At 66.9% G+C, this 44,450-nt stretch carries 34 protein-coding genes and 1 pseudogene (1 of these 35 running past the window's edge); 16 read left to right on the top strand and 19 right to left on the bottom strand.

The genetic code is table 11. The features are described 5' to 3' along the window. The 12 genes and pseudogenes from AC07VL_RS25385 to AC07VL_RS25330 all read right to left on the bottom strand — a co-directional run. Window positions 1-2,425: pseudogene (locus AC07VL_RS25385) on the bottom strand (hypothetical protein); the annotation flags it as partial. Next, window positions 2,422-6,432: a baseplate J/gp47 family protein gene (locus AC07VL_RS25380; protein WP_494808302.1), complete on the bottom strand. Its 4,011-nt coding sequence runs from the start codon at window positions 6,430-6,432 to the stop codon at window positions 2,422-2,424. The pseudogene AC07VL_RS25385 and the gene AC07VL_RS25380, both read right to left, overlap by 4 nt. Before the next feature lie 13 nt (window positions 6,433-6,445). Further along, window positions 6,446-6,874: a GPW/gp25 family protein gene (locus tag AC07VL_RS25375; RefSeq protein ID WP_494808301.1), complete on the bottom strand. Its 429-nt coding sequence runs from the start codon at window positions 6,872-6,874 to the stop codon at window positions 6,446-6,448. A 3-nt stretch (window positions 6,875-6,877) separates the two neighbouring features. After that, window positions 6,878-7,177: a PAAR domain-containing protein gene (locus AC07VL_RS25370; RefSeq protein ID WP_298414270.1), complete on the bottom strand. Its 300-nt coding sequence runs from the start codon at window positions 7,175-7,177 to the stop codon at window positions 6,878-6,880. Window positions 7,178-7,206: 29 nt separating this feature from the next. After that, entirely contained in the window at window positions 7,207-9,006 is a 1,800-nt protein-coding gene (vgrG, locus tag AC07VL_RS25365) for a type VI secretion system tip protein VgrG (RefSeq protein WP_494808300.1), read from the bottom strand. Further along, on the bottom strand, window positions 9,003-9,695 hold the full coding sequence (locus AC07VL_RS25360; RefSeq protein ID WP_290600474.1) for a CIS tube protein: 693 nt from the start codon (window positions 9,693-9,695) through the stop codon (window positions 9,003-9,005). The genes vgrG and AC07VL_RS25360 overlap by 4 nt, the downstream gene beginning before the upstream one ends. Before the next feature lies 1 nt (window position 9,696). Further along, the gene (locus tag AC07VL_RS25355; RefSeq protein WP_494808299.1) at window positions 9,697-9,885 is read right to left on the bottom strand and encodes a DUF5908 family protein; all 189 of its coding nucleotides are present in this window, start codon (window positions 9,883-9,885) and stop codon (window positions 9,697-9,699) included. 12 nt (window positions 9,886-9,897) lie between these two features. Then, the gene (locus AC07VL_RS25350) at window positions 9,898-10,422 is read right to left on the bottom strand and encodes a phage tail protein (protein ID WP_494808298.1); all 525 of its coding nucleotides are present in this window, start codon (window positions 10,420-10,422) and stop codon (window positions 9,898-9,900) included. 2 nt (window positions 10,423-10,424) lie between these two features. Next, window positions 10,425-10,844, bottom strand: coding sequence for a phage tail protein (locus AC07VL_RS25345; protein ID WP_494808297.1), 420 nt, complete (start codon window positions 10,842-10,844; stop codon window positions 10,425-10,427). A gap of 89 nt (window positions 10,845-10,933) precedes the next feature. Then, entirely contained in the window at window positions 10,934-12,808 is a 1,875-nt protein-coding gene (locus tag AC07VL_RS25340) for a phage tail sheath family protein (RefSeq protein WP_494808296.1), read from the bottom strand. Window positions 12,809-12,858: 50 nt separating this feature from the next. Continuing rightward, a complete protein-coding gene (locus tag AC07VL_RS25335; protein ID WP_494808295.1) occupies window positions 12,859-14,106 on the bottom strand; it encodes a hypothetical protein in 1,248 nt (415 codons plus the stop codon). Between the two features lie 6 nt (window positions 14,107-14,112). Continuing rightward, a complete protein-coding gene (locus AC07VL_RS25330; protein WP_494808294.1) occupies window positions 14,113-14,697 on the bottom strand; it encodes a Pvc16 family protein in 585 nt (194 codons plus the stop codon). A 390-nt stretch (window positions 14,698-15,087) separates the two neighbouring features. Here AC07VL_RS25330 and AC07VL_RS25325 point away from each other — a divergent pair, with 390 nt between their 5' ends. The 3 genes from AC07VL_RS25325 to AC07VL_RS25315 all read left to right on the top strand — a co-directional run bounded on the left by AC07VL_RS25325 (window position 15,088) and on the right by AC07VL_RS25315 (window position 18,324). Further along, a complete protein-coding gene (locus tag AC07VL_RS25325; RefSeq protein ID WP_494808293.1) occupies window positions 15,088-17,067 on the top strand; it encodes an eCIS core domain-containing protein in 1,980 nt (659 codons plus the stop codon). 77 nt (window positions 17,068-17,144) lie between these two features. Then, the gene (locus tag AC07VL_RS25320; RefSeq protein ID WP_494808292.1) at window positions 17,145-18,104 is read left to right on the top strand and encodes a hypothetical protein; all 960 of its coding nucleotides are present in this window, start codon (window positions 17,145-17,147) and stop codon (window positions 18,102-18,104) included. A gap of 28 nt (window positions 18,105-18,132) precedes the next feature. After that, the gene (locus AC07VL_RS25315; RefSeq protein ID WP_494808291.1) at window positions 18,133-18,324 is read left to right on the top strand and encodes a hypothetical protein; all 192 of its coding nucleotides are present in this window, start codon (window positions 18,133-18,135) and stop codon (window positions 18,322-18,324) included. Between the two features lie 60 nt (window positions 18,325-18,384). On the opposite strand, the gene AC07VL_RS25310 is transcribed toward AC07VL_RS25315, so the two are convergent. The 4 genes from AC07VL_RS25310 to AC07VL_RS25295 form a co-directional block, all read right to left on the bottom strand. Beyond that, entirely contained in the window at window positions 18,385-20,328 is a 1,944-nt protein-coding gene (locus AC07VL_RS25310) for an FTR1 family protein (protein WP_494808290.1), read from the bottom strand. 262 nt (window positions 20,329-20,590) lie between these two features. After that, window positions 20,591-21,628: a zinc-dependent alcohol dehydrogenase gene (locus tag AC07VL_RS25305; protein WP_494808289.1), complete on the bottom strand. Its 1,038-nt coding sequence runs from the start codon at window positions 21,626-21,628 to the stop codon at window positions 20,591-20,593. A gap of 210 nt (window positions 21,629-21,838) precedes the next feature. Beyond that, complete coding sequence (locus AC07VL_RS25300; RefSeq protein ID WP_494808288.1) at window positions 21,839-22,759, bottom strand: acetoacetate decarboxylase (ADC); 921 nt, start codon at window positions 22,757-22,759, stop codon at window positions 21,839-21,841. Between the two features lie 134 nt (window positions 22,760-22,893). Continuing rightward, window positions 22,894-24,132 carry an NADH:flavin oxidoreductase/NADH oxidase family protein gene (locus AC07VL_RS25295; RefSeq protein WP_494808287.1) on the bottom strand — a complete coding sequence of 413 codons (1,239 nt, stop codon included), beginning with the start codon at window positions 24,130-24,132 and terminating at the stop codon, window positions 22,894-22,896. A 327-nt stretch (window positions 24,133-24,459) separates the two neighbouring features. Between AC07VL_RS25295 and AC07VL_RS25290 the strand changes: the two genes are divergently transcribed. Further along, window positions 24,460-24,873, top strand: coding sequence for a MerR family transcriptional regulator (locus AC07VL_RS25290; protein ID WP_494808286.1), 414 nt, complete (start codon window positions 24,460-24,462; stop codon window positions 24,871-24,873). Between the two features lie 75 nt (window positions 24,874-24,948). On the opposite strand, the gene AC07VL_RS25285 is transcribed toward AC07VL_RS25290, so the two are convergent. After that, window positions 24,949-25,326, bottom strand: coding sequence for a c-type cytochrome (locus AC07VL_RS25285; protein WP_494808285.1), 378 nt, complete (start codon window positions 25,324-25,326; stop codon window positions 24,949-24,951). A 360-nt stretch (window positions 25,327-25,686) separates the two neighbouring features. Here AC07VL_RS25285 and AC07VL_RS25280 point away from each other — a divergent pair, with 360 nt between their 5' ends. The 7 genes from AC07VL_RS25280 (at window position 25,687) to AC07VL_RS25250 (ending at window position 35,985) form a co-directional block, all read left to right on the top strand. After that, window positions 25,687-26,103 (top strand): hypothetical protein, encoded by a 417-nt coding sequence (locus AC07VL_RS25280; protein ID WP_494808284.1) that lies wholly within the window; start codon window positions 25,687-25,689, stop codon window positions 26,101-26,103. A gap of 173 nt (window positions 26,104-26,276) precedes the next feature. Further along, window positions 26,277-27,497 carry a TolC family protein gene (locus AC07VL_RS25275; protein WP_494808283.1) on the top strand — a complete coding sequence of 407 codons (1,221 nt, stop codon included), beginning with the start codon at window positions 26,277-26,279 and terminating at the stop codon, window positions 27,495-27,497. Next, window positions 27,494-29,005 carry an efflux RND transporter periplasmic adaptor subunit gene (locus tag AC07VL_RS25270; RefSeq protein WP_494808282.1) on the top strand — a complete coding sequence of 504 codons (1,512 nt, stop codon included), beginning with the start codon at window positions 27,494-27,496 and terminating at the stop codon, window positions 29,003-29,005. Before AC07VL_RS25275 ends, AC07VL_RS25270 begins: the two co-directional genes overlap by 4 nt. Beyond that, window positions 29,002-32,166 carry an efflux RND transporter permease subunit gene (locus tag AC07VL_RS25265; protein ID WP_494808281.1) on the top strand — a complete coding sequence of 1,055 codons (3,165 nt, stop codon included), beginning with the start codon at window positions 29,002-29,004 and terminating at the stop codon, window positions 32,164-32,166. Before AC07VL_RS25270 ends, AC07VL_RS25265 begins: the two co-directional genes overlap by 4 nt. Before the next feature lie 204 nt (window positions 32,167-32,370). Beyond that, a complete protein-coding gene (locus tag AC07VL_RS25260; RefSeq protein ID WP_494808280.1) occupies window positions 32,371-33,249 on the top strand; it encodes a LysR family transcriptional regulator in 879 nt (292 codons plus the stop codon). Window positions 33,250-33,411: 162 nt separating this feature from the next. Next, a complete protein-coding gene (locus AC07VL_RS25255) occupies window positions 33,412-34,875 on the top strand; it encodes an amidohydrolase family protein (RefSeq protein ID WP_494808279.1) in 1,464 nt (487 codons plus the stop codon). 9 nt (window positions 34,876-34,884) lie between these two features. Next, window positions 34,885-35,985 (top strand): porin, encoded by a 1,101-nt coding sequence (locus AC07VL_RS25250; protein ID WP_494808278.1) that lies wholly within the window; start codon window positions 34,885-34,887, stop codon window positions 35,983-35,985. 5 nt (window positions 35,986-35,990) lie between these two features. On the opposite strand, the gene AC07VL_RS25245 is transcribed toward AC07VL_RS25250, so the two are convergent. Further along, window positions 35,991-36,884, bottom strand: coding sequence for a LysR family transcriptional regulator (locus AC07VL_RS25245; RefSeq protein WP_494808277.1), 894 nt, complete (start codon window positions 36,882-36,884; stop codon window positions 35,991-35,993). A 116-nt stretch (window positions 36,885-37,000) separates the two neighbouring features. Here AC07VL_RS25245 and AC07VL_RS25240 point away from each other — a divergent pair, with 116 nt between their 5' ends. The 3 genes from AC07VL_RS25240 (at window position 37,001) to AC07VL_RS25230 (ending at window position 42,400) form a co-directional block, all read left to right on the top strand. After that, window positions 37,001-38,038 carry a zinc-dependent alcohol dehydrogenase family protein gene (locus AC07VL_RS25240; protein ID WP_494808276.1) on the top strand — a complete coding sequence of 346 codons (1,038 nt, stop codon included), beginning with the start codon at window positions 37,001-37,003 and terminating at the stop codon, window positions 38,036-38,038. 105 nt (window positions 38,039-38,143) lie between these two features. After that, window positions 38,144-39,331, top strand: a complete 1,188-nt coding sequence (locus AC07VL_RS25235; RefSeq protein WP_494808275.1) for an MFS transporter — start codon at window positions 38,144-38,146, stop codon at window positions 39,329-39,331. 1,725 nt (window positions 39,332-41,056) lie between these two features. Further along, window positions 41,057-42,400 carry a chitinase gene (locus AC07VL_RS25230; protein ID WP_494808274.1) on the top strand — a complete coding sequence of 448 codons (1,344 nt, stop codon included), beginning with the start codon at window positions 41,057-41,059 and terminating at the stop codon, window positions 42,398-42,400. A 35-nt stretch (window positions 42,401-42,435) separates the two neighbouring features. Here AC07VL_RS25230 and AC07VL_RS25225 read toward each other — a convergent pair whose 3' ends face one another. Further along, entirely contained in the window at window positions 42,436-43,020 is a 585-nt protein-coding gene (locus AC07VL_RS25225; protein WP_494808273.1) for a TetR/AcrR family transcriptional regulator, read from the bottom strand. Between the two features lie 92 nt (window positions 43,021-43,112). On the opposite strand from AC07VL_RS25225, the gene AC07VL_RS25220 reads away from it, so the two are divergent. Continuing rightward, window positions 43,113-43,514, top strand: a complete 402-nt coding sequence (locus AC07VL_RS25220; protein WP_494808272.1) for a nuclear transport factor 2 family protein — start codon at window positions 43,113-43,115, stop codon at window positions 43,512-43,514. 292 nt (window positions 43,515-43,806) lie between these two features. Continuing rightward, window positions 43,807-44,450, top strand: partial view of a sensor histidine kinase gene (locus tag AC07VL_RS25215; protein ID WP_494808271.1) — the 5' portion only. The gene runs 412 nt beyond the window's last position; the window shows 644 of its 1,056 coding nt (coding positions 1-644); it begins with the start codon at window positions 43,807-43,809; its stop codon lies off the right edge, out of view.

Genomic DNA, 44,450 nt, shown 5'->3' with positions numbered 1-44,450 from the left:
GCGGCACGGTTCGCCGGCGCGCCTCGTGCAGGAAATGGGCCATGCGCCGGCACACTTCGCTGCGCCGCGCCGGCGAACCGTGCCGCAGCACGTGGCGCCATTCGCCGTACAGCCGCAGGAAGCGCCGCATGCGCCGGTGGCCCAGGACCAGGTCGTCGACGACGATGTGCGCGGGCGTGTTGTCGCGCAGGATGGCGCGCGCCTGGCTGCGCCAGCCGTCGTCGTCCGTCGCCTCGCCGTCGTTGCCGCGCGGCGCCGGCATGACGGCGCTGATGCGGAAGTTGAATGCGGCCGCCGCCTGCCCGCCGGCGCCGGGCGGCCCGGCCAGGGCGTCGCGCAACAGCACCCATTCGACGATGTACAGCCTTTCGTGGCCGCCCGCGGCGCGCAGCAGGGCGGCCGTCAGCATCACGGCATGCACGGCGTCGCGGCAGGGCGCCAGCTGCCACCAGTGCCCGTCCATGTCCTGGCAGGCGAGGATCAGCGGCCCGCCCGCCTGCAGCGTGCCGAGGCGGTAGCGCAAGGGGTCGGCCAGGGCCGCCAGCAGCGCCGGCTCCACGGCGCGGCCCGCCAGGGGCGCGTCCGCCATGGCGTCGCCCGCCAGGTCGTCGTCGCCGCCATGGTCGACGGGCAGGAACGCGGCCTCGACCCGCGCGCCGTCCTCCGCCGGCAGCTGGCGGCCGAAAGGCGCCTGCGCGCCATCGCCGGCGCCGCCGCGCGCGGGATCGAGCAGTCCCAGCTCGATGCGGCAGCGCACTTCCAGTCCCGCCATGGGGTGCTGGCGGTCGGCCTGCCGGTAGTCGATGCCGCGGCCCCGGTCGCGCGTCGCTTCCACTATGCGCCTGAGCAACTCCTGCCGGGCCCGCACCAGCGCCGCCTGGCGGGCCGCAGCCGCACCGGGCAAGCCGGAGACGGGCGCCGCCGCGTTCAGGGGCGAGGCGTACAGCGACAGCAGGAAGCCCAGCACGGCGCCCTGGCGCGCGAGCACGGGGTCGTTGCGCGCAGTCAGTTCGTGCATGCCGCGCTCATAGCCCGCCATCAGCAGGTCGTCGGCGCCCGGCACGCAGCCGCGCAGCGATTGCCAGGCATAGGTGCGCTCGCCGCCGGCCGTCACGGAAAACAGGTCGCGCACGAAGGCCAGCTGGCTGAAGTAGTCGGCCATCAACTGGTCGAAGGCCATCAGGTAGCCCTTCAGCTGTCTGGCCTGGGCCTGGCGCGCCGCGCCCGCGCCGGATGGCAGGCCATAGGCGCCGATGCCATAGACGGCGGGAAACTGCTCCTGCACCGACGTGTAGCCAGACAGCGGGACGCCCGTGCCGGCAGGCGGCGGATACAGCGCGTCATAGTCGTCCCGCAGCGGATAGCGGCGGCGCTGCAGCGCCCAGGCCCGGTCCAGCAGGCGGCGCACCTTGGCCGGACTGGGCGTGCAGACGGCGTTGTCACACAGCAATATCAGCCCATCGTCGCGCCAGGCGGTGTCCAGCTGCAGGATGTTGCCGTCGCCGGCGTCGATGCAGTCGTCCACGCCATAGCCGCGCGCATGGCCCTGGACGTACACCGTCAGCGCATCGACGGCCAGCACGCCGGGCACGCTGGCCATGGCTTCCAGCACGGCGCCCACGCGCACGCAGCGGGGCAGCGGCGCGAGCTGGTCGGCGCCGACAAAGCCCTGCAGCAGCAAGGGACCGTGGAAGATTTCCGCGCTCGTGCGGCCGGCCTGGCGCAGCTCGGCCAGCGAGCTGCGGCGCGGCTCCGGCGCCAGCACCATGCCGACGGCGAACAGCAGCTGGGCCAGCGCGGCGTCGGGATCGCTGAACTGGTTCAGCAGCACCGTGGCTTGCAGGCGGGTGGCGAGCGGGGCCAGCACGACGCAGGCCGCCACGTCTTCGCACAGGGCCCGCTGGCTGGCGTAGTGGTCGAGCAGGCGCGCGGGCAAGGCAGCCTCGGCCGGTGCATCGCAGCTGCAGTCGGCGCGGCGCGGCAGCACGTCGAGCCGGTACAGGCCGTCCACGCCGCCCGCGTCCCGCGCCGCCAGCGGCGTCAGCCAGACATTCGCCGCCTCCGGCACGCGGTCGAGCAGCAGGCGGCGCAGGTCGTCGGCGGTGACGGCGCTGACGGGCAGGATGTCCCAGGCCGCGCGCAGGCCCTGGTGCGGCAGGGCGATGGCGCCGCTGCCCGGCGCGCCCAGCAGGTCGGGTACGGGAAAACCGGCGCGGTAGGACAGCTCGGTAAGTGCATAGCACAGCTGCTCGAGGATGGTGACGCCGGGATCGGAATAGTTAAAATTGGTCCACAGCTCGCCCGACAGCTGCTGTACCAGCCGCGTGCCTTCCTCGACCAGGGCCTGGTAGTTCAGGCCCGCGTGCGCGGGCGGCGCGCGGGCGATGGTGGCGTTGTCCGCCGGCAAGCCGTCCCCTGCGCTCATGCGGCCTCCTGCGGTGGCGCGATGGCCGGCTGGCGCAGCAGTTCGCAGCCGTGCGGGGCGTCGGCCACCAGCGCGTGCGACAGGGCCGAGGTGTAGTAGGCGGGCGGCGCGCCCGCGCGTCCGGGGTCCGGTGACAGCCGCAGCGCGAGGATGGCCTTGACGTAGGGGCGCTGGCGGATGAAGCGCGCCACTTCCTGCCAGGTGTAGTAGCTGGCGGCGCGCGCTCCCAGCGCGGGCGTGGGCCATGGCGACAGGTAGGCGACCAGTTCCTCGTTCAGGCGGCGCAGGCAGGCGCTCTTGTCGTCGTCGGCAAAGCGCAGGTTGGCGTGCACGCACAGGCGCACGTATGGCGGATTGCTCACGTGCAGCTCGATGAAGGGGCTGATGCGCGGCGCCAGGTAGGCGGCGATCTGGCTCAGCGCCTGCGCCGTGCAGCCCGGCACGGTGGGGTCGTCGATGGCCGGGGTGGCGGGACCGGGCACGGCCACGAGCCACACCTGGCCCGGCGCGCAGCCGGGGGCGCCATTGCTGGCCGCCACCACGCCCGCCTGCCACAGCGAGGGAAAGGCCGCCAGCACCAGGCTGGCGTAGTCCCAGGCCTGGATGCCGTAGTCCTTGTGGCGCAGGCGTTCGGCCAGCCACAGGTCGAAGGCGGCACCGCTGGCCCGGGCCCGTCCGCCGAACGACGCTTCCGGCTGCACGATGCTGCCGATCTCCGGCAGCGGTGCCGCGGGCGCGCTGATGCTGCCGGCCGGCAGCGGCGTGCCCAGCGTGCCGGCGCCGCCCGGCCCCAGCCAGGTGGCGCTGGCGGCGTTGCCCAGCAGGCCAGCCAGCAGGGGATAGCGGGCGGCATCGCCTTCGGCGAACGCGGCGCGCAGGCGCAGGGGCGCGCCGGCGGGCCAGGGCGCCAGCGCGAAGCGCACGATGCCGGACTGGCGCAGGCCGTTGGTCGTGTCGCTTTGCGGCGCCAGCGCTTGCCAGGCAGTGCCGTCGCCTTGCTGCCAGTACGGCATCGCCGTGTCCATGGGCCAGCCGCCGGGCGGCGGCGCCATCTGGAACAGCAGGCTGAGTTCCGTGGCGGGGGCCGACAGGGTGATGTCCAGCGTGCCCGCGCCGGCCAGGGGCGCCAGCAGGGGCACTGCCTGGCCGTCTTGCCAGCCGGCCGCCTCGATCCGGTCAAACGGGCACAGGTGGAAAAAATGCAGGGCGGTGGCGCCCGCCTGGCCAGCGACGGGCGGCTGCGCGGCGGTCGCGCCGTAGCTGACCTGGATGCCTTGCGCCATCGGCAGCCATGGCTGGTTGGGAAAGGCGGGCTTGACGGCATCGTGCATGCATTTCTGGATGCAGTCAGGGTCCGTGTCGGCGGGCACGGCGCGCAGGCTGTCCTGCAGCCGGCGCATGCTGCCGGCCAGTTCCGGCCGCGCCACGGACGTTGGGGTGCCGATGCTGGCTTGCCAGGCTGCCAGCAGGGTGTCGCCGGCCGCCAGCGCGGCGTGCGCCTGCGCCACCCGTGCCGTGGCGCCGCCCGCCTGCAGGGCCGCGCCGTGCCCGGCCAGCCACTGCCGCAGGCCCGCATGCACGGCGGGGCTGTCCTGCCCCGGCGCGCGCAGGCGGCGCAGGCGCTGCAGCAGCGATGCGCCCGCCGCCTGGTGGCGCAGCGCCGCGCGCAGGCCGTCGCGCCATGCCGGCTGTTCCGGCATGGCGACGGCCTGGCCGATGGCGGCGTCGAGGGCAGCCAGCGCCTGTCCGTCCAGGCTGCCCAGGGATTGCTGAACGGCAACACTGACCCGCGCGGGGAAGCTGGCGTCGTCGCCTTCCTGGCAGGCGAGCAGCACCGGCTCCAGCGGCGCGTCGCCATCGCCGACGGGCGGCGGCGTGCATTGGCCCGCGCAGGACGCGGCGATGGCCGTCAGTTGCAGCGACGCGGCCATCACGTTGGGCGCGTACAGCACGTCGCCGAATGCATAGCTGGGGTCTTCCAGGCGCAGGCGCACGGCGCTCAGCTGCGGGTCGTAGTAGCGCTCGGCGGACCTGGCGATGACCGGCTCGCGCAGGGTCGTGCGTGGCAGCAGCGGCGCCGGCTCGATCTGTTGCACGCCCAGCTGGAACAGGCGCTGGAACGGCGGGCCGCCGCGCAAGGTCCAGCTGCCCGGATTGACCACCTCGAGGCCCGCCGTAAAGATGCGGTTGTTGAACAGCTGGCCGGGCGCGCGGGTGCTGCCATCGGCGTCGATCACGTAGCCTTCGTAATAGCCCTTGAAGCCGGAGCTGGCGACGGGCAGGCCGAACCAGGTGATGGTGACGCTGAAACAGTCCAGCCGCTTGGCGAACAGTTCGGGCGCGCTGATGCTCAGGGCCGCATGCTGCACGGGCGGCGAGCCGAACAGGGCGAACGGCGCGCCCGGGTCCAGCGGGCCGCCCGGGCCGCTGATCTGCAGCTGTTCCAGGCCGCTGACCGCCACCCGCAGCGCCAGCGCCGACAGGCTCAGCGCGGACAGCGCCGCGTACGGATACGCGCGTGCCTCGCCCGGGGCCGGCGGCGGCGACTGCAGCAGCCGCGCCGACAGCGTGGGCAGGCCGCCCCACGGCAGGGCCGCCTGCGCCGGGTCCGCCGCCCAGGGCGCGGCATCCGCGTCGAGCTGGAACGACAGCAGATAGGGACCGTCCGGCTGCGTCGGCGGCGCCACGTGGTAGCCATGGATATCGGCCCAGCCGTCCGGCGTCGTATAGCGCAGCGCGAAGGCGACGCCCAGCAGCCGCGCCAGGTCGGCGGGCGGCAGGCTGTCGGGGGCCTGCGCCGCCGTCGGCTGCAGGTACAGTTCGAGCTTGATTTCGCGCAAGCCGCCCGCCAGCAGCAGGCAGTCGCTGGCGATGGCAAAGCCGAGGCTGGCTTCCTTGGCGAGCAGGGCGCCATGCAGCCCCGGCTGGTCCGCGCCGAACAGGGGAAAGGCCGCAGTGATGGCCGGCGGCGTGTCCGACAGGGCCACCTCGCCGGCCAGCACCAGCCGGCCGGCCGGCGCGGCCGGGTCGCCGCACGGCGCCAGCGTCACGGTGCGCAGCGCCGTCACGCTGGCGGCACTCACCGTCAGGTCCGCGTCGAGCCCATACAGGATGGGCAGCCCATCGCTGTCGGTACCGGCAAGAAAGGGCGTGCCCTTGGCCAGGCTGGTCTGGCTGACGCCGTCGGCGGGGGTGAAGGCGAGGACCAGATGGTCGGGCGCCTCCGCCCGCGTCTGCTGGCGCAGCACCTGTTCCTGGTAAAAGTCGAGCAGGCGGCGGGGAAAGCGGTTGACGCTGTGCTGGGCGTGGCGGAACAGCTGGGCAAAGGCATCCCACAGCCCCGACTGGGGCGCGTGCCGCCTGTCGAGCAGGGACGCCGGCAGGGCCGCGACGGCGGCATCGCGCTCCTGCTGCAGGGCCAGCAGCAGACTGGCGAGGAATTCTTCCAGCAGTGCCAGCAATTCCTGCAGCCAGCCGCCGCCCTGGGGTTCGCGCTGCAGCCGCGCCTCGGCCGTTTCGCCGCCGAAATGCTGGGCCAGGCGCGCGGCCGGTTCGAGCAGCGGGCCTGGCGAGCGCCACGCGGGCACCTCGGCCAGCGCCGGCAGCAGCCCCGCATGGGGCACGCCGGCGCGGCGCGTGATGGCCAGCAGGCGCGTGGTGCTGCCGCTCAGCTCCTGCCACAGCCGCAGCCGCTGTTCCACGCCGATCACGTGGCGCAGGGCGTCGAGCAGCAGGTCGATCTGGCGCTCGATGTCGGCCAGGTCGAGCGCGGCCAGCAAGGCCAGCGCGACGCTCTGGTCGCCGCGGAAAAAGGCGGACCAGTCGCCATCGGGCGCGTCGGCCAGGTCGTAGAACTGGATCAGCCTGCCGTATTCGGCCGCAAAGGCGAGCAGGCTGGCCAGGCTGCGGCCATCCACGGGCGCGTGCCCGGGGTCCGGGGCATGGGCCAGCCGGTCGAGCTGGCTCATCGCCTGGTTCAGGGCGCCGGAAGCGGGGGACAGGCTCATTGCGCAGGCTTTCTCATGTCGGCGGCAGGGCCGTGGTCGCTTCGGACAGATAGTAGGGGTACACGAGGTTGCTGCGCGCATTCGTCTTGCGCACCAGGTAAGCGATGCTGATGTCGAGCCGCCCGTCCAGCGGCGACTGTTGCGTGATGTCGATGCTGATGACGTCGATGCGCGGCTCCCAGTTGAGTATCGCCTTCTGTACGGCCGTGCGGATTTCGTTCTCCAGCGTGGCGGTCAGCGCGTCGAACACGCGCAGGCGCAGATTCGTGCCATACGAGGCGAGCATGAGGCGTTCCGTGATGGCCGTGCCGAACAGCACCCGCAGGCACTGCTTGATGTTCGCGTCGTCGCTGGACATCTCCACCGACGCCAGGACGCGGCTGAAGGTGGGGGGGAAGGTCCAGCCCGTGCCCAGGAAGCGGGGCGCAAGGTCGTCGGCCATGCCTCAGCCTCCGATCAGCACGGTGGGCATGCCGATGGCGATGCTGCCGCCATGGGCCGTGGAGTCGCCCATCCTGGCGGCGGGGCGGCCGCCGATGGTGACGGTGGCCGAGCCCTTGACGATGGAGTCGGGCGGCCCCACGCAGACGCACATGTCGCCCACGCAGGCGGCGGGCAAGCCGCCGATCAGCACCACGGGCACGCCCGGCCCCGTGATGGGGCCGCCCACGTGGGGGATGGGCGGCACGCCGGGCGTGACCATGGGGCACACGTGCAGGTCGGTCTGTCGGGCGGCTGGGGGCATGCGCTGGCTCCTGTGGTCGATGGTGGGGATCAGTTGATCTTGACGATGCCGCCCTGGACGGTGACGATGCCGCCCGAGGTCAGCTTGGCTTCGGCCGAGCCCTGCGCCGCGAAGCTGGTGTCGGCCTTGGCGCTGATGGTGGCACCCGCGATGTCCACCCCGGCCTGGCCCTTGAGCACCAGCTTGCCCTGCGCGGCCAGGCTGATGTCGCCCTTGGCCGTCAGCGTTATCTTCGCCGCGCTGTCGACGCTGATGCCGCTGTCGGCCAGGACGACGGTGTTGCCGTTGCTGTCCTTGATCGTCAGCTTGCCATCCTTGTCGTCGAGGCGGATGCTGTGCTTTTTCTTCGTCGAGATCTCGAGCGCCGTCTCCTTGTCGAAGAAATCGAGGCGCATGCCGGCGCGGGTGACGATGGTCTTCTGGCTGTTTTCCCCGTCGGGCGGCACGGGCGGCGGGTTTTTCTTGCTGTACAGCGCGCCGAGGATGACGGGGAAGCGGGGGTCGCCATTCATGAAGGCCACCACCACTTCGTCGCCCGCTTCGGGGTAGAACTCGGCGCCGAAGCCGTTCGAGGCGTAAAATCCGCCCAGCCTGGCCCACAGCCCCAGGGTGCCCGCCTGCAGCAGAGGCAGCGACACCTGCACGCGGTATTCGCCGTCCGGGTCCTGGTCCGTCTTGAGCACCACGCCCGTCTGCAGGCTGGCCGCCGCCGGCAGCTGGCCCGAGGCGCCCGGCGCCACCATCTGCGGCGCCGTGGCCGCGAACCAGTCCGGCGACAGGCCGATCGTGGCGCTCGTGAGCCACAGCCCCTGCGCCAAGCGATGGTGCACGCCGGAGACGTAGGCCGCGCCGTTGAAGCGGTCGCCCAGGCCCGCCAGGGTCACCATGGCCCCCACCTCGGCCAGGGCGTTGCCCTGGAACTGCACTTCGCCGCGGATCTTCGCCAGGCGCGTCTTGAGCAGTTCGGCCGAGGACCAGGCCGTCAATTCGGCCGGCGCCAGGGTGCCTGCCGTCTGCTGCAGGTACTGCTTGACGTCGAAGACGCCGGCCAGCTGTTCCGAGGACAGGTTGCCGGGCGCCTTCACGCTGGTGCTGGCCTGGCCCGAGACGGCCACCTTCTGCGTGGCCGGGTCCCAGGCCTGGCTCTGGATGGCGCTGGCCTTGTACTGCTCGGTGGCGTCCATGCCGGCGCGAAAGTCGAGGATGGACTGGCCGTACGTCAGCGTCAGCACGGGCGGGGCGGCCGTGTCGGGCGGCGCCACCCTGACCTTGCCTGCCGACGTCACCACCACCATGCCGTTGAGCTGCGCGCGCACCAGCATCAGGTCCCAGTCGGAGCAGTAGAACTGCACCACGGCGGGCAGCACTTCCGTCGTGGCCTTGACGTCCGCGCCCAGGCCGGCCTGGCTGATGAGTTTTTCGATCACCTTGCTGTCGGTGGTCTTGTCAAAGATGGCGTTCTTGCGCGCCAGCGTCATCACCGCGGCCTTGTCGGTCGCCTCGACGATCAGCTGCGACGGCCCGTTGCCGCTGATGCTGATGCCCTGCTGGCACACCAGGCCGGAAAATACCGTGCTTTGTCCGCCGTCGTAGCCCAGCGCGATCTCCAGGCTGGCGCCGGGGATCAGGGCGGTCGTTTCGCTGATGGGAAAGGTGGCCGTGTTCGGGCTGCCGTCGGCGATCACCAGCCGCGCGCGCGGCAGCTTGTTTACGCCGGTCCAGATATCCACGGCCAGCACCTGGTAGGTGGAGTTCAGGGGCTTGCCGTCGGCCGTGATGGCGACGTTGACGATCGAGCCGGCCAGCAGGGCGGGGGAAGGCGCGCTCATGCCGCCGCTCCCGACAGGGGCGGAAACACCAGCTGCGCGCCCGGGCGCAGGCGGCGGAAGTCCGGCAGCCGGTTGAAGGCGGCCACGCCCAGGTAGTACTGGCTGCTGCCATAGATGCGGAAGCACAGGGCGGGCAGGGTGTCGCCGGCCAGCACCGTCACCAGGTGCGTCATGTCGGGCGAGTGCAGGTTCGCTTCCTGCGCCAGCTCCACTTCGCTGCTGAACGAGGTGAAGGACACGGCCAGCCTGGCGCGCAGGGGCGTGCCGTCCGGGCGGAACAGGGTGTAGCTGATGCTCAGCTTGCTCAACACGCAATCGAACTGCAGCTGCGCCCAGATCAGGCGCAGGAAATTGGGCCGGTGCGTGTCGCTGTTGACCGTCACGGCCAGCTGGCGGAATTCGTCGATCGGCGCCGTCACGCCCTTTTTCGGGATGGGCGTGCCGGGGATGGGCGGCGGCACCACGCCGGTGGCGTCGAATACCAGCTCGAAGGCCACCGTTTCCTGGCACACCTTGTTAAATTCGGGCGAAGCGCCATTGCTGCCCGGCGCCTGGCGGTCGCTGTGCGAGATGCCGTACTCGTGCGTATAGGTGGCGGGGTTGATCCACACGGTGAACTGGCCCACCTGCTGGTTGAATTCCTCATCGGCGTAGGCCTGGATGATCATGTGTTCGAGGCTGCCCGTCATGTCAGCGCGCCTCGTTCATGCGCAGGGTCTGCAGCACCAGGCGCACGCATTCGGCGACGATCTGGTCCTGCTGCGTGGCGGCCAGGGGCGCGCCGGCGCCGCCACAGCCGCCTGCCGCAGGCGCGGCCGGTTTCTCACTGGGGTCGCGCACTGCCACGCGCACGCCGATTTCACCTATATGCAGGGGCATGTCCATTCTCCTCTAGGGGCGTATCAGGGCCGAGACCGCCGGCACCATGGCGGCCGCTTCGGTGAGCGGCATGCGCGTCACCGTGGCGTAGGCAAATTCCATGACTTCCGTCAATACTTCGTTTTTCTGCGAATCGAACGGTCCCGTCATCCAGCGCACGGGCCAGGCCCGCGCGATATTCCACGCCACCAGGGGAATATGGTCGGCGCCGAGCAGCATGACCACCAGCGTCTGCGTCAGGATCGGCTGGGCCAGCGTGGAACCGACCGTCTGCGCCGCCCATTCGGACAGGAAGGATGGCCGCGTCACGTAGCCGCGCCGCAGCACCAGGTTGGGCGAGGACGTGGCGCCAGGCAGCTGGTGGACATAGCGGTTCTCGCCGCCTTCCTTCAGCGCTTCCGTTTCGATCTTCGCTTCCAGGCCCGACGCCTCCTGGAAGCCGGCGTCGGCCATGCTGCTCAGTTGGAGGGCCGTGCCCGTGCCCGCCACCATGACGGTAAAGTAGAACGATGGCGGCGGGCAATAGGGTGCAAACATCGTCACGGCGCCGAGATGACCATCGTCTCGAAGGCGATATCGACGCTTTCCACGGCCACTTCGTTGCCTTCCGATTTCAGCTCGGTGCCCGTGACCTTGATCGGGAAGGCATTGTTGAGGGTCCACACCATCTTCGGCGTGGCCGTCTCATCGAGCAGGCTGACCACCACGGTCAGGCGCGCGATGGTATTGAGCTTGATCTGGTCGAACCACGTCCACAAGGTCGTATCGTTGACGAAAATGCCCTTGCGCATGGAGACATTGCCCACCTTGCCCAGGCCCGGCATCTTGATCGGGTAAAAACTGGGGCTGTCGCCGTGGCGGTACTCGATCGGCGTGACCTCGGTGGACAGGCCCGTCACTTCCTGGAAACTGACGGTGCCGGTCGGCAAACCCGTGACGGAAAAATAAAATTTTGGCAACGGCCAAACATTGGGGGATTGAATTTCACCAGCCATCATGAACTCCTGCTAAAAAGTGATCGGATTGTTATTGAGTTATTAACTATCATTTACACGCCCTGCATGGTCTGCATGAAGGTCAGCTCGATGAATTCAGCCGGATGGATCAGCTGCACCGTGACGTTGACGATCATGTAGCCATTCAGCACGTCGAGCCCGCTCATGGTGGTGGGGACGCCACAATTGACGGTAAACGCGTTGCTGGCCTTGTCGCCCATCAGGCCGCCAGACTGCCACAGCTGGGTCAGGAAGTTGGAGATGGTGGCCGTTACCGTGGCCCAGGTGCCGCCATCGTTGGCGGCGAAGATGTATTGCTGCAGCGCCTGCTTGATCGACTGCTCGATATAGTTCAGGGTGCGGCGCACCTGGATGTAGCGGTAGTCGAGGCTGTTGCCATCGAGGGTGCGCGCGCCCCAGACGACGGTGCCGCGGTTGACCATGGAGCGCAGGATGTCGATGGCATTGCCGCTCAGGGGCACATTGAAATCGCCCTGTTCCGCGTCGGTCAGGTCGACCATCGGGTAGATGACGTTGTTCAGCGTCATGTTCGCCGGCGCATTCCACACGCCGCGGTTGTTGTCGTTCAGCGTCCAGATGCCGGCCAGTGCGCCGCTGGGCGGCACGACATTGAGCTGGGTGGCGAGGATCTGTTCGATTTTGCTCAGCAGGGGCGTGGCATTTTCCAGGTACTGGTCCAGCGCCACCCTGGCCGCCGGCGTGTCGTTCAGGGCGGGATTCGGCTTGGCCGGCGTCAGCGAGACCAGCTGCTTGGGCTCCGCGGTCATGGTGGCGACGATGGCGGTCGGGTCGCCGAAGGCCGTCGTGTCCGCCGTCACCACGGGAAAGGCGGCGGCGATATGTTCCGCCACGTCCTGGAACTTTTCCGACAGCTTGCCATCCTTGCCAGGCGGGTAGAGCCCGTACGCCTGCGAGGTGAGCAGGCTGTTCATCCACACGGTGCTTTCCGCGCTGCCCGACAGGTTGTTGTAGAGAATGTCGGCGGACGTCATCAGGGACGATTGCAGCGCCGGGCCATACGCGGCGCCATAGCTGAACGCTTCGGCGGCGGGGCTGATCGCCGTATAGAAGATCTTCGCCTGCTTGGCCATGCCCGTGGCGCTCCAGTTATCGGCATCGAGGGCGCCGGGCAGGTCGAGGATGGCGACCCGGTCCTGCAGCTTCTTCGACTGCCGGAGCATCTCCACGGCGATGTCCGCATAGCCGGGATAGCTGTCCGGGTGGCCATCCTTGCCTTCCTCCTTGGGAAACAGGCAGGCGTCCGGCACCAGCAGCATCGTCGGTCCGCGCGTCACGGCCGACACGTCCAGGCCCTTCTGCAGTTCGGTGGCGCTGATCTTGACGGGATCGGCGTCCGGCGTCGGCAGCACGCTCTGCTTGCCCCAGTAATTACTAACGGAAACGACGTAGCAATTGCCGCCGCCGTTCTTGAAGAACATCTGCATCGCCGAATACAGATTGAACTGGGCGATGGTCTTGATCTTGCTCTTGCCTTCTTCCGCCATTTCCGTCGCCTGTTGCAGCGCCGCATCCGGTGCAAGCGAAGTGCCGATGGAAAAATAGTCCGTTTTGTCGTCCAGCGCCTTCGTGTCCTTGGCCGACAGGACCTTGATGACGGCCTGGAAATCGTACTTGGCGTCAAAGGTGCTGTTATCGACGACCTCGACCACCCCTTTGGCGTCGAAGTCGCCGCCGAAGTAACTGTTATAGTCGGACAGCGAACTCAGCTGCACGGCCGTCAGGTACATCTGCTGGCCGCTCGACGGATCGACGGCCGTCTCCGTATAACCGATGAAAATGGGTACCGCCGTCGGCATGCCGACGATGGACGGCGGAAACGAGGGGAACTCGGTGATATAAACGCCGGGCGTTTTCCGATTCTTCGCTAGGGTTGTACTCGTCGACATGGACTTTTTTCCTTGTAGTTAAAGACCTGCAACATGGCAGAATTGCCGGATCAAACATACACATAAATCTCAGAAATCCCGGACTGGAACCGCTGAGTGAGACTCGGCCACACCGGCGTGGCGGCCGCCACCGGTAGCCGGGAAATCCTGATCGCATTTTCGTGGCCCTTGGCATCGCTGCGCTGGCCCGTCAGCTGGAAGACTTGCGTGGCGTGCTGGCTCAAGGGCAATGGCTGCTGCGCCATGAACACCGTGGCCAGGTCGCCGTTCGGCAGCAGCACCGGTTCCGGCTGGCAAACGAAGTCCGCGCCCTGGCCGCTGATCCGCAGGTCCCGCAGGATGCCCCTGGGGCCTTGCGAGACGATGTAATACTGCCAATAGGTATGCCGCGCATCGAAGGGCAGCACATACGGCGTGCCGCTGGCGGCCGGCGGCGCGGGCGGCGTGCCGAACAGGGATGGCAGCGGATACACGCCGGCACTGTCCGGGGTGGGCTGCGTCAGCAGCATGTCCAGCAGCAGCAGGGCATCGGCCTGGGGCTGGATGTACAGCACGCTCCAGGGATATTTCCCCGTAGTAACCTCGTTCCCGTGCGCATCCTGCACGCGCACGGTGTACAGGTCGAACGGCAGCGTGCTCATGTCGATCTGCGCCCAGCTCCATTGCGGGGCGCCGGCGCCGCTGCCGGCGGGAAAGATCGGGATCGGCTCCGTGCCCGGCGGCGGCAGCACCACGCGCCCGGCGATGTCGGCGACGACGACGCGCTGCGCGCCGGCGGGCAGGCGCAGCGTGACGTCGCGGCCGACGACGTCGTAAAAGGCCGCTCCGTCCAGGAAGGGGCCGGGCGACAGCCGCGCCAGGCCCTCTTCCAGGTGCGCCTGGCAATTGCTGGCATATAAATTGCGCTCATTGATCTTGGTGGCCAGCGGCAGCTGCGTGATGTCGATGAAGGCGGGATTTTGCAGCTGCATGGAAAAAGTCAGGCGCTCCCAGAATTCCAGCGTGCCGCCGGGGCCGGGCAGGGCCTTGGCGAGCAGGTAGGCCTGCAGGTCCTTGAGCCGGCCCCGCTGGATGAAGAGGCTGAAGCCGAAGCGCTCCTGCCTGAGTGCCATGCCGAAATTGCCCATCAGCTCCACGCTCGCAGGCGTGGGGGCGATGCGCAGGTCCGGGCAAAAGCCCCGCGACAGGCTGTAATAGGTATGCCGCACCGTCACGCTGAACAGTTTCACCAGCAGCGTATCGCCGCCGTCGGGCGAGAACGCCATGCCCATGGACAGGTAGTTGCGCTGGAGTGCCATGGCGGCTCAGCCTTGCGGGGCTTGCGCCGTGCCCAGGCCCATGGCGCCATACGTCCTGGCCCACATGGCGTTGGAGTCGAATGGCAGCAGGCGCAGCTTGTAAAAGGCGCTGGGCAGGTACTTGGTGCCCAGGATGCCCATGACGTAGTTGACGTCGACGGGCGTCAGGTTTTCCATTTCCAGCGTCAGCTTGTCGATGCCCGGCTTGAGCTCCGGCGTGTCGGACGGCGTGAAATAGGGGCGCTGCTGGAAAAACGAGATCAGGACCGAGATGGCGGCCAGGCCTTCCGCATAATTTCTCTCGGAGAAATTTGCCATGAACATCAGGTGCAGGTTGATGTAGATGGGCGGACTGACAATGGCAAAGGCGTCGCCGCCGGGCCGGGCCGGGGTGTAGGTGCTGATCATGTTTTCGCGCGTGATGTTGTACACGGTCATGACCACCTTGTCCTTGATGAATTCATTCACGCGGCCATTGTGGTCGACGATGCTCGACAGCACGACCCAGTCGTCATTGCGCCTGTGAATGTTGAGCAAGTACTCGTTGGCTTGCCGGCAAATCACTTCCAGCACATTGCGTATGTCCGACATGGTTCAGTACCCGGGAAACGGCGCTGCAGCTACGGCACCGCGCGCCTGCAAGCGTGGGCGCGGCGAGGAAAGGGACGGGAAATTCAGGTATGGCATTTGCTGTTCCATGGTAATTGTCGCTGCCTGGAATCATGTAACCGCAGCGATGGTAGCATGCAAAAAAAGTAATAAAACTATCCTATTGTCACGATAAATTTATTTGTTCAGGCCGCCATTCGGGGACGCCGCGAGGCCGGATCGCGGCGTGACAATGTGCGTGTTTTTTTACTATTCAAGCAAGTACAATCCGAACGCCGAGGCCGCCAAATGGCCATGCCCGGCCGGCTGCACGCCAGGCAGCCGCCGCCTTCTGGGCAGCCATTGATGTTTTCTCTACCGGGGAGCCGAACCATGCAGGCACACGCCGATACCACGCGCGATACGCGCCAAGGCAAGGCGGCCGGGCCGTCAGGCCAGGGCCGCATGCTGCAGGCGCAGGGCATGCACGGGCATCCCCGTTTGCGCCAGTTGCAGGCCCATGCGGAAATGGCCAATGGCGCTGCGCTGGCCAGGCTGCCCGTGCAGCGCATGGGCGGCACGGCGGCAGCAGCCCCTTCCACGCCTGGCGGCTTGCCCGCCGGCCTGCAGGCGGGCTTGCAAGGCCTGTCCGGCTATCGCCTCGACGATGTGACCGTCCATTACAACTCGCCCAGGCCGGCCCAGCTGCACGCGCACGCCTATGCGCAGGGCACGGCCATCCACCTGGCGCCGGGCCAGGAAAGGCACTTGCCGCATGAAGCCTGGCATGTGGTGCAGCAGAAACAGGGCCGGGTCAGGCCGACGCTGCAGATGAAAGGGGGCGTGCCCGTCAATGACGACCGGGCGCTCGAGCACGAGGCCGACGTGATGGGCAGCCGGGCGGCGCAATGGCAGGCCGGACTGGCCGCGCCCCGCAGGCAGGCGTCCGCATCGCCCGGAGTCGTGCAGGGCTACTTCAAAATTGGCAGCGCGGAGCGCACCAAGGCGATACCGGGGGAGTACCATCGGGGACCGATAGCGGACAGGAAACTGAACACTGTCCTGATTGCCTGGGCGAGGGATGATGATATTACCCATACTTATGTCACGTGGCAGGCTGCCGTCGATGACCTGGTCGAGATGCACGATAAAATCGTGGCAATATCGAATAAGTTGCTCGGGAGTAAGATTGAATTTGACAACATACTGGATAACTATCACTCCAGCCGCAGCCGCATTCCCCCCGTCATGCTCGACGGCGTACAGAATCGCCTGACCTTTTTGTTGTCCATGAACAATGATTGGCATTACCAGCGCCAGTGGGTGGCCACCTTCGGGGAAAAATATGCGGCGCTGGTGCAAGTGCTTGAAAAAGCAGCCCGGCTGCACGAACTGGGGCCCGTCGAGCAGGCCGAGCGCAAGGAGCAGTCCGTGGCCATGCATGGCGACGAGGTCTTCGAGCAGGTCGAGCATGCAACGCTCGGCCACCTGCATGGCATTCCGGCCCGCCTGTCTGACGCGAACCTGGACGAGCGGCATCAAGCCATCGGCGTCATCCGCGGCACGGACAACGAGGAATTCATGCAGCAGACGGGCAAGACGGCAGAGACATTTGGCCCGTACATCAAGGGCGCGATACTGGCGCCCTTCATCCGCGACAATCGCCGCGCGCTGCTCGATCTGGTGCACATGCTGGGCGACGCCACGGCGGTGTTCAGCCTGGAACGGGGCGGTTCGCTCGTCGCCGACCATCTGCTTGCCGTCAGGCGCGACATACTGAACGTCAAGATCGCGAAAACGGAGAAGCGCACCACGCAGCACAGAGACCTGGCCATGGCCATGATGAACCTGGAGGAGGGCCGGATGTTTTCCATGCTGGCGCGCAATCCGCATCTGCTGCATCGACCACCCATGATCACCATCGCCCTGACGGAAACGGCCATTTCCGGCTCCTCCGTCAATACCTTGCTGAAAACCATCAGCGACTACCATCATTTATTGCCACAAACGCAATTCCGCCTGCTGATCGAGCGCCAGACGATCAAGGAAAAGCGCCTGTCGGCGGCCAGGACGGGCGGCATCCGCGTGGAAGACCCCGGCATCGACATGCAAAAAAACCTCGTCACCAGCGCCATCCCGAAAGTGCAGATGTTCATCTCGCACGCGCAATACATCCTGGGAGAGGACGTGGATTATCAGATTTCCTATGCCGGCGAACACGCAGGCGAACCCTTGCTGATATTCGACGAGGCCCACGCACAGATCGTGGCGGTCAAGCTGAGTTCTCCTTCAATGACGCCGCGCGACATCCTCATGCGCATGATAGGCGGGGCCTACGACGAGACGCTGGGCAAACAGTTCAAGAACTTCTAGGCCGTCCGCCGGCGTGCCCCCGCAGTCGGCGGCCATGGGTTCTTGTTGGTAATGCAGGACATCAGGAGGAGATCGCCATGGCCCATCTTGAAGCGGCACGCACCGGCGGCGCGGCGGCCGGCCATGCCCATGCCGCACAGCCGCGGGGCGGGCAGGCAGCCGCCCCCCTGGCGCCAGGCGCCGGGACATTGCAGGCGCTGGCGGAAAATAGCCAGCAGGCCATGCAATTACAATCCTGGCACGCCATGGCGAATCACGGCGCGCAGGCGCAGGCCGTGGTGCAATTGCAGGCCGCCCCGCAGGCTGTGATTCAGCTGGGCAAGAAAAACGAGAAGTGGCGCAACGCTGCCATCGACGGGGAATTGAAAAGCGCCAGCGGACGCCTGACGGTGGGCACTTCTGCTGAAGCGGCCGATAGCGGCCACCACAAGCTTGCAAAAAGTAAATTGAAGAAACTCTACGTGTCGCTGACGGACGGCGACAAGACAACGCTGGGCGTCAAAGGCGAGAAAGACTTGCTGAGCCTGCGCTCCAATATCACCCTCGGTCCCAATTCCAGCCTGCGCAGCGATGACCCGGGCGACGGCTTCGATGCCAATTTCGTCGCGGGCGGCGCCATGACGCCGCGCTCGGCGCACCTGGCGCGCGCCGAGCAGGCGCTTGACGGCGGCGAGTTCAAAGACACCCATGTACGCGAGGGCGCGGAGTCCGGCGCGCGCTGGGGCGCCGTCGCGGGAGGGCTGGCTGGCCTGGCCAACTGGGCCTTGCCCCCGGTGGCCGCCTTGCTGGGCATCGCCGCCGGTCCCGTCGTGGCGGGGGCCGGCCTGCTGGCTGCCGGAGCCATGACCGGGGCGCTGGGCGGCTCCCTGTTCGGCTACTACAGGCAGAGGAAAAATGATCAAAGGAAACAGCGTGCCGTGGATGCAATCGCCGCGGCGGAGAAAATCCAGCCGACCAAGAAGAAGCTGGACACGAATTTAGCAATGTGGCAGGAAGATCTTGGTAAACACCCCAAGATATTTTCCAAAACAAAATAGGCCTGGCTGGCCGCACAAGCATTGCCACATGGACCATCTGGCGGGGGCGCTGGAAGCCGGCAAGCGGGCCGACCTGGTGATCCTTGCGCAAGACCCGCTGGACGAGAGCGTGCGCAAGCTGCGCGATATCGTGCTGGCAGAGACCTGGCCGGCTGGAGTAAAGATGCATGGCCACAGCCCGCTGTCGGCCGACATGGCGCGGGAAGCGGCCGCAAGGTAACAGCTCCCGATAGCTGCGTGCAGCGACCGGGAGCCATCGGCCGTTCCGGCGCGATGCGGATCAGGCCGGCTTGCCCTTGCCGGCCGAGATGCGGTTCCAGCCGTAGCCGGCAACGATGATGGCCAGGATGGCCGCCTGCGCCAGCAGGGTTTCCGCCGTCGGCAGGATGCCCAGCAGGTCGATGCGGGCGAAATCGACGGGGGTCACGCCCACCCAGCCCGCTTCCTGCAGCGCGGCCACGCCCTTGCCCATCAGGATCACGGCCAGCACGGCCACGAAGGCGGATGTCCACGAGAAGAACTTGCCGATCGGCATGCGGGCGCTGCTGCGCAGCAAGGCCCAGGCGATGACGGCCAGCAAGACCATGGCCACGAGGAAGCCGCCCAGCAGCGCGCCGCCATTGCCGTCCGCCGCCAGGGCGGAATAGAACAGCACGGTTTCAAACACTTCCCGGTAGACGGCGATGAAGGCCAGGGCGAACAGGCCCCAGGCGGAGCGCCGCGACATGGCCGCCGTGAGCTTCTCGTGCAGGTATTCCTGCCAGCGTCCGGCGCTGCTCTTCTGGTGCATCCACAGGCCCACGCTGAGCAGGACCAGGGCCGCGAAGACTGAGCCGAGTCCTTCGCTCACTTCGCGGCTGGCGCCGCTGATCGTCACCAGGTAGGTGGCCGCCAACCATGTCAGGCCGCCCGCGCCCAGGGCGCTGATCCAGCCCGCATGCACGTAGGGCAATACATCGTGGCGCTTGGCCTTGCGCAGGAAGGCGATGATGCCGATGACGATCAGCAGCGCTTCCACGCCTTCGCGCAATAAAATCGTCTGGGCGCCGACAAAGGTCGTCATCGGGTCGGCCTGGGCGTCGCCCAGCTCCGCCTCCACGTGGGTAAACAGTTGCTGCAGCTTGTCGCCGGCCGCCTCGGCATCGGCCAGCGTGCCCTTGGCCACGGCCGAACGGTAGGCCAGCATGGCGTTTTCCACGGCCAGCAGCAAGGACTTGTTGCGCGCGCCGACCAGCGGCTCGATCGGCTCGAAACCGTCCAGGTAGGCCGACAGGCCCAGGCGCGTGGCGGCGGCGCGGTCGCCCGCCCGCATGGCGGCCAGGCTTTCGGCCAGGCGCAGGCGCGACAGAGCCAGGCCGGCCGGCTTGTGCGCCTCGGCCTTGCCGGGCGCGCTGCGCAGGTAGGCCGTCAGCGCCTGGGCTTCGTCGGCGCCCAGCTTGGCGGCCGCCGCTTCCTGCGTCAGCGTCGTCACGGCGGCCAGGTCCGCGTACAGCTGTTTGGCCCGGGGATCGTCCTGCCACAGTTTTTCACCGTGCGTGCGCGCCGCCGCGTCGTGCGACATGCCGCCGACAAAGAAGGCCAGGTCCCAGCGTTCGCTGTCGGACAGCTGGCCGAAACTGGCCATTGACGTGCCGGCCACGCCCTGCGAAATGACCTGGTACAGGGCCATCAGGCTGCGCGACTGCGCCCGCTCGCCATCCGTGAAGGCGATAGGCTTCGGTTCCAGGCTGGCCGCCAGCGGGCCGTCGCCGCCGCCGGCCACGCCGTGGCACGACGCGCACTGGGCCGCATACAGGGCCGCGCCGCGCGCCAGGTTGGGCAGCGCCTTGGGCGCCACGGGGATCGGATAGGCGGCGATGAGCAAGCCGTTCGCATGGTGCGCCAGGCGCTTGACCTGCGCGCCGTCCGCCTTGGCGACGACGGCGGCGCGCAGCTCGGCGATGGCGGCGGCGATGGCCGCCTTCGACGCGTGCCCGGGCAGGGCGGCGATCTGCGTCGCCGCGTTGTCCGTGAAGTCCAGCATTTCCGCGTATTCCGCTTCGCTCACCACCTTGCCGTGCTCGACGGCGCCACCGTAATCGACGGCCACGTAGTCGATCAGCTGCCACAACTGCTTGGCGCCCGTGTCTTGCGCAGTCTCCTGCGCCTGCGCGCCACCGGCCAGCAGCAGGGTGGCGGCCAGGAGGGGATAGCAGGCGAGCCATTTCTTCATTTTAATGAACATGATTCTCATTCTCATTTCTTGTTAACCCGGCGACTATAGGACAGCTACTCGCGGGTGTCAACGGCGCACGGGCGTGCGCGGGCACAAAAGGCGGCGCCCGGGGCATATTGCTTGCCGGGCTGGCAGGGGGAGGGGACAGACAGGGGGCCGGGATGCGCCGCGGGCGGCGGGAGAAGGGAAAGACGGGAGGCTGGCCGCGCGCGCGCCGCGGCCGTGTCCGCTTGCCGGCGGCAGGGATGCCCCTGCGGCGCCGGCGGGCCGGTCAGCCTTGGCTGAAGTCGAGCACGACGCGCGCGGCCACCTTGCCGTGCTCCAGGCGGTGGAAGACGTCGTTGATGGCTGACAGGGGCTGCAATTCCACGTCGGCCCTGACCTTGCCATTGGCGGCAAACGCCAGCGCCTCGGCCATGTCCTGGCGCGTGCCCACGAAAGAGCCGCGTATCGTCACGCAATTGGCGACGACGTCGAACAGCGGCGTGGGGAAGTCGCCCGGCGGCAGGCCCACCAGCACGCAGGTGCCCCGCTTGCGCGTCATGGCCACGCCTTGCTGGAAGGCATCGAGCGACGGCGCCGTGATCAGCACGCCGTGGGCGCCGCCGCCCGTCGCCTCGCGCAGGGCCGCCACCGGGTCGCCCTGGCGCGCATTGATGGCCACTTCGGCGCCGAGGGCGCGCGCGTGTTCCAGCTTGCCTTCATCGATGTCGACGGCCGCCACGCGCAAGCCCATGGCCAGCGCATACTCGATGGCCAGGTGGCCCAGGCCGCCGATGCCCGACACGGCCAGCCATTCGCCCGGCCGCGCTCCCGTTTCCTTGATGCCCTTGTAGCTGGTCACGCCGGCGCAGATGATGGGCGCCGCCTGCACGGCGGACAGGCCCGCCGGAATATGCGCGACATAGCGCGGGTCGGCCAGGATGTATTCGGCGAAGCCGCCATTCTTCGTGTAGCCGCCGAACTGTGCCTCGGCGCACACGGTTTCCCAGGCCGCCAGGCAATGTTCGCAATGGCCGCAGGCGGAATACAGCCAGGGCACGCCGACCCGCTCGCCCAGTTGCACTTCCGTCACGCCCGCGCCCATGGCCACCACCAGGCCGATGCCTTCGTGGCCGGGGATGAAGGGCGGCGCGGGCTTGACTGGCCAGTCCCCGCGCGCCGCATGCAAGTCCGTGTGGCAGACGCCGCAGGCTTCCGTCCTGACGAGGATCTGGCCGGGGCCGGGTACCGGCACAGGCACCTCGCGCAGCACCAGCGGCTGGCCCAGTTGCTCGACGACGGCGGCTTTCATGGTAGTGGGTGTCATGGTATTCCTTGTGAAGTGGCAAATGCATAATGCAGGACGCAGGCGCTCTGTCACGGTCTGTGCATCAGAGACTTGCGAATGATCATATTCTGCTGCACACAATAGGAAAATTGATTGATCTACATCAACTTATACCGGGAGGGCCGGGGATAAAAAAGCACCTGGCACGGTGCTTTTTCACTGCTTGCTCGCTGCTGGCTGTTCCGCACCTCACTTGCCGGCACCGAGGGCTTGCAGCGGCTGCGGGGCATACAGCGCATTCTGGAAGGCGGGCACGTATTCATATTTCATCATCTTCCCCAGCTTCAATGACTTGATGTACCGCGAAAAGCTGCCGTCGCCCAGTTGCAGGTCGACCGATTCCGCGCGCGTACTCGATGCGTGGCTCAGCAGGCGGGAAACGGCACGGCCATACGTCAGCTTGCCAGCGCCATCCGTGTTGGTGAAGCTGTTGCTCACCAAATCGGCCTTGTGCGACAAGTCGCCCAGTTTTTTTCCTTCAAAGACAAAATCAAGCTTTCCCGTTGCGCTATCGGTGACTTCGAAGGAAATGCTGGATGCCGTCTCCTTCAGATCGATGGCTGTCAGCCACTTGGGCAGCTGGTACCCGACGACGCCGCGCACCCTGGCCAGTTCCGTGTTCACGGGCAGCTTGAGCACATAGCCCCAGAAGTCCTTGGACAGCGATTGGCCCAGCAAGGTAAAAGGGCCAAAACTGCGTGCGCCGGGTTGATTGGTCACGATCGCCAATGAAATTTCATTGTAGCTGTCGTTGTCGCAGTAGTCATAGGCGTAGGCCGTCAATGCCACGGCGCCCCGGCCTGGCCACACTTGCAGCGGCTGCACCTGCTGGCGTATGTCTTCCGGCATCAGCTCCTTCAGCCTTGCCAGGTCCGCCGTAAAGACGGCCGTGATCTTGCGGTTCTTGTAATAAAAGTTCGGCGAATACGAGGTAAAGCCGATGTCCACCTTTTCTTTCCTGATTCCCTTGAACCAGCTCAGATCGACGTCCGGCGCTTCCGACGCGATGACCGACAAAGGCGGATTCGAGCGAAAGCGGTCATACAGGCCGCCGGCCTGCACGGGAACGTCATGGCCCGCGATATTCACGACGACCTGGGTGTTTTCCACGGCGGTGTCAGCCCGGGACACGGTTGCTGCCGTACTCAAGAGACATCCAGTGGCTGCCGCGGCAATGTTCATCTTCATTTCTCGCTCCTGCAATGATTGATCTGGAAAAGTTCAGTGAAGACCCACCGCCGCCATTACGCGGCAAGCGCCTGCCTGTGCATCCGGCGGCGATACTGCCGATTCCTGACGACGGTTTCCCATTGCTGAACCAGCAAGGCCAGGGCAGGGGCCACATTCGGCCTGGCAGGCTTGCCCTGGCTCAGGCGCCGCAGCTGGTACTTCACCATCGCCATATAGGCGATGGACGACAGCACCTTGTTTTTCCAGGTGATGGCCCGCAGCGAGGGGCTGGTAGCCTTATCGGACAGCCAGGCCTGCGGCAGCCGCGGATCGAGCGCCAGCGCCGTCCCCATGCCGGCCATGGCGATGCCGCTGTCGAGCACTTGCTCGACCACCTGGTAGCGGCGTATGCCGCCCGTCACCATGAGCGGCATGCGGGCCACCGTGGCGATGTCCTTGGCGAATTCGAGGAAATAGGCTTCGCGGGCCAGCGTGCGGCCATCGCGGGTCTGGCCATGCATGGCCGGCGCTTCATAACTGCCGCCAGACAATTCAATCAAGTCCACGCCCAGCGTGTTGAGCATGGACACGACCTGTTTGGCATCTGCCGCACTGAATCCGCCCTTCTGGAAGTCCGCCGAGTTGAGCTTCACCGCGACGGCAAAGCCTGTGCCGACTGCCTGCCGCACCGCGCTGACGACATCGACCAGCAGCCGCGCCCGGTTTGCTATCGATCCGCCCCAGCGGTCGTTGCGCTGGTTGGTGATCGGGGAGAGGAACTGGCTGATCAGGTAACCGTGCGCCGCATGGATCTGCACGCCCGTAAAGCCAAACTGCTGCGCCAGCTGTGCGGCGCGGACAAAGCGCTGCGTCACGTCGGCAATATCGGCCTCCGTCATCTCGCGCGGCGCCGCAAATTGCTTCGAGAAATTACCCAGATCCATGGACACGGGGGACGGCGCCATGGTTTCCTGTCCCATGGCGGCAGGCATCTGGCGGCCCGGATGGTTGATCTGCATCCAGATGTGCGCCCCGCGTGAACGGGCCGCACGGGACCACTGCTCGAAGCGGGCGCCAAACTGCGCCGACTCGAGCACCACGCCGCCGGGGCCCGTCATGGCGCGGCGGTCGATCATCACGTTGCCGGTGATCATCAGGCCGACGCCGCCGTCGGCCCACGACTGGTACAGGCGTATCAGCGCCGCCGACGGCGCGTGGTCCTGGTCTGCCATGTTCTCTTCCATGGCGGCTTTGGCGAGGCGGTTCGGAATGACTGTCCCATTGGGCAGTGTCAGTGGGGTAAAGGGTTGCATGCTGATCTCCAAGGTTGCGATAGCCTCACGATAAGCTTTAAGCTAACTTGAAGGTCAAGCCCCCAAACGAAAAAAATTCCCATGTCGCGTTCGGGACACTGCTTTGATGACGTCCGCATCCATCGGGCCGCAAAGCGCTGGCGCTTGCCCATCTTCCGCTTGACATTCAAGCTGGCTTCAAGCTTATAGTCGGTGACGCGCTGTCCGGCGCACAGGGCCGGGACTAGGCAAAGGGACGGAGGACGATTCCATGTCTGTGTTCAACAGTGGCACAGGCACCGCCGAAAGCCCTTCGGGACAACAAATCGCAATATTTTAGGGAACACCATGAAAATTGGCGAATTGGCCAGGCGCAGCGGCTTGGCCGCTTCCACGATCCGCTTCTACGAATCGAAGGGCTTGCTCAAAGCCGTGAGCCGGCAGTCGAACGGCTACCGCGACTATCCGCTGGAAGCCGTGGCCGTGCTGTCCATTATCAGCGGCGCCCAGCAGGCGGGCTTTTCCCTGGAGGAAATCAGGCAAGTCTTGCCGGAGGATATGTCTTCATGGAAACATGACGAGCTGCTGGCGGCACTCAACAAGAAGGTGGCGGATATCGCCTTGCTGGAAGCGCGCCTGGCCCGGAACAAGGCCCAGCTCCTGTCGCTGATTGAACTGATTGATGCCAGGCCGGAGGATGTGGATTGCCAGGAAAATGCTGCCAGGGTCATGCATAGTATGGGCATGACTGGCAAGGAGTAGAGACGCGATGCACATCACGCCGCAGCCATCACGGAAGCGGCGCCAGGGGCGTCACAGCCACCTGGCATCGGTATATCACCGGCTTGCCGCAATCACCTCGCTCATATATTGATGCAAATCGCGAAAATCGCTGACTTTCCAGGCGTACGGCGCCACCTTGACGCCATTCTCTCGCAGGGTTTTGGGAATCAAATCGCCATTCGGGCGCAGTATGACCGATGACACGATGACACCGGGGTAATCGCGCAGTCTTTTCTTGAAGGCGGCCGTCGTGAGATCCGGCGTGGGCGGATTGCTTTTATGCGCCAGCGCGCCCGTACCCTTGATATCCGCGCCGTGGCACATGGCGCATCGCTGCATGAACAGCTTTTTGCCGTTGGCATTGTCCGCGAAGGAAGGCGGCGCTTGCATGAGCGATAACATTCCCAACGTAGCGATAACTGATATTTTCATTTCTTCATGTAGTCTGGTTGTATGAACCCGATATGTATCGGGGGAAATCCCCGCCGTGCGCCTGCCGCAGCCCGCTCCCCGCGAGGCGGGAACGGGGGGAACCGTGGGCAATGCGCGCGCGTTTGCGGGAGGGCGGCCCGGCGGCATTGTCCCACAAGCCCCGCATGCGACGCCCGGCATTAGCGTGCGCCGTCATTTTGCAGGATTGACAGGGCGAGGCGTGGAAAATGCTTGACCTTCCCGCCATTGGAACGCTTAGAGTGCGCATATCGGCAAGTATTGCGTATTGTTTGGCCATATTGCCGTCCCGTATAATCGGCCCCTGTCCAGCCAGCCTGGCAACACCCTTATAGAACGTTGATGAAGATAAGTCGCGCCACGCGTTTATTGACGGCATTCGTCGCCATACTCAGCATGCTGTTCATGCAGCACGCTGCCGCGGCATACCTGTGTCCGGGCGCGCCGCTGGCGGGGAGCAGTCCGGCGGCCACCCTGCACGCGGCGATGACGGCCATGCCGGACATGCCCGGCTGTACCGGCATGGATATGGATCAATCGACCTTGTGCCATGTGTACGCGCATGGCGATGCCGCCAGGCAAACACTGGACAAGGTACACGGCGCCGACTTGCCGCCTTTCATCGCGATCGTCGTGCCGCTGCTGTGGCTGGTGCCCGACGCCCCCATCCGGCAGGACATCCGTCCGCCCTCGGACGTGACCCTGGCGCGCTCCACCGCGCCGCCCATCGCCATCCGCCATTGCTGTTTCCGCATTTGACACTGCAGATTGCCTAGAACCTTGTCGTCTCGCCATTCTATTTGGCGCGGCGCTATTGTCCATCGCATTCTGGAGTTCCCATGTCACTCTCGCACGGCGTGCATCAGCACGCACGCGCAGCGCGTCTTCGCCCCTGGCGCAGGACGGCGCTTGCATTTGCCCTCGCATTACCCTTGTTTGCCGCGGCCGCGCCGCCTCCACTGACCTTCAGCGGGGCGCTGCGGCAAGCCGTTGCCCGCTCGCGCCAGCTGCCCGCGCAAGACCAGGCGGCCATCGCCGCGCAGCAGATGGCCGTCGCGGCGGGCCAGCGGCCCGATCCCGTCCTCAGGGCGGGCATCGATAACCTGCCCCTGGGCGGCCGCGACCGCATTAATTTGAATAACGATGCCATGACCATGCGGCGCATCGGCATCGCGCAGGAATTGACGAGCGCCGATAAATTGCACTGGCGCGCAGTCCGCCAGCAGCGCGAGGCGGGCAGGGCGCAGGCGCAACAGCAGGCGGCCCTGGCCGCCATCGAGCGCGACACGGCCAGCGCCTGGCTGAGCGTGTATTACAACCGGGAAATGGTCACCGTGCTGGCCACGCAGCTGGCGCTGGCGGGACAGGAAATCGACGCGGCCGAGGCTGCCTATCGGGGCGGGCGTGGTAGCCAGGCCGATCTGCTGGCCGCGCGCGCCGCCCTGTTTGCGCTGGAAGACCGCGCCAGCCAAGCCCGCCGCGACCTCGACGTGGCAGTCAATGCCTTGGCGCGCTGGACGGGCGGCCCCGGCGAGCTGGACGGGGCCGGCTTGCCTGACCTGGACAACATCGGCCTCGATCCGGCCATCCTGGAGAGCGGCATTGCGCGCCGGCCGCAGCTAGCCGTGCTGGCGCTGCAGGAAGAAGCGGCGCAAGCGGACGTGCGGCTGGCGCAGGCGAACCGCCATGCGGACTGGAGCGTCGAAGTGGCCTTTCAGCAGCGCGGCGGCGCCTACGCCAACATGCTGTCCGTGGGCCTGTCGCTGCCCCTGCAGTGGGACCGGCCGCAGCGCCAGGACCGCGAATTGGCGGCGAAACTGGCCCTGGCCGAACAGGCGAAGGACGAGCGCGAGGAAGCCACGCGCGACGATGCCGCCGCCACGCGCGCCTTGCTCATCGCCTGGCAGAGCGGCCGCGAACGGGGCGCGCGCTACGCCCGGCAACTGCTGCCCGTGCTGGAACAGCGCAGCGCGGCGGCGCTGGCCGCCTACCGGGGCGGCAAGGCCACCCTGGCCGACGTGCTGGCAGCCCGGCGCGGCGCACTCGACGCGCGCCTCGCCTGGCTGCAAGTGCAGATGGATACCGCCCAGCGCTGGGCGCAGCTGCGTTTCCTCTTTCCCGACACCCCGCACGACCTGGAGCAGCAGCCATGAACCATCCAAAAACATTCGCCATCGCCGTAGCCGCCGTGCTGGCGGCAAGCTATGCGGGCTACCAGCTCGGCGCCGCCGGCGGCAGCCGCGCCGCACCGGCGCAGGCAAGCACTAAAAAACCCCTGTACTGGCACGACCCCATGGTGCCGGGCCAGAAGTTCGACAAGCCGGGCAAGTCGCCGTTCATGGACATGCAGCTGGTGCCCGTGTATGCGGACAGCGATGCCGCCAACGATGACAGCGGCATCCGCATCGATCCCCGCGTGCAGCAAAACCTGGGCGTGCGCACGGCGCGCGTTACCTCCGGCACGCTGGCCGCGCCGCTGGCGGCCGTCGGCAGCGTGGCCTACAACGAGCGCGACGTGGCCGTCGTGCAGGCGCGCAGCGGCGGCTACCTCGAGCGCCTGGCCGTGCGCGCCCCCTTCGATCCCGTGCGCAAGGGGCAGGCCCTGGCCGAGCTGTACGTGCCGGACTGGATCGCCGCGCAGGAGGAATTCCTCGCCGCCCGCCGCATGCGGGGCGATGGCGCGGCCGGCCTGGCCGACGCGGCCCGCCAGCGCATGCGCCTGGCCGGCATGGACGAGGCGCAGATACGCCTGGTGGAAAACAGCGGCAGCGTGCATGCGCGGCTGACGGTGGCGGCGCCCATCGCCGGCGTCATCGCCGGGCTGGACGCCCGCGAAGGCATGACGGTGGCCGCCGGGGCGCCCCTGTTCCGCATCAATGGCCTGTCCAGCGTATGGGTCAATGCCGCGCTGCCCGAGAGCGCGGCGGCCAGGGTGCGTCCCGGCACGCCTGTCGAGGCGCGCGCGCAAGCGCTGCCCGGCAAGGTGTTCCACGGCAAGGTCAGCGTAATCTTGCCGGAGGTTAACGCGGCCACGCGCACCGTGACGGCCCGCATCGAGCTGGCCAATCCTGGCAGCCAGTTGCTGCCCGGCATGTTTACCACGCTCAATTTCGCCCCGGGGGCGGCTGCCGACGTCCTGCTGCTGCCATCGGAAGCCGTGATCGCCACGGGCACGCGCCAGCTCGTCATGCTGGCAAGCGACGCCGGCCGCTTCACGCCCGTCGAGGTGCAGACGGGCGGCGAAGGCAATGGCATGACGGAAATCCGCAAGGGCCTGGTTGCCGGCCAGAAAGTGGTGGTGTCGGGCCAGTTCCTCGTCGATTCCGAAGCCAGCCTGAAGGGTAAGATCGCGCGCATGGGCGGCATGCCGGCCGCCGCCACGCCTGCGGCCGTGGCGCAGCATCACGCGGCGGGCACGGTGGAACAGGTCGGCCCGCATGACATCACCATTTCGCACGGCCCTGTCGCCGCGCTGCACTGGGGACCGATGACCATGGCCTTTGCCTTGCCGCCGGGCGGCCTGCCGGCGCAGGTGCGCGTGGGCAGCAAGGTGGACTTTGACTTCAGCAAGAGCGCGGAGGGCGGCTTCGCCATCACGGCCATCCGGCCCGCCGCCATGGGCGGCATGGAGATGTCCACCATGCCAGGAGGCAAGCCATGATCGCCAAATTCATACGCTGGTCCATCGGCAACCGCTTCCTCGTCCTGCTGGCCACCGTGTTGTTGGCGGCCTGGGGCATCTGGTCGCTGGCGCACACGCCGCTCGACGCGATTCCCGACCTGTCGGACACGCAAGTCATCGTGCGCACCAGCTATCCGGGACAGGCGCCGCAGATCGTGGAAAACCAGGTCACGTATCCGTTGACGACCACCATGCTGTCCGTGCCGGGCGCGAAGAGCGTGCGCGGCTATTCCTTTTTCGGCGATTCCTTCGTCTACATCCTGTTCGAGGATGGCACGGACCCGTACTGGGCCCGCTCGCGCGTGCTGGAATACCTGAGCCAGGTGCAGTCGCGCCTGCCCGCGCAGGCGAAGACGGCGCTGGGGCCGGACGCCACGGGCGTGGGCTGGATCTACGAGTATGCGCTGGTCGACCGCAGCGGCAGGCAGGACCTGGCGCAGCTGCGCGCCCTGCAGGACTGGTTCCTCAAGTTCGAGCTCAAGGCGCTGCCCAACGTGGCGGAAGTGGCCAGCATCGGCGGCATGGTGCGCCAGTACCAGATCGTGCTGGACCCGGACAAGCTGCGCGCCTACGGCATTCCACATGGCAAGGTGATTGCCGCCGTGCAGCGCGCCAACCAGGAAACGGGGGGCGCCGTGCTGGAACTGGGCGAGGCGGAATACATGGTACGCGCCTCGGGCTACCTGCAATCGCTCGACGATTTCCGCCAGATTCCCCTGGCGACGACGGACGCGGGCGTGGCCGTGCGCCTGGGCGACGTGGCCACGCTGCAGCTGGGGCCGGAAATGCGGCGCGGTATTGCCGAACTGAACGGGGAGGGCGAAGTGGCGGGCGGCGTGATCATCATGCGCTCGGGCAAGAATGCGCTGGAAACCATCTCCGCCGTGAAGGCCAGGCTGGCCGTGCTGAAAGCGGGCTTGCCGCCCGGCGTGGAGATCGTGCCCGTGTACGACCGCTCCAGCCTGATCCAGCGCGCCGTGGGCAACCTGCAGCACAAGCTGATCGAGGAATTCACCGTCGTGGCGGTGGTTTGCGCCATGTTCCTGTTCCACCTGCGCTCGGCGCTGGTGGCCATCATCTCGCTGCCGCTGGGCATCCTGATCGCCTACATCGTCATGCATTACCAGGGCGTCAACGCCAACATCATGTCGCTGGGCGGCATCGCCATCGCCATCGGCGCCATGGTCGACGCGGCCGTCGTCATGATCGAGAATGCGCACAAGCATATCGAGGCGTGGCAGCACGCGCACCCGGGCCAGCGGCTGCAGGGCGACACGCACTGGCAGGTGATCGGCGACGCGGCCGCCGAGGTGGGACCGGCCTTGTTCTTCTCCCTCCTGATCATCGTGCTGTCCTTCATTCCCGTGTTCAGCCTGGAAGCGCAGGAGGGGCGGCTGTTCGCCCCGCTGGCGTTCACCAAGACCTATGCCATGGCCGCTGCGGCGGGCCTGGCCGTCACCCTGATCCCCGTGCTGATGGGCTATCTGATCCGCGGCCGCATCCCGGCCGAGCACAGCAACCCGCTCAACCGCTGGCTGATGGCCATGTACCGGCCCCTGCTCGAGAAGGTGCTGCGCTGGCCGAAGGCCACCGTGCTGGTGGCGGGGCTGGCCGTGCTGCTAACGGCGTGGCCGCTGTCGCGCCTGGGCGGCGAATTCATGCCGCCGCTGGACGAAGGCGACCTCTTATATATGCCGTCGGCCTTGCCGGGGATAGGCGCGGGCAAGGTGGCCGAGCTGCTGCAGCAGACGGACCGCCTGATCAAGACCGTGCCCGAGGTGCAGACGGTGTTCGGCAAGGCGGGCCGCGCCGAGACGGCGACGGACCCGGCGCCGCTGGAAATGTTCGAGACGACGATCCAGTTCAAGCCGCGCGCGCAGTGGCGGGCGGGCATGACGCCCGACAAGCTGGTCGAGGAGCTGGACCGCGCCGTGCACGTGCCGGGCCTGACGAATATCTGGGTGCCGCCCATCCGCAACCGCATCGACATGCTGGCCACGGGCATCAAGAGTCCCGTCGGCATCAAGGTGGCGGGCGCCAGCCTGCAGGACATCGACGGCATCACGGCGCAGATCGAGCGCGTCGTCAGGACGGTGCCCGGCGTGTCGTCCGCGCTGGCCGAGCGCCTGAACGGCGGGCGCTACGTCGATATCAAGATCGACCGCGACGCAGCGGCCCGCCATGGCTTGAATATTGCCGATGTGCAAAGTATCGTCGCCAGCGCCATCGGCGGCGAGAATGTGGGTGAAACGGTGGAAGGCTTGCAGCGCTTTCCCATCAGCGTGCGCTATCCGCGCGAGCTGCGCGATTCCGTCGAGAAACTGCGCGACCTGCCCGTGCTGACGGAGCGGGGCGCGCAGATACGCCTGGGCGACGTGGCCGCCATCCGCATCGACGACGGTCCGCCCATGCTGAAAAGCGAGAACGCGCGCCTGTCGGGCTGGGTGTACGTGGATATCCGCGGGCGCGACCTGAGTTCCGCCGTGCGCGACATGCAGCGGGCCGTCGGCGCGCAGGTCAAGCTGCCGGCCGGCTATGCCGTGTCGTGGTCGGGGCAGTTCGAGTACCTGGAACGGGCCACGGCCAGGCTGAAAATCGTCGTGCCCGCCACCTTGCTGATCATCTTCGTGCTGCTGTACCTGACCTTCCGCCGTGCCGATGAGGCGGCGCTGATCATGGCCACCTTGCCGTTCGCGCTGGCGGGCGGCATCTGGCTGCTGTGGCTGCTGGGCTACCACCTGTCGGTGGCCAGCGGCGTGGGCTTCATCGCCCTGGCGGGCGTCTCGGCGGAGTTCGGCGTGATCATGCTGCTGTACCTGAAGCAAGCCTGGGAAGCGAAACTGGCGCACGGCGCGCACGGCGAGGCGGCCTTGCTGGACGCCATCCGCGAGGGTGCCGTGCTGCGCGTGCGGCCGAAAGCCATGACGGTGGCCGTCATCATTGCCGGGCTGGTGCCGGTGATGCTGGGGGAGGGGACGGGATCGGAAGTGATGCAGCGCATCGCCGCGCCGATGGTGGGCGGCATGCTCACGGCGCCGCTGTTGTCGATGTTCGTCGTGCCGGCCGTGTACTTGTTGATACGCCGCAAGGCAATGCGTGCGGCAATGGGCAAGCAGCCGCCTGCCGGGCTTGGGCATTAGGCAAGCGCAAGGCGCCCGCAGCGCGACAAGGTGAATGCACCGCATTGCCCGGCGGCCCTTGCGCCGGGCATGGGGCCGGTGCAGGCATCGGGTAGAATGCGAGGAGAGTCCCGTCGCGCTTTCATTCTTCGCTAAACGCGAATAGGCGCGCGGCGCGCCCCCCGTCCACCTTGTTTTCCGGCAGCCATGGATCGAATTCAAGCAATGCAGGTGTTTCTGCGCGTCGTGGAAGCCAACAGCTTCAACAAGGCGGCCGAAACGCTGTCGATGGCGCCGTCGTCCGTCACCAGCATCATCAAGGGCCTGGAGAGCCACCTGCAGGTGCGGCTCCTGCACCGCACCACGCGCAGCCTGAGCCTGACGCCCGAGGGCGAGCGCTACTACCAGCGCAGCCGCGACATCCTGCAAGCCATCGACGACACGGAAGCGGACTTGCAGCACCGCACCAGCCGGCCCAGGGGGCGGCTGCGGGTGGACATGCCGGGCGCCGTGGCGCGCGCGCTGGTGCTGCCGCGCCTGCAGGAATTCCTGGCCTTGTATCCGGACATCCAGCTCATGCTGGGCATGAACGACCGGTCCATGGACCTGGTGCAGGAAGGCATCGACTGCGTGCTGCGCACGGGGCAATTGCGCGACTCGAGCCTGGTGGCGCGGCGCCTGGGCGCATTTCAATGGATAACCTGCGGCGCGCCCGCGTATTTCGAGCGGCATGGCGTTCCGCAGGGCGTCGGCGAGCTGCACGCGCACCAGGCGGTCCAGTATTTTTCCGGCAGCACGGGACGCATCGCGGAATTTCATTTCTTGCAAGACGGCAAGGAAATCGCCGTGCCGCTGGCGGGGCAGGTGGCCGTCAACGACACGGATTCCTATATCCGCTGCTGCCTGCACGGCTACGGCCTGATTCAGCTGGCCAGCCACCTGGTGCGCGAGGAACTGGCGTCGGGCAGGCTGCGCGAAGTGCTGGCCGGCGCGCGGCGCGCGCCCGTGCCCGTGTCGCTCGTGTATCCGCACAACCGCCACCTGTCGCCGGCCGTGCGCGTATTTGCCGACTGGCTGGTGGACATCTGCGCCGGCCTGGACTGAGCGGCCCGGGCGCCGGCGATTCTTCGCCCGCGCCGCATAGTGAAAACGCCGGGCGCCCCTTTTTCCCCCTTGCCCCTTCTGACATCATCGCCGCATAGCCATTGCGACGAGCGTGATCTCTTGCATCACACGCAGGGCGACACATAGAAGAGGGAAAACACCATGCAATCGAACCGCCGCCAGTTCCTGGCCAATGCCGTTTCCGCCGCCGCCGCGCTGGCGGCAGGTCCATCCGCCCTGGCCGCCGTGGCCTCGCCCGCTCCCCGCGTGACGGGCAAGATGGCTGCCGCGCGGACCCGGCCGCTGCTGCTCAAGGGCGGCACCATCCTGTCGATGGACCCGGAACAGCCGGACCTGCCGCAGGGCGACATCCTGATACGCGGCAACACCATTGCCCGCATCGCCGGGCATATCGAGGCCGGCGCCGCGGAAGTCATCGACGCGCGCGGCCGCATCGTCATCCCCGGCTTCGTCGACACGCACCGCCACGCGTGGGAAGGCCAGTTGCGCCGCATCAATCCGAATTCCGCCGACCTGGGCAACTACATCGCCGGCACCCACCAGGCGTTCGCGCCGCATTACCGGCCGCGCGACATGTACGTCGGCAACCTGCTGACGGCGCTGGGCGCCATCGACGCGGGCATCACCACCCTGATCGACAACTCGCACAACAGCCGCTCGCTGCAGCATGCCTTGCACGCCGTCGATGCGCTGCACGCTGCGGGCATCCGCGCCGTGCATGCGCCGGGCGCGCCGCTGGTCGGCAACTGGGACAGTGCCAGCTGGTACGCCGACCTGGCCACCTTGCAGCAGGAGCGCTTCAGCCAGGGCGGCGGCCTGCTGACCCTGGCCATGATGACTTCCGTGGACCGGGAACAGTGGGCCGTCGGTCGCCGCCTGGGCATCCCGCTGGTGACGGAATTCTTCGGCCAGGACATGTCGGCGCAGCTGCCGGAACTGCACCGTGCCGGCTTGCTGGGGCCGGACAATATCTTCAACCATTGCACCGACCTGAGCGAGGAAGCGTGGCAAATCCTGAAGGCCGCGGGCGTGCAGGTCAACGTCTGCCCCCGTTCGGACACGCACTGGGCGCTGGGCAGCGGCATCTTCGGCTACCAGGCCGCCATCGACCACGGCATGCGTCCCGGTTTCAGCGTGGACAACGAAAGCGCCTACGGCGGCGACATGTTTGCCGAGATGCGCGCGGCGCTGTACCTGCAGCGCAGTTCGGCGCTGGCGCACAAGTCCGCCAGCCACGCCAGCGCACCGGTGGACATGCGCGCGCTGCTGTCGGCGGCCACCATCGACGGTTCCGCCGTCGCCGGGCTGGGCCGGCAGACGGGCAGCTTGCGCGAAGGCAAGCAGGCCGATATCGTGCTGATCAATACCAACGACATCAATCTGTATCCGTCGAATAACGCGCTGGGCACCGTCGTCGGCGCGGCCGAACGCAGCAATGTGGAAACCGTCATCATTGGCGGACGCATCCGCAAGCAGCACGGCAAGCTGCTGGACCTCGACATGGCGGCCCTGCATGCCGCCACGCAAGAGTCGCAAGCCTACCTGTTCAAGGCTGCCGGTTTCACGCCGGACGCCTTCGCCACGCAGTTCCACGTGCGCGGCTAGGGGCCGCCCGTGAAAGCGGCCTGTCTATACGGCGCGCTGCTGGCCAGCGGCGTGCTTGGCGCCAGCGCGCAGGCGCAGTCCGAGGTCAGCGTGTACGGCATCGTCGATGCGGCCCTGGTCGGCGAGCGCGGCGGCGCCGCGGGCAGGGTGAACAAGCTCACCAGCGGCGCCAGCGCGTATTCACGCCTGGGTTTTCGCGGCAAGGAAGACCTGGGCGACGGCCTGTCCGCCATTTTCCTGCTGGAACTGGGCATGCGCATCGACGATGGCAGCCTGGACAACACGAATGGCCAGCTCTTCAACCGCCAGGCGTATATCGGCCTGGAAAGCCGCGACTGGGGCAGCGTGCGCCTGGGCCGCCAGCACACCTTCCTGTATTACACGCTGGTGCAGGTGGCCGATCCGTTCAGCCTGGGCTACGCGGGCACGGCAAAGAATCTTTTTCCCGTGAAAAACGTGGTCCGCGCCAGCAACACCATCAGCTACACCTCGCCCACGCGCCGGGGCTGGACGGCCGAGGCCGCAGCCAGCCTGGGCGAACAGGCGGGTGACAGCCATGCGGGGCGCCAGTTGGTCATGGCCATCGGCTATGCGGCGGGGCCGCTCACCGTGCGCTTCGCCCACAGCGTGCTGAACCAGGACATTGCTGCCGGCGCGGCGCCCCTCGCCGCTGCCGTGCGGCAGGACCATGCCCGAAACAGCGTGCTGGCCATGAACTACCGCTACGCCTGGCTCACCGCCTACCTGGCGTACGGCGTGGACAAGGGTCTCAACAGCTCACCCGTGCCCAACCCCGGCGCCTACGGTGCGCCCGGCACCGTCGTCCCTTCCACGGACAGCACCGACCTGCTGCTGGGGGCCAGCATTCCTGCCGGCAAACAGGGCAGGGTGATGACCTCGTTCATCCGCAAGCACGACAGGACGCCGTTCCAGCAGGACGCCAGCCAGTGGGCGCTCGGCTACACCCATGGCCTGTCGCCGCGCACCAGCGCCTACCTGGCGTGGGCGACGATCCGCAACCGCCATGGCGCCGCCTATACGGTGGGCAACGGCAATGAGGCCGGCACGGGCAACAGCGCCTTCAATCTTGGCCTGCGGCATAACTTTTAAGCCAGTTACGAAGTAGATGGAAACAAATGGGCGTGCAGAAAGTCGATCAACACGCGAAACTTCGGTGCCAGATGCTTGCCGGATGGCCACATGATGTGGAACGGTGCCGGATTTTCTGCGCAGCGCGGCAACACGTGCACCAGCCTGCCGGCCGCCAAGTGCGGGCCGATGGCGAAATCCGGCAGGTAGGCGATGCCCAGGCCCTGCAGCGCGAACAGGATGCGCGCCTCCAGGTTGTTGCACACGACGGAAGTCGGCAGCTGGAAGTCTGCGGCAATCTCGTCGGCACATAGCGGCCATACCTGCAGCTTGCCCGTATTCGGATAGCGGAACTGGATGCAGGCGTGGCCGGCCAGGTCGGCACAGCTGTCCGGTATGCCGTGCCGGGCGAAATACTCCGGCGCCCCCGCCAGCAGCATGCGGTATGAACCCAGCCGGCGCGCCGTCAGGCGCGAATCGGGCACGTTGCCGCTGCGGATGACGGCGTCGAATCCTTCCTCGATCACATCGACGCGGCGGTCGGTGAAATCGAGATCCAGGTCGACGTCCGGATAGGCCTGCTTGAATTGCGCCAGCACCGACAGGAACGGTTCGCCCACTTGCGGCAGGCTGACGCGCAGGCGGCCGCGCGGACTCAAGTGCACTTGGGACAGTTCGGTCTGCGCCGCTTCGATTTCGGCCAGGATGCGCCGGCTGCGTTCGAGGAACATCGTCCCCTCCGCCGTCAGCGTGATGCTGCGGGTGCTGCGGTGAAACAGCCGCACGCCCAGCTGCTCTTCCAGCGCGCCGACGCGCTTGCCGATGGCGGAAGCGGACACGCCGAGTATCCGGCCGGCAGCGACGAGGCTGCGGGTTTCGGCCACGTGCACGAATACATTGATGGCGCTGATGCTTTCCATGATTTTTCCTCATTGCGGAGGTTTAACTCCGTAAATAACGGCACTATACCCCACTTACTCCGGATCAGCGCAGCTCCTACGATATAGCCTTCTTCATCCACTTGAATAGGCTCATCATGAATACCACGCTTCCCGTCACCCACCAACGCTGGGAAATTCCTTCCCTGGGGCTGGACCGGCTCGCACTGCGCGAACTGCCGCTGCCGGCGCCCGGGTCAGGCGAAATCGTCATCGCGACCGACGCCGTGTCGCTGAACTATCGCGACGCCGAAGTGGTCGACAACGGCATGGGCAATCCGCTGGCGTTTCCATTCACGCCGGCATCCGACATGGCGGGCCGTGTCGTCGCGGTAGGCGCCGGCGTGACGCGCTTCGCGGTCGGCGACCGCGTGCTGTCTGCCTACATGCCCGGCTGGATCGATGGCGTGCCGCTGTCATGGTCGGAAGCGCCCACCCGCGGCGGCCCGCTGTCGGGCGTCCTGTCGCAATATGTGGTCGACTCGGCCGAATGGTATGTGCATGCGCCGCGCACCCTGAGCGCCGCGCAGGCCAGCACCTTGCCGGTGGCGGCGCTGACTGCCTGGATGGCCCTGGTCGAACTGGGCAAGCTGCACGCCGGGCAGACGGTGGTGGTGCAGGGGACGGGCGGCGTGTCCCTGTTTGCCGTGCAGCTGGCCGCCGCCCACGGCGCCCGCGTCATCGTCACCAGCGGCAGCGATGCTAAGATCGCGCGCGCCATCGCCCTGGGCGCCCATCACGGCATCAATCGCAATGCCACGCCGGACTGGCAGCAGGAAGTGCTGGCCCTGACCGGCGGCCGCGGCGCGGACCACATCCTGGAAATGACGGGCGGCGAGAACGTCGCGCGCTCGCTGGCCGCGGTGGCGCAGGGCGGCCGCATCTCCATCATCGGCCTGCTGGACGCCGACAGCTTCACCTTGCCCATCCTGCCGGTGCTGGGCAGCCGCGCCACGATCGTCGGCATCGCCGTCGGTCCGCGCCGCGCGCTGGAAGACCTGGTGCGCGCCATCGACCTGCTGGGCATCGAGCCCGTGATCGACGCCACCTATCCGTTTTCGCAGGTGCCAGCCGCGTTTGCCCATCTCCAGCGGGGCGCGTTCGGCAAGATTGTGGTGCAGGTTGGCGAAGAATGAGGACAGCGCCATGCATCGTACGGCAGCGCCGGCGCGGGCGCGCGAACGCGGACGGCGGGGCAGGCGGCAGGCGCCCATGGCCGTTCGGCGGGCGGGAGTGCGCCGATGACTAGGCAGATTCCGTCGTCTGCGGCGATGCCGGCCATCATGCTGGGTCTGTTTGGCCTGTACACGCTGGAGTTTGGCATCGTCGGCATCCTGCCCGACATTGTGCAGCGCTTCGGTGTCACGGTGGCGCAGGCCGGCATGCTGATGGGCATATTTGCCCTCATCATCGCCATCCTGGGGCCGTTTCTGGTGCTGATATCGTCCCGCCATGACCGCAAGAAGGTGCTGGTGGCAGCGCTGCTGGGCTTTTCCGTCTGCAGCGCCTTGTCAGCCTATGCGCCGAACTTCTCCAGCCTGATGGCCCTGCGCATCGTGCCGGCGCTGCTGCACCCGGTATTTTTCTCCGCCGCATTTGCAGCAGCGGCTTCCCTCTATCCCAGGGAGCGGGCGGCGCATGCCATGGCACAAGCCTTTATCGGCACCAGTTTCGGCCTGGTACTGGGCGTGCCGGCGACGACCTGGGTGGCGGCGCATGTCTCCTACGAGGCGTCCTTCCTGTTCTGTTCTGCCGCGACGGTCATCGCCGGTATCGGCCTGATGCTGATGCTGCCGGGGCAGGGACGTCCGGTGGCGCTGAGTTTCGGACGTCAGCTGGCGGTGCTGCGCAAGCCCGCGCTGTGGCTCAACATCGTCGCCACGGTGCTGGTGTTTACTGCCATGTTCTCCGTCTACAGCTACGCGGCGGAATACTTAAGGAGCGCCACGGGCATGGATGCCACCACGACCAGCCTGGTTCTGCTGATCTTCGGCATCGGCGGCGTGTCCGGCAATTTGCTGGCAGGGCGGCTGCTGGGGCGCAATATGGTCGCCACCACGCTGCTGCATCCCGTCGCGCTGGCCTTGGCCTATGGAGTGCTGCAGGTGTGCGGCAGCGCAAACCTTGCCAGCATGGCCATCATTGCCGTGCTGTGGGGCGCGACCCACACCAGCGGCATGCTGATAAGCCAGGTGTGGCTGACGTCCGAAGCGTCCGAGGCACCGGAGTTCGCGACCAGCCTGTTTGTGTCGGCCGGTAACGGCGGCGTCGTGATGGGCTCCGCGCTAGGTGGCAGCTTCATCAACGCCTACGGCGTGCAGGGCATCGTCTGGTGCGGCCTGATCTTCTGCCTCCTGTCACTGGCAGCGATCGCCGCGAAAGTATTACTTTATCCGGCCTCATCAGGGCAAGCAGCTGCCGCCAATTAAGACGCCAAGCGGGCCAGTACAGGTGACTGGCCCGCATTCATCGGACGCGGCCCGAACGTCGACCAGATGGGCCAAATCCGCGTCCGCCACCCGCACCGTTTCGGCTTTCGCGTGGCCGGGGCGCACAAGATCGCCAGTTACATAGCAAAGTACTGCGGCAAGGAAATGCCGTGCAGGGCGCTTGACCAGAAACGCTACTTCCGTTCCAGGAGCATCGTAGTGCCGGAAGTCGATGCATGGCAGGTGCCGTTTTGTACAAACATGCTGCGCGCTGCGCAGGTCGCATCCGAGGCGCTAGCAGGTCATTGCATGGACGGCCTACAGGCGTACTAAGAGAGTTTGAATGTACTAAAAGTGTCGCCCACCTCCGTCCATCATTTTACATAATATAAATTATGCGAAGTTATGGAGCAATTCGTCAAATCGCCCTTTTTGCAAGTTGGACAATCGCAAATGCGATTTTAGCGTCTTGGACGCGGCGTGCTCCCGCGCCTTCCGCGCTGCGCGTTCCCTCTGGTGTGGACTCTCGTCTGGAGGCTGGCCCTTGAGCGAAATGCGTAACTTCCGTGGCCATGGGTGCTGCCTGTTCCGCGTGGCGCCCGTCTGCCGGTGCAATAACGGCGGCTCGATGGTGCGGACTGTCTGCCGTACCCGGCTGGCGGCTCCTGCCTCGCGGTGCTGTCGGTCGGGACCAGCCACGCGCCTGGTTTCCTGCTTGCGCCGCTACGTGGCTGCGGCAGCTGGCGTGGCAGGATCGCCAGGAAACTGCAGTGCGGCGCAGTTCGATGCATTTGGCTGCGGCGCGGCGCGGACGAGCTGCGCTGGCGCATGGTCCGCGTTGCGCCGTTGGCTGCACGATGTTTTGCCGGCCAGGCGTGGTGAACTCGGACAAACACGGACACGGACGGTTACGGCTGCGTGCCATGGCCGGCGCGCCGCGCGCATGGCCGTGCTGGTGATTACGCGTCCTTCCGTGGACGCGGAGGCAAAGCCAGCCGCCGGGATGCGGGTCTTCCCATCGCCAGAATCCGTGTACCTCGCATACCTTAAATGGCACCATCATGATGGTGCTTGCGGGTGCCAGATTGCCTGCCTTGCTTGCTGCCGGCGGCCATGCCCGGTTCTCGTGGGGCATGATCACATTGAAAATATGGCATTGAAATCAAAGATCTACTGAAGATTTCCAATGTAAAACATCCTGTTTCCCATCGTTCGGCCACGCGGCGCTTTCCTGCCAGCCTAGATGCCTTCGCGCTACCTGTTGCGCCGGATGCGTCTGGGACCATGCTGAGGCAAGTCCGCGCGGCGCCCGGCAATCCCGGCGGCGGCAGCGTAGCCCGGCTGGCTGACGGCGGATCGCTGCTCGCATCGCGGCTTGAATGCAGACACGGCAGATGCGGCCGAGGTGGCGGGCGCGGCCGCGCGCGGGCGCAGGCGATCTGCGCCAGGAAACCGCGCCATGGCCGTCGCTGGCGTCTGCCGCCCTTCCCCGCCCTGCTCCCGGCGCCTTTCCGGACACCATACCAGCACGCGGGAAATCGGGAACTGGTATGGCCCGCATCGACCATCCTCCGGGGCCGGATGGCAACTGGTATTGTGATCTTGCGCAAAGGATAAAACCAGTTGACTACCACCTGCAATGCTTGCACTCTGAAAAATCGGACGGTGTGCAGCCGGCCGGCCATGAAAAAAATACACAAGGAGATGCAAGTGAACCGGACTGTCATGAATACCCTTATCCTTACCCTCTTTGGCGGGACGCTGGCCGCTTGCGGCGGTGGCAGCGACGGCGCCAGCGGGGGCGCGAGCCAGCTGCTGGCCGGCGGCACCGAAGCGGTCGCCTGCTACACGCCGTGGAATAGCGGCACCGCCTACAACGGCGGCGGCAAGGCCAGCTACAACAACGTCAATTACACGGCCAACTGGTGGACGCAGGGAAATAATCCTTCGACGAGCAGCGGCGGCGCCGGCAGCGGCCAGCCATGGACGGTGGTGGGCGACTGCGGCACGCCCACCCCGACTCCTACGCCGACTCCAACACCCACCCCGACGCCGACTCCGACTCCAACTCCAACGCCCACCCCGACACCAACGCCAACGCCAACGCCAACTCCGACGCCCACCGGCCTGGCAAAGCACGCGCTGATCGGCTACTGGCATAACTTCACCAACCCCAGCGGCGCCACCTATCCCATCAGCCAGGTCAGCGATGACTGGGACGTGATCGTCGTCTCGTTCGGCGACAACGCGGGCGGCGGCAATGTCAGCCTGACCATCGATCCGGGCGCGGGCACGGAAGCACAGTTCATCGCCGACGTGGCCGCCAAGCGCGCGAAAGGCAAGAAAGTCATCCTGTCGCTGGGCGGACAGAACGGCTCCGTTTCCGTCGGCAACACGGCCGAAGCGACGAATTTCACCAACAGCCTGTACGCCATCATCACCAAATACGGTTTCGACGGCATCGACCTGGACCTGGAAAACGGCGTGGCGCAGGGCGCGGCCATCCAGACCTATCTGCCCATTGCCGTGAAAAACCTGAAAGCCAAGGTCGGCAGCGGCTTCTACCTGTCGATGGCGCCGGAATGGGTGTATGTGGAAGGGGGCTACACGAGCTACGGCAGCATCTGGGGCGCCTACATTCCCATCATCAATGCCTTGCGCAGCGAGCTGACGGTGCTGCATCCGCAGTACTACAACAATGGCGACATCTACACGCCGTACGCGACGGGCGCCATCAAGGCCGGCTCGGCGGACCAGCTGGTGGCCACGGCGCGCATGCTGATCGAAGGGTTTAACTATGGCGGCAACACCTTCGCGGGCCTGCGTCCTGACCAGGTGGGCTTTGGCGTGCCGTCCGGCCGCAGCTCGGCCGGCTCCGGCTTCACGACGAATGCCGACGTCAGCAATGCCCTGAATTGCCTGACGCGCCTGCTCAACTGCGGCACCATCAAGCCGCTGCAAGCGTATCCGGACTTCCGCGGCGTCATGACGTGGTCGATCAACTGGGACCGCCACGACGGCTATAACTTCTCCGTGCCGACGAAGGCCGTGCTGAAAACCCTGCCGTAAGCGGCCTGGCCCGCCTGCGCATGGGGGCCACGGGCTCACATGCGCAGCAAGGCCGCGCCCAGCACGCGCAGGTGCAGCGCGATGCCTTCGCGCTGCGTCTCTCCGCAACCCTGCGCGTGCTTGAGGCCGTCCATGGTCGCCAGCATCAGCTGCGCCACCTGCGCGGCGTTCGCATCGACCCGGCGCAGGGCGATGTCGCCGGCGGCTTCGGCCTGTTCCAGCGCGCCGGCCAGGGCGTGGACCAGCCTGGTCCGTGCCGCCAGCGTGATGCCGGCGGCCAGGGTCATGTTGGCGTCAAACAGTTCCTCTCCATGGGGGCTGGCCGAAATCTCCGCCAGAAGACCTTGCTGGAATGCCAACAAGGCCGTTTCCATGCGCGCGAAAACGGGGCCGGGTTCGGCCAGCGCCGCTGCCACCTGCGCCAGGACCGTGGCATGGGCCCGTTCGGAACCTGTGCGGAACACGTCTTCCTTGTTCCTGAAATGCAGGTACAGCGCGGCGCGCGACATGCCGGCCGCCTGCGCGATGTCGAGCATGGACGTCTTGCGGTAGCCGTAACGGCAAAACACGGCCAGCGCCGCATCGAGGATGTGCTGGCGTTTCAGGGCATCGTTCGTCATGCCGACATGTTGACACTATGAGTATATAGTGTCAACATGGCTTTTTGACAAAAACCGTCAAATTGTCAATCACCGTCTCGAACAGGACTGTCATGAACGATTTCAACCCAGCGATGACCGGCGACCAGCAAATGGAACGGCTGCGCCACGCGGAACGCAGCCGTGTGCGCGCCCTCGTGGCGGCCGATGTGGCAGCGGCCCGCCTCCTGCACGCCGATGACTTCCAGCTGATCACGCCCATCGGCAGCATGCTGTCGCGGGAAGACTACCTGGGGGCCATCGCCTCCGGACACATGCGCTATGTCAGCTGGGAGCCGGAAGCGATCAGCGTGCGCCTGTACGGCGCGGCCGCCGTCCTGCGTTACCAGGCGCAACTGGAAATCGTCTTCGCCGGCCACGCCGTGCCGCGCGCACGCTACTGGCATACGGACAGCTACGAATGGCGCGACGGGCGCTGGCAGGCCGTCTGGTCGCAGGCGACGGCAATACGCTGAGCCGCTCAAGCGGGGCGCCCTCCAGCCGCGGCAAGCCTGGCCGGAGGTGCGCGGCATGACGGGGCGGCCAGGCCGGCGGGCGCGCCGCGACGGCCGGCCGTTCTCCCGGCTCCGCCCGTATTCCCGTGCCGGCCGCATGCCGGCTGCGGGCCTGGCCGGCGCCATCGCTGCCCGGCCCCGCAGGGCGCAGCCGGCGGCCCGGAATCCGCGCTTCATGCCGACCGCTATTGCGGCAAGCGTCGCTTTGCCATATTCTGCTGCTCTTATGGCAATTTCCGGGGCCGCCCACTTCATGCTCACACTCCGCTGCGTCCTCGATGGCCTGCGCGCCTGCCTGTCCCTGCCGCGCCTGCGCGTGGCAGGGCTGGCTGCGCTGGCCGAATTCGGCGTCTTTTCCCTGTCCTGGGAAGACCCGCTCTGGTACCTGGCCATGGCGGTGTTCCTGCCGGCGCTGGCGGCACTGCTGGCGTACGGCCTGTTCGAGCGCTGGCCGCGCCGGCTGCCGGGCAGGCTGGCCCACTGGGTGCTGCAGGTACTGGGCGTGGCGCTGGCGATCGTGCTGACCCTGGCCGGACTGTATCTGCTCAATACCGGGGCCGGCGCGCCGCCGTTCTGGCAGGTGCCGGAGCGGCTGCAAAGTTTTGTCGCGCTGACGTTCCTGGGACTGCTGCTGGGGCCGTGGATGGCCATGGCTGCCCTGCTGCGCCAGCGGGACGCCCGCGTGCGCGAGGCCGAGCGCAGGCGCGGCGAACTGGAACGCCAGGCCCGCGATGCGCGCGCCTCGCTGCTGCAGGCCCAGGTCCAGCCGCATTTCCTGTTCAATACGCTGGCCAGCCTGCAGGCCCTGCTCGATGCCGGCTCCAGCCATGCGGCGCCCGTCCTGGCCCATCTGGTGACGTACCTGCGGGCCGCCGTGCCGCGCCTGAACGAGTCGGC

The sequence above is a fragment of the Janthinobacterium sp. GW821-FHT03C08 genome (assembly GCF_059420905.1).
Note: the sequence above shows the minus strand (reverse complement) of the source record. Positions and strands in the feature narration are given on the sequence as shown.

Coding starts and splice junctions, on each gene's coding strand:
- AC07VL_RS25370 (WP_298414270.1), bottom strand. CDS start 7,177: ATGCCCCCAGCCGCCCGACAGACCGACCTGCACGTGTGCCCCATGGTC.
- AC07VL_RS25230 (WP_494808274.1), top strand. CDS start 41,057: ATGAATACCCTTATCCTTACCCTCTTTGGCGGGACGCTGGCCGCTTGC.
- AC07VL_RS25265 (WP_494808281.1), top strand. CDS start 29,002: ATGATCGCCAAATTCATACGCTGGTCCATCGGCAACCGCTTCCTCGTC.
- vgrG (WP_494808300.1), bottom strand. CDS start 9,006: ATGAGCGCGCCTTCCCCCGCCCTGCTGGCCGGCTCGATCGTCAACGTC.
- AC07VL_RS25310 (WP_494808290.1), bottom strand. CDS start 20,328: ATGTTCATTAAAATGAAGAAATGGCTCGCCTGCTATCCCCTCCTGGCC.
- AC07VL_RS25245 (WP_494808277.1), bottom strand. CDS start 36,884: ATGGAAAGCATCAGCGCCATCAATGTATTCGTGCACGTGGCCGAAACC.
- AC07VL_RS25280 (WP_494808284.1), top strand. CDS start 25,687: ATGAAGATAAGTCGCGCCACGCGTTTATTGACGGCATTCGTCGCCATA.
- AC07VL_RS25255 (WP_494808279.1), top strand. CDS start 33,412: ATGCAATCGAACCGCCGCCAGTTCCTGGCCAATGCCGTTTCCGCCGCC.
- AC07VL_RS25375 (WP_494808301.1), bottom strand. CDS start 6,874: ATGGCCGACGACCTTGCGCCCCGCTTCCTGGGCACGGGCTGGACCTTC.
- AC07VL_RS25295 (WP_494808287.1), bottom strand. CDS start 24,132: ATGCAACCCTTTACCCCACTGACACTGCCCAATGGGACAGTCATTCCG.
- AC07VL_RS25330 (WP_494808294.1), bottom strand. CDS start 14,697: ATGTCGGACATACGCAATGTGCTGGAAGTGATTTGCCGGCAAGCCAAC.
- AC07VL_RS25290 (WP_494808286.1), top strand. CDS start 24,460: ATGAAAATTGGCGAATTGGCCAGGCGCAGCGGCTTGGCCGCTTCCACG.
- AC07VL_RS25380 (WP_494808302.1), bottom strand. CDS start 6,432: ATGAGCCTGTCCCCCGCTTCCGGCGCCCTGAACCAGGCGATGAGCCAG.
- AC07VL_RS25220 (WP_494808272.1), top strand. CDS start 43,113: ATGAACGATTTCAACCCAGCGATGACCGGCGACCAGCAAATGGAACGG.
- AC07VL_RS25240 (WP_494808276.1), top strand. CDS start 37,001: ATGAATACCACGCTTCCCGTCACCCACCAACGCTGGGAAATTCCTTCC.
- AC07VL_RS25260 (WP_494808280.1), top strand. CDS start 32,371: ATGCAGGTGTTTCTGCGCGTCGTGGAAGCCAACAGCTTCAACAAGGCG.
- AC07VL_RS25305 (WP_494808289.1), bottom strand. CDS start 21,628: ATGACACCCACTACCATGAAAGCCGCCGTCGTCGAGCAACTGGGCCAG.
- AC07VL_RS25335 (WP_494808295.1), bottom strand. CDS start 14,106: ATGGCACTCCAGCGCAACTACCTGTCCATGGGCATGGCGTTCTCGCCC.
- AC07VL_RS25350 (WP_494808298.1), bottom strand. CDS start 10,422: ATGTTTGCACCCTATTGCCCGCCGCCATCGTTCTACTTTACCGTCATG.
- AC07VL_RS25340 (WP_494808296.1), bottom strand. CDS start 12,808: ATGTCGACGAGTACAACCCTAGCGAAGAATCGGAAAACGCCCGGCGTT.
- AC07VL_RS25270 (WP_494808282.1), top strand. CDS start 27,494: ATGAACCATCCAAAAACATTCGCCATCGCCGTAGCCGCCGTGCTGGCG.
- AC07VL_RS25285 (WP_494808285.1), bottom strand. CDS start 25,326: ATGAAAATATCAGTTATCGCTACGTTGGGAATGTTATCGCTCATGCAA.
- AC07VL_RS25320 (WP_494808292.1), top strand. CDS start 17,145: ATGGCCCATCTTGAAGCGGCACGCACCGGCGGCGCGGCGGCCGGCCAT.
- AC07VL_RS25325 (WP_494808293.1), top strand. CDS start 15,088: ATGCAGGCACACGCCGATACCACGCGCGATACGCGCCAAGGCAAGGCG.
- AC07VL_RS25355 (WP_494808299.1), bottom strand. CDS start 9,885: ATGCCCCTGCATATAGGTGAAATCGGCGTGCGCGTGGCAGTGCGCGAC.
- AC07VL_RS25315 (WP_494808291.1), top strand. CDS start 18,133: ATGGACCATCTGGCGGGGGCGCTGGAAGCCGGCAAGCGGGCCGACCTG.
- AC07VL_RS25235 (WP_494808275.1), top strand. CDS start 38,144: ATGACTAGGCAGATTCCGTCGTCTGCGGCGATGCCGGCCATCATGCTG.
- AC07VL_RS25360 (WP_290600474.1), bottom strand. CDS start 9,695: ATGACGGGCAGCCTCGAACACATGATCATCCAGGCCTACGCCGATGAG.
- AC07VL_RS25225 (WP_494808273.1), bottom strand. CDS start 43,020: ATGACGAACGATGCCCTGAAACGCCAGCACATCCTCGATGCGGCGCTG.